Below are 57,671 nucleotides of genomic sequence, written 5' to 3' on the forward strand. Positions count from 1 at the left end.
TATCATTAGTCTTCGTTTGGTTAGTGGTGTTATCGCAAGGCGTTCTTTAAAAAATCAAGTTCGACTTTCTGCTGACCAGATTTGTTGTACACTAATTTGAAATTTCTGTGTAAGCTCTTGAACGGTTGAACGTTCTTTTAGTACTTCCAAAACAACTTTGTCTTGAATTTTGAAGTGAATTTTCTTCGTATCATATCAGTAAATTTATGTGTGTTTTTTAACTTAAAATACTGTCCTAATTTCGGGGGAATGATCAAATCAATTCAAAGACATAGCTGTAATGTTTGCAAGTCATAAAATAAAGCAAACATAATCACTTAAATTTGAGAATATGAAAAAAATTAAAATAAATCAGTGACTTTTCTCTAAAAATGGAATATTAGAAAGTAAATATAGTTAGTGATACACGGAAGTGTATTAGGGGTAAAGTACTCATGTGAAAATTACGCACAACCAGATCCTGAAATAGTAAACTACTGTGGAGATGGAGACACTGTCTCTAGTGCTTTTAAGAGTTTACTTAAGATATGTCTTTGTATATAATATGCTTTCAACAAATAAAAATCAGGAAAAACAAAAACACAGATAAGACAGCTGTCTTGTCTGTGTTTATTATTTTAAAAGCTAATAAATACTATGAGGCTTTTGTAGGACACTTCAAAATTTGAATTTTACTCTGCCATAGTGTGATACACATTTTGCACGTCATCATCTTCTTCAAGCTTTTCTAAAAGCTTTTCAATATCAGCAGTTTGTTCTTCGTTTAAAGGTTTTGTTACTTGTGGAATACGTTCAAAACCAGAAGATAAAATTTCAATTTCTCTACTTTCTAATTCTTTTTGAATAGTTCCAAAGCTTTCAAATGGACCGTACAATAAAATACCATCATCGTCTGCAAAAACTTCCTCTACTCCAAAGTCAATAAACTCCAATTCAAGTTCTTCAGGGTCTTGTCCTTCAGAAGGAATTCGGAAATTACAAGTATGATCAAACATGAATTCTACTGAACCTTGTGTTCCTAAGTTTCCATCACACTTATTAAAGTAACTACGAACGTTTGCCACAGTTCTATTGTTATTATCCGTAGCAGTTTCTACAAGAATTGCAATTCCGTGAGGTCCGTATCCTTCAAACAATACCTCTTTATAGTTGTCAGTATTTTTATCAGAAGCTTTTTTTATTGCGCGTTCAACATTATCTTTTGGCATGTTTGCCGCCTTTGCATTCTGAATTACCGCACGTAATCTGGAGTTTGTTTCAGGATTTGGTCCGCCTTCCTTTACAGCCATCACAATATCTTTACCAATACGAGTAAAGGTTTTTGCCATTGCTGACCAACGTTTCATTTTTCGTGCTTTTCTAAATTCAAATGCTCTTCCCATTATGCGTGTACTTTTATTTAAGGATTACAAATATATATTTTGTATTAGTCTTTTGGAATATGTCTGCTTAAAAATTTTGCAGAAGCTTCATTCCATTGATTGATAATTTTAGTTCTTTTTTTATTTAATTGATCATTAAGCGAATTAAAATCGTTGATCGCTTTGTTAATTTGATTCACCATATTGTTATATTGATCAATCTCTTTTTGGGTACGATCTTTCGGTTTCTTTTTATCAATAGCTTCTTTGATGGCGTTGAACTTTTCATTTAATAAGAAAAATTCAATCATTTTTGGAATTTCATTTTGGGTTTCTTGTAAGTAAAACTCTAAGGCTTTTTTTGTAGCTTTTACAAGTGAAGCATCTTCTTTATATATTGCTAATGTATCCAACGCTTGTAAACCTTCTTTTGCAAAATTTTGGAGCGCATTAGCATTTTGCTGAATGGCGCTGATATCACCTGAAGACAGTCCGTTCAATAAAAAACTCTCTTGAATATTACTTTTAAAAAATACCAAATACACCTCATTTCTATGTTTAAAAACATCATTCGAGATTTTCATCTTTTTGCTGAGGTCGTTTTCAGTTTCAATGAGTTTAATATTGTTTCTTGATGCATATTCATTCAAGGCTGCTTCTTAGCTTTGCTGCGCTTCATGCATGCGTTCATCAACCTTTTTCTGTGCCAAAATATCGGCTTCCATAAAGTCATAGGATTGCTCTGCAACCTCTTTCAAATCTACAATTTCAGCATAATCATTTTTTAGAATATTTGTACGCAAATCCATAAATTCCAACACTTGTTGTTTATAGCTGTCTTCTCCTTCATAGGCTTTTGCTTTTTTGATTTTAATCATTGCACGTTCTAGCGATTTTACCAAGCGTTTGCGATCGCCTTCAATTCTTCGAGCACTTTTGCTATGCGCAACCGATTTGGTATACTTCCACATGCTTCTGCTAATCTTTTTATTTTCTTTTCCGATAAAAGATAAATAGGCGTTCGCATTTTTAAAGTTTTGAGCAATAGATGTTTGAAGTGTAAACACACAAAGAAGCACTAAAAGTGCGCATAGGTAGTTTTTTTTCATGGATTTAGTGGGCTAGTTGTTTAATGTAATCTGCGAGAATATGATATGTTTCTTCAATTTCATGATCGGTTTGAATACTCTTGATCGCATACGAATTCTCTTTTGCTTTGTTTTTGTTGTAGGCTAATATTTCTTTGTAGTCTGCTAAGTTTACAACCTCAAAAGTATCATGTGTCATTTCAATGTCATCAGATTTTTCAAAAATAGCATTGAAACGATCTCTATCTTGTTGCAAACCAGTGATGGATAAAGGTAATTTTCGTTCGTTATCTAAGTAATCTCTCAAATTAGTATTGATATTTTTAATCGTCATAGATGCTTTGTTTTTTTCAATTCTAGCTAAACTTTTGGCGCGTAGATTTTCATAATTTGCAGCTTCAGGAATTTCAAAATAGACATCTTTTTGAATGGTATCACTAACAATCACATTAGCATTGGCACTTTCTCCATCTTCAATACCAGATAGTAAATTTGGAAATTCTATGTCAGGCTGAATCCCAATGGCTTGATGCGAATTTCCTTTGAACCCATACATTTTCTCTATAGTAATTCTCACAAAACCTTCTTCTTGTTGTAAAGGCAGAATTTGCTGAATGGTTCCTTTACCATACGTTTTGCTACCTACAATAAGTGCACGATTATGATCGCGTAAAGCTGCCGCAATAAACTCAGAAGCAGAAGCACTTTCACTATTGATTAAAATGATTAAAGGTTTGGTAAATAGTGTACCTCGATTAAAATCTTTTACAATGGTTTTGTTGTCTTGTTGATCGCGATAAATGCCTAACGGACCTTTGTCTATGAACATTCCAGCTAAATCAATTGCTTGCTTCATGGAACCGCCACCATTTCCACGTAAATCTAAAATTAAACCGTCAATATCAACAGCATTGAGTTTAAATAGTTCTTTGGCAATATCATTCGCACTTCCAAAGCCATAATCTAAATTTGTGTAAAAACTTGGCAATGAAATATAACCGACATTTTGTTCTCCTTTTAAAATAAAACTATTGACTGCATTTCCTTCTATTTTTAAATTTTCTTTGCGTAAAACAATGGTTTTGTTGATGTTTTTGTCATCTAATACATTGAACGTGATTGTTTTGTTGTTTTCATCGTTGATAAAGTCGTATAAGCTTTCCAGAGAAAGACATGTAGTACTAACTTTAGTATCATTCGATTCTAACGACAATACCAAATCGCCAGTATTAATTTCTTTTTCTTTCCAGGCAGTGCTTCCTGTTTGCAAGCCAGAAACCACAATTTTTCCGTCGCTATTTTTGGAAAACCAAACTCCGATAGAATTGTTTTCTGTTCCTATAGAATTCATAAAAGTAGCATTGTCTGTAGGGTCAAAAAAGCTACTATGCGGATCAAAATAACTACACACAACATCTAAAAAAGTCGTTTCTACATACGATTGTAATCCGTTTACAACTTGTAATTTATCTACAATAAAGCATTTGTTTTCGGCAATTACTTTTTGTTTTAATTGTGCTTTTATTTTGGGAAAATTTGAAGGATCTGTCAATGATAAATAATCACGAATAATATCGACACGAATTTTCTTTGACCAACGTTTTTCAAGTGTTTTAGGTGTTTTTGAGAATAAAGCTTTTTCTTTGAAACTACCATAGGTCACGGTATCTTTTCCTGAAAAATCAAGCTTCATTTTTTCGAATTTTTCAATCGTTTGTATGGCTTGTTTTAAGTGTTTTTCATAAAAAACAGTTACCTCATTGATAAAGTCACATTCGCCATTTTGTAAATAGTCGTCCAATTTATCTTTTAAAGACGCTAATTCTTCAATATTTTCTTGTGAATAGAGGAGACGTCTATCGTCCAAACGTTCCAAGAGTTTCGTAAATACATACTTTGAAAATTCGTCATCAATTGTTTTAGGTTTGTAATGATTCTTTTCCAACATGTCCAAAATCAGACTTGATTTATTGCAAAAAGAAAGTTCAGTTTGTGCGAACGTTGTCGTCACAACAAAAAGGAATATAAAACGTAAAAAAGTATGCATGAATGCGAATAAAAATTTGTAGTCTCGTAAAGTTACGAATTTAACAAATCTTTTGCTTATTCCTTAGAAAACAAAGTTGAAAATGTCTGATAAATAGTACAAAATCAAACGTGTTTAATGCTTGAAAGCTATTTTAGATTAGAATTTACTCTTTTATCTTCCCAGAAATGTATTCCAATGTTTCTTGATTGCTTGTAGATAAATGCTTCGGAAGTTTGTTATCTCTTGGTAAAACGGCTAAAAAACGATCAAAATTTGATGTGTATACGTTTTTAAACAACGGTTTTTCAACATTCAAACTTTTTAGAATTTCAGTAAAGAACTCTTCATGATGAATTAAATCTTCAGCGCCTAAATGAAAAATGCCGCTTTTACGTCTGTTGATCATATAATGAATTTGTTGTGTCAGCTTTTTGTCAGAAATAGTATTCATGACCAAATTCGGAAAGACTTCAACTGGAATCTTTTCTTTTAAGCATTGTTTTATTTCTAGAATTCGCGGCGAATTATGACCAAAAACCATTGGCAAACGAATGATTGCATATTTTTTCTGTGGCAAACGCATCAACATATTTTCTATACGAATTTTGAGCTTTCCGTAAATGCTTTCCGAAAGCGTTTTGTCAAATTCATAAGAAGGATAACTGCTATAGGCATCAAACACATTTGCAGAAGATAAAAAGAAGAGTTTACACGGTTTCGTTTTTACATATTCTGTTAAGTAAACATGTGCTTCAATTTGTGCAGCAAAATCGCCACGCAAGGCAGAAATAATAATTGTTGGTTGCACTTGTGTTACAATTTCGTCAATACCATCATAATCCAAATCATATCGGATAAAATGCTGATTCTTGGCAAACGATTTGTTGCTGTAAAAAGTTCCGTATACATCAAAGTAGGAGCAAAGCTCTTTATACAATGCATTGCCTATAAAGCCACTTGCTCCTAATATTAAAATTCTGTTCAAATGTGTATGTTATAAGTTGAACTAGTCCTACCGAGAGGTAGGATCTAGTTATAGTTTCAAGGTTCGTGTTTATGTAAACCGAAAGATTCTGTAATTATTATTTCTTGTAGAAAGGAAGTTTTACTACTTTGGCAAGAACTCTGTTTTTACGTATTTGAATATAAATATTACTTCCAACATCTTTAAAAACTGTTGGTACATATCCTAACCCGATTCCTACTTTCATAGAAGGAGACATGGTTCCAGAAGTTACATTTCCAATAATATTTCCGTTTCCATCAACAATATCATACCCTTGTCTTGGAATTCCACGATCCTGCATTTCAAAGGCAACCAATCTGCGTTCAGTTCCTGTTCTTTTTTGAGATTCTATTTGCTCACGGTTTACAAAATCTTTTGTGAATTTTGTAATCCATCCCAAACCAGCTTCAATTGGAGATGTAGTATCATCAATATCATTACCGTATAAGCAATATCCCATTTCCAAACGAAGTGTATCACGAGCAGCCAAACCAATTGGTTTAATACCAAAATCAGCACCAGCTTCAAATACTTTGTTCCAAACTTCTTCTACAACTTCATTCTTACAGTAAATTTCAAATCCTCCAGAACCTGTATAACCAGTTGCGGAAACGATTACATTTTCAACACCTGCAAACGTCGCAATTTGGAATGTATAATATTTAATATTTGTTAAATCAACTTCTGTCAAAGACTGCATTGCTTCCACTGCTTTTGGGCCTTGAATTGCCAATAAAGAATAATCATCAGACACATCACGCATTTCTGCACCAACATCATTGTGACTTGAAATCCAGTTCCAATCTTTTTCAATATTAGAAGCATTTACAACCAAAATATACTTCTCTTCATTCACTCTATAGATAATTAGATCATCTATAATTCCGCCATCATTATTTGGCATGCAGCTATATTGTGCTTTTCCATCTTTCAATTTAGAAGCATCGTTTGTGGTAACTTTTTGGATTAATGCCAATGCATTTGGTCCAGAAATCACAAATTCTCCCATGTGACTTACGTCAAAAACACCAACGCCATTACGAACGGTTTCGTGTTCAATATTAACGCCTTCGTATTGTACAGGCATGTTGTAACCTGCAAAAGGAACCATTTTAGCACCTAATGCTTTGTGAATTTTAGATAGAGCTGTATCCTTCATGTGTTGTTTTTCTTAAATTGATTGCGAATTTATGAAAAATAGGGATAAAAAAATGATGAATTTTTACTTGATTTTCATTTTTAGCTTACTTTTTAGAATTTTCACAAAATTGAAAGGATTTGAGATAAACTTCTATAAAAATATCAAATTAGTAGATCGAGTCATCCGCAAATTTGTAGAAATAAATAATCACCGAGAATTTTGATTTAGATATGGATTATTAATAGTTTTAAAATATGAACGAACTGTTGGATTACTTTAAAAATTACATTCCTATTTCTGCAAAAATAGAAGATAACTTAAAAGAAATTGTTATTGAAAAAAAGTTAGACAAGGGAGAAATAATTCTTTCAAATAACTCTATGAAAAAGGAACATATTTTTGTTGTGAATGGTTGTCTGCGTTCATTTTATAAAACAGAAGCTGGAAAAGAGTATACAATACAATTTGCAATAAAAAATTGGTGGATAGGTGATTATATAACACTGTATACAGATGAAAAATCAGTAGTGTCAATAGAAAGTTTAACAAATTCAACTGTTTTGATAATTGATAAGACTAAAGTTGAAGGTTTTTATAAAAAATATCCTCAGTTTGAAGCCTTTCAACGGAAGAATTTTGAAAAACGTATTGCGACACTTCAAAAGCGAATTTTGAGCCTATTAACACTTACAGCTTTAGAAAAATACAACCAGTTTATTGAAAATTATAGTGTATTTGAAAGGATAATACCAAACTATCAAATTGCATCATACTTAGGAATTACTCCACAGAGTTTAAGTAGAGCACGAAAAGAGAGAATCAAAAAATGATTTATTAACATAGGTTCATTTTTACATTAAACACGTTAACTATTTTTGTCATATAAAAAAAAGTATAACAATGAGTTTTTTAGATAAATTGAATGAGCGATATGCTACAAAAGCTATGAATGGTGAAGTAGTACCGCAGGAAAAAATTGATAATATTTTAGAGGCAATAAGATTAGCTCCAACATCAAGTGGATTGCAACCGTTTGAAGTATTTGTAATTACAAACGATGAGATTAAATCAAAGATTAAAGAAATTGCTTGGAATCAATCGCAAGTAACAGATTGCTCACATTTATTAGTATTTGCAGCTTGGGATAATTATACAGAAGATCGTATTAATTATATGTTTGATTTGACCAATGAAATCAGAGGTTTTAAAAATGAAGGTTGGGAAAACTATCGTCAAATGTTATTGTCTTCCTATCCACAAAAAGATGCGGAAACTAATTTTGAACACGCCGCACGACAAACATATATTGCTTTTATGGCAGCTATTTCACAAGCAGCATATGAAGGAGTAGATACTACTCCAATGGAAGGTTTTGAACCTGCTGCGTTGGACAAAATCTTGCAATTACGAGAAAAAGGATTGCGAAGTACACTTATATTACCAATAGGATATAGAGATGCCGATAAAGATTGGTTAGTAAACCTTGTAAAGGTAAGAAAGCCAATGGAAAAACTAGTAACCTTTTTATAATGATATTGTAAAATAAAGAATATGAAGAAAAAAATATTGATTGGTTTAGTAAGTATTATCGTTATTACTTTTATCATATTGTATATAATGAGCATGCCTAAGTCTACTAAAGATGGAGCGTATAGTCCATCTCCGTTAGCATTGATGTTAGCAACATCTTCTACAACAGATTTTGATAATACAAAATTTGAAAACCCATATACTGGACATAAAAAGGTGTTAATGATTTGTACTGAAGAAAGAAATATGACGATGGCTAATGGGAAAAAATTTTCGACAGGAAATCATCCAGTAGAAATGCTTCTTCCTGTACTTCATTTAAGAAATGCTGGTTTTGAAGTAGACGTGATGACTCCAACAGGAAAACCAGCGGTTATTGAAATGTGGGCAATGCCAGAAAAAGATGAAAATGTTCAAGTAATATATTCAGAATTCAAAAGTAAATTTGAAAACCCAAAAAGCTTATCAAGTTTTGTGAAGAATTCAATGGTTGATGCTTCAGATTATATTGCAGTTTTTATACCAGGAGGTCATGGAGCAATGCTTGGATTGCCAGAAAATAATGATTTGAATAAACTAATCCATTGGTCACATAACAATGATTTATTCATGCTTGCAATTTGTCACGGTCCAGCAGCACTGTTAGCTGCAAATTATGATAATGATGCAAAATCATTTATTTATAAAGATTATGAGATTGCTGCATTTCCTGATGCTGTAGATGAACAAACGCCAATGATAGGATATATGCCTGGTGATATACCTTGGAAGTTTGGAGAAAAATTAAATGATTTAGGAGTTAAGATTATTAATGAAGAAGCCGATGCAACCTGCCATGTTGATAGGAAATTAATAACAGGAGCTAGCCCAGAAGCAGCTAATAATTTTGGTAAGTTAGCAGCAACCGAACCTCTAAAAGAAGTACATAAATAGATGTTTTAGAAATAGCATACAAAAAAGCGATTTGAATTTTAATTTAAATCGCTTTTTTGGGTTTATCACTTATTCAAAAAACATTTCAAGTCATCATAGTCTGTAGCTTGTATGGCTTCTTTCTTTTTATGCATAATCTCCTGAATCTGTTCTGGAATGTCTAGTTTTAAATTCAATGTTGATTCTACTGTCGGTAAAAATTTGACAGGATGTGCCGTTTCTAGGAAAACACCATAAGCATCTTGTAAATTATGTTGTTTTAAGCCTAAATATCCAACAGCTCCATGCGGATCAGAAATATAATTGTACTGATTGTAAATAGATTTCATTGCCTTTTTTGTTTCATCATCTGTGAAACTATAGGATGAAAAATGCTGTTTGATTGTTTCTAAATCATTATTATATAATTCCTGAATACGAATAAAATTACTTGGATTACCAACATCCATCGCGTTAGAAATGGTTGCAATGGATTTTTGTGGAGCATATTCTCCACTTTGTAAATAGTTTAAAACGGTATCGTTTACATTTGTTGAGGCGATAAAATGTTGAATTGGTAAACCTAATTTTTGCGCCATGATTCCCGCACAAATATTCCCAAAGTTCCCACTAGGAACTGAGAATACAATATTTGGATGTTGTTTGTGTAATGCTTTGTAAGCAAAGAAAAAGTAGAACATTTGTGGCAGCCAACGTGCAATATTGATAGAGTTTGCAGAGGTTAATATACGTTCTATTTCTTTATCTAAAAATGCTGTTTTTACCATGTCTTGGCAATCGTCAAAAACACCATCAACTTCCAATGCGGTAATATTTTGACCTAAAGTTGTTAATTGCTTTTCTTGGATTTTGCTGACTTTTCCGCTTGGATATAAAATCACTACTTCCACGCCTTTTACACCAAGAAAACCATTGGCAACAGCGCCACCAGTATCTCCTGAGGTTGCAACTAAAACCGTTACGTTTTCATCTTTATCACGATTAAAATAACCTAAACAACGTGCCATAAAACGTGCGCCAACATCTTTGAATGCCATGGTTGGTCCGTGAAATAATTCCAAAGTTCCAATATTGTCTTCAATCGGAACGATAGGGAAATCGAAACTTAAGGTTTCAGCAATGATTTCTTTTAAAATAGCAGAAGGAATATCATCTCCTACAAATTGTTGAATGGCTTCAAAGGCAATTTCTTCATGGGAATACTTGTCAATATTTAGAATAAATTCTTCTGATAAAGGCGTAATGTTTTCAGGGAAATAAATTCCGCGATCTGGAGCTAAACCTTTGATAACAGATTCTTTGAAAGAAACTTTTGGTGAATTATGGTGTAGACTGTAATAGTTCATTTTTTTGAATTCTTAATTAAATAATACGACAACCATTTGTGTTAATTTTAGAAACATGGACATCGTAATCAATATTTAGTTTTTTAAACGTTTCTGACATAACATAGGCTACGTTTTCTGCCATCTTTTCTCCTTTGCTTAAAGCAAAAATTGAAGGTCCAGAACCTGAGATTCCAGCACCTAAGGCACCACATTCAATAGCATTTTCTTTTACTTCATTGAATCCAGGAATTAAAATAGAACGTAAGGGTTCTACGATTTCGTCATGTAAAGATCTCCCAATCAAATTGTAATCAGAGGTATATAATCCACTGATCAATCCTCCAAGATTTCCTGTTTGAATAATTGATTTTTTGAGTGTGATATTTTCCTTCAATACTGAACGTGAATCTGAAGTTTTTACTTCAATCTGTGGATGAATTACGGTTGCATATAACTCGTCAGGAGTTGGAATTTTTATAATATCTAGTGGCTTATAGCTTCTCACTAATGTAAATCCACCTATAAGAGCAGGAGCAACATTATCTGCATGCGCAGTGCCACTAGCAAGTTTTTCACCTTGCATAGCAAACGGCACCAGTTCTTTAGCGGAAAAAGGCTTTCCAAGCAATTCATTCATTGCCCAAACGGTTCCAGCAGAACTTGCAGCACTACTTCCTATACCACTTCCAGCCTTAATATTTTTATAGATTTCAATTTCAAAACCATGACTAATATGCAGTTTGTTTAGCATTGCCATGCCAGCAACACCTGCCACATTTTTTTCGGTTTCTACAGGTAAATCTTGCCCAACAAGTTTCGAAATTTTAATTCCTTTTTCATCTGTTTTCCGAATAACCATTTCGTCACCAACTGTGTCTAGACAAAGTCCTAATGCATCAAATCCGCAAGAGACATTTGCAATAGTTGCTGGTGCGAATATTCTGAGTTCGTTCATTTTTTTGCTTTTAGCGATTAGCTTAATAGTTTAAAACTTTCCAATTCGTATTACATCTGCAAAAATACCAGATGCTGTTACTTCTGCACCAGCGCCAGCTCCTTTTATTTGTAAAGGTTGTGCCACGTAACGATCGGTAAAGAACAGTACAATATTATCGCTACCTTCTAAATTGTAAAAAGGATGATCGGCTGGAATGTGTTGCAATCCAACTTTTGCTTTTCCATCTTCAAAAGTAGCTACATATTTTAAACGACAGTCTTTGTCATTGGCTTCTTTAAAGATTTGTTGAAAGTGCGCTTCATGCTTTGTTAAAGAAGCGTAGAAATCTTCATTATTATCTGTTGCTAGCGTTTCATCCGGTAAAAACGAATTGTTTTCAATGTCTTCTAATTCTAAAACATATCCACTTTCACGTGCCAAGATGAGAATTTTACGAGCTACATCTACACCACTTAAATCTATTTTTGGATCTGGTTCTGTATATCCTTCTTCTTGTGCTTGCGTTACAGTATCATGGAATGTATTTTCATCACTGAAATTGTTGAATACAAAGTTTAAACTTCCAGAAAGAACTGCTTGTATTTTGTGGATGCGATCACCTGAAGCAACTACATTTTTTAATGTGTCAATGATTGGCAATCCTGCACCAACATTAGTTTCAAACAAAAATGGCGCATTGTATTTTTGCGAAACACGTTTCAAATTCTGATAATTTTCATATTCAGAAGCACAGGCAATTTTGTTACATGTAACTACCGAAATATTGTTTTGCAAATATCTTCCATATACTTTAGAAACTTCATGACTCGCTGTGATATCTATAAATATACTGTTACGCAAGTTGAATGATTTTACTGCTTCATGGAATTTGTCTAAACATGCTTTTACACCAGTAACCAAATAGTTTTTCCAATTTTCCAAATCAATTCCTTCTGCATCAAAGAGCATGGTTCTTGAGTTAGAAATTCCAATAACTCTGACATTGAGTTTGAGTTGTTCGCGTAAGTATTTTTGTTGCTGATGGAGTTGTGAAAGGAAACGTTCTCCTACATTTCCAACACCAGTTACAAATAAATTAAGCTGTTTTACTTTTTCTTCAAAGAATTCTTCATGCAATGCATTCAACGCTTTTTTAGCATCTTCACTGTTGATGACCGCAGAGATATTTTTCTCAGAAGCACCTTGTGCAATAGCACGAATGTTTACATTGTTTTTTCCAAGCATGCTAAACATTTTTCCACTGAGTCCTTGGTGATTTTTCATGTTTTCACCAACCAATGCGATGATAGCTAATTGTTGCTCTACCAAAATAGGATCTACTCTTCCTGAAGCAATTTCATATGCAAAAGTTTCATCAATCGCCATTTTTGCTCTCGAAGCTTCTTTATCATTAATTCCGATACAGATAGAATGCTCCGAAGAAGCTTGTGTAATTAATACGATATTTATTTGCTCTGCTAGTAAAGTTTCAAATAAGCGTTTTGAGAAGCCAGGAATACCAATCATTCCGCTTCCTTCTAACGTCAATAATGAAATGTTTTCTATATAACTAATTCCTTTTACAGCACGTTGCTTTCCATTTGGATTTTTTGTGATACGCGTTCCTGCTTGTTCTGGCGAAAATGTATTTTTTACCAGAATTGGAATTTCTTTTTTAAGTACAGGCTGAATGGTTGGTGGATAAATTACTTTCGCACCAAAGTGAGACAATTCCATCGCTTCTTGATAGGAAATATGAGGAATTGGCGTTGCTTGTTTTACAATGCGAGGATTTGCCGTGTACATTCCGCTTACATCGGTCCAAATTTGCAATTCATCCGCATTCTCAGCAGCAGCAATAATGGCAGCAGTATAGTCTGAACCACCGCGACCCAATGTTGTTGTTTCTCCATTTTCAGTTGCAGCAATAAATCCAGGTAAATTGACAATTTGCTTTTCATTCTTTTTAAAGAAATCGTGGCAGTTTTCTTGGGTCAATTTCATCTGGACTCGTGCATTTTCATAGCTTGCAGAAGTAATAATGAGTTCGCGACTGTCTTTGTACTCGCTATCTAATTCTCGAACTTTCATTACTTCAGAAATGATATATGAAGACAATAATTCTCCAAAACTTGCAATAGTAGCTAAGGTTTTAGGTGTGAGTTCGCGCAGTAAATAGCAACCTTCATACAAGGTTTCTAAATAATTTAATAAGCGTTTTGTATGACTAATTACGGCACTTTGTTCTGTGACAGGAACTAAATCTTTTACAACTTGAATATGTCTGTTTTCAATTTCTTGTAATAGAGATTTATAATATTCATCTTTGATAGCAGCTAACTCAGCGGTTTTTAAAAGCATATTTGTTGTATTTCCAAATGCAGAAACAACAATGGCAACTTTTTGCTCTTGAGAAGCTTTTGTAATAATAGCTATTACTTTATTTATATTTTGCGCATTGGCGACAGAAGTACCGCCAAATTTGAGTACGTTCATGAGTATTGTTTTGTGTGGTTATTGGTGTTTTTTAATTCTTTACATAGAAATTGGTGTATATAAACACCTGACGGTTGTATAATGCTTAGACCCCAAAAGGGGTTGTTGTAGCAATAGCAATCGATACAGTGCTGCTTGTGCCTGTAATAATTGTTGTTGAAGAAAAAATTGTTGCTACTAAACGCATATTTATCATATGATATTGTTCAAAAGTATTACTTTTATCTCCATAAACAAACTATAAATTCATTTTTCACAGATTACTAGTGAAAATAGCTTTTTTTTAAAAATGCATTAAATAAGCATCTTTAATTGTAAAGAATTTCATCAAATGTGTAATCTCTTGCATTAATATAACGATACATGAAGATATTTTCAGCAGCTCAAATCTACGAAGCAATCAATCGTACGATCAAAAAAAATCAAATTACGTCTAATGATTTACTAGAATTTGCAGGAAATCAATTATTTAATTGGTTTCATAGACGTATGCATGGTGCGCAAGTTCCGATTCATATTTATTGTGGAATTGGAAATAATGGAGGTTTAGGATTGGTGTTAGGACGTCAATTATTGTATCATGGCTATAATGTACATTTGTATGTAGTGAATTTTAGCGATAAGCGTACGAAAGGTTTTTTGGTGAATTATGATCGAATTAAAGAGTTTAAAGTTTGGCCAAAATTACTAAGCTCAGGAGAAGAATTTCCTGAAATGCAACCAGAAGATATTATTGTAGATGCCATTTTTGGAATTGGATTGAACAGAGAAACATCTGATTGGGTAAAAGAACTTATTAAGTATATCAATGCTTCACGAGCATATACAGTATCTTTGGATGTTCCTTCAGGATTGTATCCAGATCATGGACCAGAAGATAGAGAAGCTGTGATTCAAAGTAATTTTACCTTAACGAGTCAAGCGCCAAAATTGAGTTTCTTTTTACCAGAAACGGGTATTTTTATGCAACAATGGGAAGCTATTGATATTGGACTCGATCAAGAGTATTTACAAACGACTGATACCGAAGTGCAGTTAATTGACAAGTTTGAAGTGTTGCCTTTATACATTCCGAGAGAGAAATATGCGCATAAAGGAAGCTATGGTCACAGTTTGATTGTTGGAGGAAGTTATGGTAAAATCGGTGCTGTGACGTTGGCATGTTCGGCATGTTTACGAGTGGGCGCAGGATTGGTAACTGCTTATATTCCAGAGTGTGGATATACTGTTTTACAAACGTCGTTACCTGAGGCCATGGTGATTTGTGATGATGATAAAAAACATCTTACGAATATTGAATATGATATAACGCCTCAAGCTGTTGGAATTGGTGTAGGAATGGGAACTGTTGAAAATACAGTAAATGCATTGAAAATATTTTTAGAGAAAAGCAGCCTTCCTTTAGTATTTGATGCGGATGCATTGAATATACTTTCTGCGAATACAGAATTGTTGAAATCTGTACCGAAAGGCTCTATTTTGACGCCACATCCAAAAGAATTAGAACGTTTGATAGGTGAGTGGGAAGATGATTTTGAGAAATTGGCAAAAGCAAAAGCATTTGCTAAAGAGTATGATATAGTGCTAATTATCAAAGGAGCGCATACGGTTATTATTTACGATAATTACGTATATATTAATAATACAGGAAATCCTGGAATGGCAACTGCAGGAAGTGGCGATGTGTTGACAGGAATGTTAACTGGATTGTTATCACAAGGATATGACCCGATAAAAACATCAATTTTTGGAGTGTATTTACATGGAAAAGCGGGTGATATTGCCTTATCAGGTTTAGGATACCAAGCGTTGACGGCAAGCGATATTGTGTATCATATTGGTGATGCGTATTTGGATTTGTTTAAACAACCCGAAAAACCCTCAGAAGAAGCTGAACAATAAGAACAAAAAACGCTTTGGAATTCCAAAGCGTTTTTTGTTTGTATGTTTTGAATTTTTAGATCTTCAACTCATCAAATAATTCAATTAATTTTTCGCTTGATGGTCTTGGAGCATCAGCGTCTAAGATATTTCCTTCTGGATCAATTAAAATAAATCTTGGAATCCCTTCAATAGCGTACTCCTTCACAAATTTTGATTTCCAGTCGTTATCTGCCATTAACTGAATTCCTCCTAAATCTTTATCAACGACCATTTTTTTCCACGTTGTATAGTCTTTTTTGTCATCAATAGAAATAGATACAAATTCAATATTTTTATTGTGATATTTCTTTTCAACCTTTTTTAAAGATGGAATTTCTCCGATGCATGGTCCACACCAAGTTGCCCAAACATCTATATAAACATATTTACCTTTTAAATCGTCTAATGATGTTTTTCCTCCCTTGTAGTTTTCATATATGAATTTTGGAGAAGCATTTCCTGCCACTAGTTTTTTAATGGTATTATACTTTTCCGCTAATTCTTTTTTGAATTCTTCGTTTTTAGAAATCGTAGTTAATTCTTCATACAAATAATCTGAATCTTTTCCAGAAGGAGATATAAAGAATGATAAGTTTTCAGCAAGCATATCTTTTAGACTTTGCGATTTTAATGCTTTTATGGAACTTACAGCGCCTTTTATATCTTCAAAAGGATTTAGTGTTTTAGAGTAATGTCTAATGGCTAATTCCTTAAAGTTTTTATACATGTTGAAATCTTCCTCATTGTCATAATCTACATCCTTAAAATACGCCTCAAATTCTTCAGAAGGTTTATAGTCTTCATTTTTTGAGTAATCTGGATGGTACATTGGATACTTTGAAAGATTGATTAATGTAGCATATTTGATATTCTTTTTTTCTAGCGAAATAAAATCATCATCTAAATCAGTTGATTTTTTTATAATTTCCATAGATTCTTCACCAAAACCTTTTACAGTTTTGATAAATTCAGCTTCTTCCATAGAAAAGACAGCTATGGCATCTCTGCTCTTATTTCTTTTTATTTTTCCTAACAAGTAGGTGTTTGTAGCTGCAGCAGTGCCTTCATAATTCATTTGGTCAATGAACTTAGTGGCATTTGTGCTTAGCTTTAAATCTTTTTTAGGAGTTAAAAATAATGTAGCCTTATCTTTGTCATGTAAGAGTGTATAATATCCTGTGTCAACGCGTAATGTATCTACAAAAGTGCCATCGTCATTTAGTTTGATTTCCTTTTCAAAATCACCTCCAAAGAGGATGACTTTTCCATCTTTTGAATTATCAATTTTCCCAGATAGAACAGTGTAATCTATTGGTTCTAGTTTTGGATCATTTGCACATGAAATGACAGCGATACCAGCGATGAGTAAGAATATTTTTTTCATGATTTCTATGGTTTGGTAATTGCTTATATTTTCAACTCATTAAATAATTCAATTAATTTAGGACTCGATGGTCTTGGTGCATCTGCATTTACAATATTTCCTTCTGGATCAATTAAGATAAATCTAGGAATACCATCAATTACATAATCAATAACGAATTTTGATTTCTCAGCGCTATCTGCCATTAATTGAATTCCTCCAAGTTCTTTATTTTTAATCATGTTTTTCCAAGTTTCATACGCTCCTTTTTGATCAATGGAGATAGAAACGAATTCAATGTTTTTGTCATGATAATCTTTTTCAACCTTTTTTAATGATGGGATTTCTTCAATACATGGTCCACACCAAGTTGCCCAAACATCAATATAGACATACTTTCCTTTTAAATCTGCTAAAGAAGTTGTACCACCAGCATGATTTTCATAATTGAATGTAGGCGAAGTTTTTCCTGGAACTAGTTTTTGAATTTTAGTGTACTTTTCAGAAAGTTCTTTGAGTAACTTTTCGTCTTTAGCCATTTCTTTAATAGTGCCAAAAAGTTTTTCATTGTCTTCGTTAGATGGAGAAATTCCATAGGCCAACTCACCTGCTAATGCATTTTTAATGTTCTGTGATTTTAATCCTTTGATACTTTTTAAACTCTCAGCTTTTAAAGAATCGTTATAGTACATCTCCATATAATGTTGTGACACTAATTGTTGGTATGAATCAAAGTTTCTAAAATCTTCTTCATTATCATAATCAACATTGTCTAGAGGCTTCAATAAGTCTTCAGAAACTTTGTAATCTTCTTTTTTAGCAAAATATGGATGATACGAAGGGTATCTCATAAGATTGGCTAAGTATTCATAATTGATACTTTTCTTTTCTAATGCTACAAATACTTCGTTTAAATCTTTCGTATTGTTCAAACGATCCAAAGCTTCGCTTTTCATTTCCTCAATTTTCTTTAAAAAATCAGCTTCTTCGATAGCATATACTGCTCTAAAGTTTAAATTTCCAGCTTCCGAAAGTTTTTTAGCTAAATACGTATTTGTAGTTGTCCCTGTTCCTGAATATTCTAGAGCATTATTGAACTTCAATTTATCAGTAGTTAGGTGTAATGAATCACCATGAGTTAAGTATAAAGCTGCGCGATTTCTTCCATAAAATAGCGTATAATAGCCTTCATCAGTAACTAATTTATCTGAAAATGTTCCGTCTTCTGCTAGAGCAATTTTTTGTTTAAAATCCCCACCAGAAACCACAATTGTGTCTCCTTTTTTAGTGTTTTCTATTTTACCAGAAAGTACAGTATAGTCTATTTTCGGTTCAGTTTTACATGAGAAGATTGCCAATCCAGCAATCAATAGCAATACTTTTTTCATTTTTAAAGTTTGTTTACTTTATATATTTAGTTCGTTAAATAGCTCAACTAGTTTAGGGTTTGAAGGTCTCGGTGCATCTGCACTTACCACATTTCCATCAGGATCTAATAGAATAAATCTTGGAATTCCAGTAATCATATATTCTTTCATAAATGTTTCGTCTCCTCCATAATGCAATTGAATGCCTCCTAGAGATTTGTCAGTTACCATTTTTTGCCAAGCATCTTTATTTTCATCTACAGAAATGCTGACAAAGGCAATATTTTTATCATGATAAGAGGTTTCTATTTTTTTCAAAGAAGGAATTTCTGCTTTACACGGTCCGCACCAAGTTGCCCACATGTCAATATATACATACTTTCCTTTTAAGTCTGCCAACGAAGTTTTTCCTCCAGCATGATTTTCATAGTCAAATGCTGGTGACGGTGTTCCTTTTGAGAATTTAGTTTTAAGCGTAATAGCTTGCCCTGCATATTGCTTGTACATGTTTAACATAGGATCAACGTCTTTCAATTTAGCTGCGATGATGGTACTATCAACATCTTTTTTAGAATTATAAAAATCCTTAAGCTTTTTTGATATGTTTTCAATTTCCTTTTCCAGACCTCCTGTGTCAAGATTTGATAGCATATCCATGTCCAACAGCTTTTCTTGTAGTAACGCATCTTCTGCTAAGAAATTGCTGTGAATAGCACCTTTTCCGCTGTATTTGATCGTTTCATCAAACATTTTGGTATCTAAGGTGAGTTTTAAATCAAAATCATTTTCTAAATACAAGTTTGTACTTTCTGATCCGTCAAAAATATTATACATACCATTTTCAACTTTCAAAGTATCTTTAAAAGTCCCGTCTTTATTGACTTTAATGGTTTTAGAATAGGTTCTATTTCGAACTACAAGTGAATCACTATTTTGGTTTTCAATTTTTCCAGAAAGCGTCACATAATCTTTTGGAACTTCTGGCTCATTCTTACAAGAGAAGATTGCGAAAGCTGCAACAAGTAGCAATAGATTATTCATATATTCAAAGTTTGTTTTCTCAAATCTACTAGATTCTTCTTTTAATCAATAAATTATTAACAATTATTTGGTAAATACAGTTTGAATTTTGACTTTTGAAAGATAATTTGATTACACCATCATGATACACCAAATAAGTTCGAAAATTCTCGATATTACAATTATTCTAGATTTACTGCATGCAAATGCAAAATTGGAATTATCAGCTGAAGCAATAGAAAAAATTTGTGCTTGCCGTGCGTATTTAGATAAACGTTTACAGGACCAAAAAACCCCTATATATGGTATTAATACCGGGTTTGGATCGCTGTGTAATGTGAAAATTTCGGATGAACATTTGTCGAAATTACAAGAGAACTTAGTGACTTCTCATGCATGTGGTACAGGAGATCGTGTACCTCAAGAGATTATAAAGTTAATGTTGTTACTTAAGATACAATCGTTAAGTTATGGACATTCGGGCGTGCAATTACAGACGGTACAACGTTTGATTGATTTTTATAATCACGATATTTTACCAGTTGTTTTTGAACAAGGTTCCCTTGGTGCCTCTGGTGATTTGGCTCCTTTAGCACATTTATCATTGCCACTTTTAGGAAAAGGAAGTGTATATTATAATGGAGAAGAAGTTTCTGGAACTGAAATTTTGAAGAAATTTAATTGGAAACCAATTACCTTGAGAGCAAAGGAAGGTTTGGGATTGTTGAACGGGACACAATTTATGAGTGCTTATGGTGTATATTCACTCTTGAAAGCCTATAAATTATCTTATTTTGCAGATTTCTTCGCTGCTATTTCGTTAGAAGCTTTTGATGGAAGAATTGAACCTTTTAATGATTTAATTCATTTGATTCGTCCACACAAAGGACAATTAAAAACTGCTCGAAGAATCAAAGAGTTTGTAGAAGGAAGTGAGTTGATTTCGCAAGAAAAGAAACATGTGCAAGATCCATATTCTTTTAGATGCGTACCACAAGTTCATGGAGCTACCAAAGATACCTTAGCTTTTATTAGAAAAACGTTTGAAACTGAAATTAATTCTGTAACTGATAATCCAAATATTTTTATTGCAGAAGATGAAATTATTTCTGGAGGAAACTTTCATGGACAACCTTTAGCCTTGACGTTGGATTATTTAGCAATTGCAATGGCTGAACTTGGAAATATTTCAGAACGAAGAACATTTCAGCTCGTTTCTGGATTGAGAGATTTGCCAGCATTTTTGGTGAACAATCCAGGGTTGAACTCTGGTTTTATGATTCCACAGTACACAGCAGCAAGTATTGTAAGTCAAAACAAGCAATATGCTACACCAGCAAGTATTGATTCTATTGTGTCGTCAAACGGACAAGAAGATCATGTAAGTATGGGTGCAAATGCAGCTACCAAAGCTATCAAAGTAGTGGATAATGTAGAGCGTGTGTTGGCAATTGAGTTGTTGAATGCTTCGCAAGCATTGATATTTAGAGCGCCATTGAAAAGTTCTGATTTTATCGAAACATTTTTACAAACGTATAGAGCAGAAGTTCCTTTTGTGGATGAAGATAGAGAATTGCATGTTGCTATTAAAGATACTTTGTCGTTTATACAACAAACGGTTATTGAAAATGATGAGTTGTTTTCTTAGTTAATAGGTAGCAATAAGTATTATTTGAAGGTTAGGATTTTGAGGGACTTCCTTGATTCTAACTTTCTTTATAAATTGATGAGAAGAGCGTTTGTTGGTTTGGGTTGAATATTTTGTTAGAATAAAGTAAATCAGAAAAAACCTTTGACATTCAGTCAAAAAGAAACTACAAATGACTTTTAGACCAAGTAATGGCTTCATCCTTGGTTTTGAAGATACTCATTGGTTTATTGAAAAAATGTTTTTCGATCTTCACATTGTGATTGTCAATAAATTTATCAGAAACAATGGCAATGGCTTTTAAATTTTCAATTTCAAAAACTTTTAAATAAAGCATTGGATCAACCGCATACGAGTTTTTGCGAATTGTTATATATACAAATGGTTTTTCAGGGAAGTGTTTCTTGGCAATTAGAATAATTTCACCAACAGAATCAATATTTAGTGTAATTCCTTCGTTGAGTTGTGCAAGCATGTAGCTTTCATAAACTTCTACTTTACCTATTTGTAAAGTGTATTTTTTAATGAATGAATTACTATTGCCGTTAGCTATTCGCACTTTTAATGTTTTTATTAAAAATAGGATTTTTAAATTCGATCTACTAATAAAATAGATGAACGGCACAAAAATACACTACTTTTTTCTTTCTCTGGTAAATAGAATGGTAAAAATTCCTGTTTATGCTACTGAATTATCAGAAACATTAGTGTTATTATTCTCTAATGGAACAATTTTGTCTAGCCAATTTATGGCAGCATTGATAGTGGTGAACAATTCATAGCGTCCTTCAAAGAAGCTTTTTTCAACATGTGCGTTTAATGAAGAAAATTTTTGATCAGATACCACAGCAATTCCTTTTAATAAGTCGTTTTTAGGAAGTATCTTGTATACTTGTGGATCAATAGAGTAGGAGTTTTTGCGATAAGAAATATATCCAAAAGGAACCTTATAGTTTTCAAGAAAAAAATGAAAAAAAGAAAGCATCACATCTATAGTCACATGAACGCCTTCATTAATCTCTCCAATGATTAGATCATTGTATAGATAGAGCTTTCCATTTTCGAAAGTATATATATCTTTTAATTGTTTTCCATTAATATTCATGTAGGTAGTTTTTTATTTCTATGCTAAATTATGAACAGTAATGCAGAAACTAATTTATTATGCGTGAATAGTATTTTTTTTAGATAAACTACCTGTTTTTATCTTCAAAATACATAAAAAGGGGAAGAAAAGAAAATCCTGCTTTTCGAAAAAGCAGGATTTTATATGCTTGATAATAAGTTAGTTGGTTAAGATTCTGTTGGCTTTTCAGCTTTTTCAATCTTAATAGTTAACTCATCATTATCTTCATCTAGATCCATAAAGATTTTGTCACCTTCATGAATTTTTGAAGTAATGATTTCTTCTGCAAGTGCATCTTCAATATATTTTTGAATAGCTCTTTTCAATGGTCTTGCTCCATATTGCTTATCAAAACCTTTATCAGCGATATAATCTTTTGCTTTATCACTTAACAATAAATCGTAGCCTAAACCTTTGATTCTTTGGTATAATTTAGCAATTTCAATATCAATGATTTTGTGAATATGTTCACGTTCAAGTGAATTGAAAATAACAACATCATCAATTCTGTTTAGGAATTCAGGAGCAAAAGCTTTTTTCAATGCATTTTCTATCACACCTTTTGCATGATCATCTGCTTGACTTTTCTTAGCGTTTGTTCCAAAACCAACTCCAGAACCAAAATCTTTCAATCTACGCGCACCAATATTTGATGTCATAATAATGATTGTGTTTCTAAAATCAATTTTTCTTCCTAAACTATCCGTCAAATATCCATCGTCTAATACTTGTAACAACATATTAAATACATCAGGATGCGCTTTTTCAACCTCGTCAAGTAAAACTACAGCATACGGTTTTCTTCGTACTTTCTCTGTTAATTGTCCACCTTCTTCATATCCAACATATCCTGGAGGTGCTCCAACCAAACGAGAAATTGCGAATTTTTCCATGTATTCACTCATGTCAATTCTGATCAATGTTTCTTCAGAATCAAATAACTCACGAGCTAATACCTTTGCTAACTGTGTTTTGCCAACTCCAGTTTGTCCTAAAAAGATAAACGAACCAATCGGCTTATTAGGATCTTTAAGTCCCGCACGATTACGCTGAATCGCTTTTACGACTTTACCAACGGCTTCATCTTGTCCAATAACCTTTCCTTTGATTAACTCAGGAAGTTGTGCTAATTTATTACTTTCCGTCTGCGCAATTCTATTCACAGGAATTCCAGTCATCATAGAAACAACATCTGCCACATTGTCTTCGTCAACCGTTTCTTTGTGTTGTTTAGACTCTTCTTCCCATTTTTCTTGTGAAATTGCCAATTCTTTTTCCAAACGCTTTTCGTCGTCTCTCAATTTGGCAGCTTCTTCATATTTCTGCTTTTTAACTACAGAATTTTTCAATTCACGTACTTCTTCTAATTGACGTTCCAAATCTAAAATCTGTTTTGGTACGTCAATATTTGTAATATGAACTCTTGATCCTGCTTCATCTAAAGCATCTATAGCTTTGTCTGGAAGAAAACGATCTGTCATATATCTATTTGTCAACGTTACACAAGCTTTAATAGCTTCTGGTGTATAACTTACATTATGGTGTTCTTCGTACTTGTCTTTGATGTTCTCTAAAATTTCAATCGTTTCTTCTACAGTAGTTGGTTCAACCACTACTTTTTGGAAACGTCTTTCTAAAGCACCATCTTTTTCAATATACTGTCTGTATTCATCTAATGTCGTAGCACCAATGCATTGGATTTCACCTCTGGCTAAAGCTGGTTTAAACATGTTTGAAGCGTCTAAACTTCCTGTAGCGCCACCGGCACCAACAATCGTATGAATTTCATCAATGAATAGAATAATGTCATCATTCTTTTCCAATTCGTTCATCACAGCTTTCATGCGCTCTTCAAACTGACCTCTGTATTTTGTTCCAGCGACCAAGCTTGCTAAGTCTAGCGTAACTACTCGTTTGTTAAAAAGAATACGCGATACTTTACGCTTTACAATTCTATTTGCTAAACCTTCTGCGATGGCAGATTTACCAACACCAGGTTCACCAATTAAAATTGGATTATTCTTTTTGCGTCTACTTAAAATTTGAGAAACGCGTTCTATTTCTTTTTCACGACCAACTACGGGGTCTAATTTTCCTTCTTCTGCCAAGGCTGTCAAATCTCTTCCGAAATTATCCAATACAGGTGTTTTAGATTTCTTATTCACTTTTCCGCCTGAATTTGAAGAACCAAAAGGATTTTCTTTTGAAGATTCTTGAGATCCGCTACTGTCATCCGAGAATGATTCGGAACGCGGCGTATCTATATAATCGTCGTCGTTTGTTATCATATACTTAAATTGCTCTTTAACATTATCATAATCCACCTTTAACTTATTTAAAAGTTTTGTTGTGGGATCGTTTTCGTTTCGTAAAATGCACAATAATAGGTGTGCGGTATTAATAGAAGAACTTTGAAAAAGTTTTGCTTCTAAAAATGTAGTTTTGAGGGCTCTTTCTGCTTGCCTCGTTAAATGTAAGTTGCGCTTTTCGTTTGGTGCGACTGCCACATTCGGGTTTGCGGGACTCAAAATTTCAACTTTTCGACGCAAATGTGTCAAATCGACATCCAATGCATTCAAAATGTTGATAGCTTTGCCGCTTCCGTCTCTGAGGAGCCCAAGCATTAAATGTTCTGTGCCAATGAAATCATGGCCGAGACGCAATGCTTCTTCCTTACTGTAGGCTATTACATCCTTTACTCTTGGGGAGAAATTATCATCCATATATATTATTTCCTTTCGACATTAAAATTAATACTTCAAACTGAATAATACAAAAATTGTTCCGTGATGAAAGTATATTTATTGCATTAGACGAAAAAAAAACAGAAATCACAGAATATCATATGGAATTATTAAAAAACTTATTAAAAATTGTTAATAAAAAAACCCTAAAATGACTGGCTAAATCCTCGCTGAATACTAGTAAATGTTGTATATTGACCCGATTTGTAAAACTCGAAATATTAAAACTTAAAATACATGGCAGAAGGAGAAAAGTTAATCCCCATTAATATTGAAGATGAGATGAAGTCTGCTTACATCGATTATTCGATGTCAGTCATTGTGTCACGTGCACTTCCAGATGTAAGAGATGGTATGAAACCCGTACATCGTAGAGTACTTTTTGGAATGCATGAACTCGGAGTAAGGTCTAGTTCCGCTCACAAGAAATCTGCAAGAATCGTAGGAGAAGTATTAGGTAAGTATCACCCACATGGAGATACCTCTGTATACGATGCTATGGTTCGTATGGCGCAAGAATGGAGTTTGCGTTATATGTTAGTAGACGGACAAGGAAACTTCGGTTCTATTGATGGAGATAGTCCTGCAGCAATGCGTTATACGGAAGCAAGAATGCGCAAGATATCAGATGATATGTTGGCAGATATTGACAAAGACACCGTAGATCATTCTTTAAACTTTGATGATACTTTAAAAGAACCAACTGTATTGCCTACACGAGTTCCAGGATTATTAATTAATGGAGCTTCTGGTATTGCCGTTGGTATGGCAACAAATATGCCACCACACAACTTGTCTGAAGTTGTAGATGGAATTCATGCGTACATCGATAATAATGATATCGAAATCGATGAATTAATTCAACATGTAAAAGCACCAGATTTCCCTACAGGAGGAATTATCTATGGATACGATGGTGTTCGCGAAGCGTTTAAGACAGGACGTGGACGTGTTGTCATGCGTGGAAAAGCTGTCATGGAAGAAGTTCAAGGAAGAGAATGTATCATTGTTTCTGAAATTCCATATCAAGTCAATAAGGCAGACATGATTAAGAAAACTGCTGATTTGATTAACGACAAAAAAATAGATGGAATTTCTTCCATTCGTGACGAATCGGATCGTAAAGGAATGCGTATCGTTTATATCTTAAAACGTGATGCGATTCCAAATATCGTTCTTAACAAATTGTATAAGTATACCGCATTACAATCTTCATTTAGTGTTAACAATATTGCCTTAGTAAAAGGACGTCCACAATTGTTGAATCTGAAAGATATGATTCATCATTTTGTAGAGCACAGACATGAGGTAGTAACTAGAAGAACACAATACGAACTTAAGAAAGCGGAAGAACGTGCTCATATATTAGAAGGATTGATTATTGCTTCTGATAATATTGATGAGGTAATAGCAATTATTCGTGGTTCGCAAAACGCTGAAGATGCTCGTAACAACTTGATCAAACGTTTTGAATTGACAGAAATTCAAGCGAAAGCAATTGTTGAAATGCGATTACGTCAGTTGACAGGTCTAGAACAAGACAAGTTGCGTGCTGAGTATGACGACATCATGAAGAGTATAGAAGATTACCGTGATATTTTGGCAAATAAGTCAAGAAGAATGGCTATCATTAAAGATGAGCTGGCTATTATTAAAGATAAGTACGGTGACGAAAGACGTTCGATGATCGAATATGCTGGTGGAGATGTAAGTATTGAAGATTTAATTCCAGATGAAAAAGTAGTAATTACAATTTCACATGCTGGTTATATCAAACGTACTTCATTAACAGAATATAAAAAGCAGAATAGAGGTGGAGTTGGGCAAAAAGGTAGTGCAACCCGAAATGAAGATTTTCTAGAGCATCTATTTGTTGGAACCAATCACCAATACATGTTATTCTTTACACAAACAGGGAAATGTTTCTGGATGCGTGTATATGAAATTCCAGAAGGAAGCAAAACATCAAAAGGTAGAGCGATACAAAACTTAATCAACATAGATAAAGAAGATAAAGTAAAAGCATTTATCTGTACGCAAAACTTAAAAGATGAAGATTACATTAACAATCATTATGTGATCATGGCTACAAAGAAAGGACAAGTGAAGAAAACTCCATTAGAGCAATATTCTCGTCCGCGTACCAACGGTATCAACGCTATTACTATTAAAGAAGGTGATGAGTTACTAGAAGCGAAGTTAACAACAGGAAACAGTCAAGTAATGTTGGCAGTAAAATCTGGAAAGGCAATTCGTTTCGAAGAAGAGAAAACGCGTCCAATGGGAAGAAATGCTTCTGGAGTTCGTGGAATTACCTTAGCAGATGAAAATGATGAAGTCGTAGGGATGGTTGCTGTAAACGATATGGAGAGCAATATTTTAGTTGTTTCTGAAAACGGATACGGAAAACGATCAAGCTTAGAAGATTACCGAATCACAAATCGTGGTGGGAAAGGTGTGAAGACTATTTCTGTTACGGAAAAAACAGGTAACTTAGTAGCCATTAAAAACGTAACTGATGAAGATGGTTTAATGATCATCAACAAATCAGGAATTGCTATACGAATGGCTGTATCTGATTTACGAGTTATGGGTAGAGCTACGCAAGGAGTTCGACTCATTAATATAAAAGGGAAAGATTCAATCGCATCTGTTGCTAAAGTTCGAAATGGACAACAGGAGGAAGAAGAAGGAGCGGAAGATGTTGAAAACACTGAGACTCCAGAAAATGGCACGGCAGTTGATATGGATAACAATAGTGATCAAGAATCACAAGAATAATAATAAATAAAACCTCAATTATTTTAAACATTAACAAAATGAAGAAGACAATTTTAATTTTTTCAGCACTGTTGATTACAGCCTTTTCTTTTGCACAAAAGAAAGAATTAAAAGCCGCTGAGAGAGCATTAAAAAAAGGAAATACAGTTGAAGCAAAAGATATGCTTAAGAGTATTTCATCTACTATTGAAAGCGCTGATGCTAAATACAAAGCAAAATATTACTTTTTAAAAGGTAAAACATACCAAGATTTAGCTGACAAAGGAATGGATGCAGATGCTTCTCTAAAGACTGCTGGAGAAGCGTATAATAAATTACTAGCTTTTGAAAGAGAGCAAAAAGAATTTAAGTATACAAAGCAAGCGAAGCCAAATTTACAAACAATGATTAGTAAAATGGTGGATAAAGCAATCAATGCACAAAATGCTAAAGACTATTCTAAAGCTTCTGACCTTTTACATTTGACGTATACGTTGCAACCAGAAAATAAGGATTTCTTATACTATGCTGCTTCTAACTCAATTTCTGGAAAAGACTATGATACTGCTTTAAAATACTACGAAGAGTTAAAAAACGCCAAGTATACAGGTGTAAAAACTCAGTATTACGCAATCAATGTGTCTACAGGAAAGAAAGAACCTTTTCAAGATAAGACAGTTAGAGATTTATCTGTAAGATCAAAATCACATGCAAGTCCTACACAAGAAAAGACAAAATCTAGATTGCCAGAAATCGTAAAGAATATCTCTTGGATTTATACAAACCATGTTGGAGATAATGATAAGGCTTTAGCAGCAGTAGAAGAAGCAATTGCCATAAATCCAGATGATCCTTCTCTTTTATTGACAAAAGGTAACATCTACTACAAGATGGGAGATACAGCTAAGTTCAAAGAAATCATGAAAGAGATTATCACTAAAAACCCTAATGATGTAGACTCTTATTACAATATTGGAGTAATTAGTGCGGAGAATGGAGATATTGAAGAAGCGCGTCAAGCTTACAAAAAAGTATTAGAATTAGACCCAGGATATGTGAATGCAGGTGTTAACTTATCCAAAACATATTTAGATGAAGCTTCTGAAGTGGTTGATAAAATGAACGAACTAGGAACTTCTTCTGCTGACAATAAGAAATTTGACGAGTACAAAGAGCAGCAAACTTTATTATACAAAAAGTCATTGACAATCTTAGAAGGAATTATTGAAAGTGTTCCAGATGATGTAAGTATCTTAAAGCAATTAAAAGGATTGTATTCTTTCTTAGGAGAAGATGATAAATTCAAAAAAGTAAAAGCTAAATTAGCTGAGTTAGGACAGTAATTCCAGACTTTATAAAACTAAAAAACCTCGTAATTACGAGGTTTTTTTTGTATCAAAAATAAATTTTAAATGATCTTTTTTATCACACGAAGTCTGTGTGTATGTCGATTGGTTTCTACATTGAAAATTCCTGAATGGTCAATACGATCAATGCGAACTTTGCCGTGTGCATGAATGATATAATTATTCTCCATGATGATACCAACATGAATAATATTTCCTTCTTCATTGTCAAAAAATGCTAAATCACCAGGTTCACTTTCTTCTATAAAACTCAAAGGTTCACCTTGTGTAGCTTGTTGAGAAGCATCTCTTAATAATTTATAGCCATTCAATTTATATACCATTTGAGTAAAGCCAGAGCAATCAATTCCGAAAGGTGTTTTTCCGCCCCATAAATACGGCGCACCTAAATACATATACGATGTTTTTACAATATTTTCTTTTGCTACAATACCACTAACTGTATTTCCGTCATGTTGATGCGAAAGTAATTCCATAGAATTTAATACAGCTCCAATAGGAATTGGCATCAAGTGCGAGTCATCGGTAATAAACTCTACCAAATCCGAAGACAAAACCAAATCTTCTTTGTCTTTTTCTTTATAAATGGCTTCGCTAATTTCTAAATACTGTTTATTATCAATCCAACCTTCATACTTATCAAAAGCAATACGAATGCGACTCCATTTTTTGCGTTGTTCTAGTACTTTAAAATGTTCTCCATACAGTACTTGCGATACAAGTTCACTCATATCGTTAGGTTCTGCACGAAGCGGAACAATACTTAAATTGCAAATTCCGTATTGCATGTATTAAAACCGGGTGTTTTTTTGAGTTGAAAATTACGCTCTTTCAATCACAAATGCAGAAGCACCACCACCACCATTACAGATAGCTGCAGCTCCAATTTTTGCATCATTTTGAGCTAATACATTCAATAAAGTAATTAAGATACGTACTCCTGAGCAACCTAACGGATGTCCTAAAGAAACAGCTCCACCATTTACATTTACTTTATCATCTGATAATCCAAGAATCTTCATATTTGCCAATCCAACTACAGAGAATGCTTCGTTGAATTCAAAATAATCAACATCGTCAATGCTTACACCAGCTTTTGCTAATGCTTTTGGAAGTGCTTTGGCAGGTGCTGTTGTAAACCATTTTGGTTCGTGAGCAGCATCTGCATATCCTTTTACTGTTGCTAAAGGAGTTAATCCTAGTTCAGCAGCTTTTTCTTCACTCATTAATACCATTGCTCCAGCACCATCATTAATTGTAGAAGCATTGGCAGCTGTTACCGTTCCATCTTTTGTGAAAGCAGCACGTAAATTAGGAATCTTTTCCATTTTTACATTCTTATACTCTTCATCTTCATTCACAACAATAGGTTCTCCACGTCGTTGAGGTACATCTACAGGAATAACTTCATTTGCAAATTTTCCATCTGCCCATGCTTTAGCAGAACGCTCGTATGATTGAATTGCAAAAGCATCTTGGTCTTCTCTAGAGAATTCATACTCTGTAGCACACGCATCTGCACAAACACCCATGGCAACATTGTCATATACATCTACCAAACCATCTTTCTGCATTCCATCTTCCATCTTAGCAGGTCCAAATTTGGTAGCACTTCTTGCGTGGCGGTAGTGTGGAATTAAACTCATGTTTTCCATTCCTCCAGCAACTACAATATCGGCATCACCTAAGGCGATTGCTTGTGCTGCTTGCATTACAGCTTTCATTCCTGAAGCACATACTTTATTTACAGTAGTACAAGGAACTGTATCTGGAATTCCAGCAAAAATTGCGGCTTGTCTTGCAGGAGCTTGTCCAGTACCAGCTTGTACAACATTCCCCATAATCACTTCTTCAACGTGTTCTGGAGCTAAATTAATTTGTGCTAATGCACCTTTAATAGCTGTTGCTCCTAACTTTGGAGCAGGTATAGTGGATAAAGCGCCTAAAAAACTTCCAATTGGAGTTCTTGCAGCTGCAACAATTACAACTTTTTTACTCATGATTTTTGCTTATAGTTTAATAGCTGCGAATTTAATTATTTTTTAGAAGATATCCGTATAAATTATCAATTAAGCAATAAAAGATACTGAATATAGGGATAAATTTAAATTGTCAAAATATGATTAACAAGTTTAGTTTTAAATGAACACTTACTTTTTTCGATTGTATTTGTTCTGGTTAGTAGTTTTCAATTTATCTTGGTTCATTCCAATTAAAAAATAAGATACGGTTAATTTTATTACTTTTGAATAATATCTATATTCGTTTAATGAAGCAGCTCATCACTAAGTTATATAAGAATCAATCGTTTATATATAAACTACTTTTACACATTCTTACCACAGTTTTAGTAGTATATCTTTTTCCGAAAGGAGGAAAGTTTCAATATGAGTTTCAAAAAGGAAAACCTTGGCAGTATGAAACCTTAATAGCACCTTTTGATTTTCCTATTATAAAAACAACTGAAGGAGTAGAAGCTGAAAAAGCGAGACTTACAACGAATGCAAAAACATATTACGAATATGATAGCGAAGTTGTAACACGTGTAACAAATAACTTTGAAACACAATTCAACCAGCTATTCTCTATTGATAGTACCATTGATATAAACAATTATAATAATCTGAAACGCAAGACAAGTCGGTTGTTAAGTAATTTTTATCGAAATGGAGTTATCGTTTCTGTTGATGAATCTAAGCTTGACAAGTTAGTTGTGTTAATGGAGAATAATATTGATCGAGGAACGGTAAGTTACAACCAATTTATTAGGTTAAATAGTCTTCAAAATTATATTAATAAATTTGTAGAACGTGAAGGTCTTGAAAAATATGAAACGCTCTTAGATAATCTCTTTTTTGAAATTATAGAGCCAAATGTGACAATCAATCAAGAATATACAAATTCATTACTAGCAGAAGAGTTAAGTCAAATTTCACCAACACGAGGAAATGTGCAAAAAGGTATTCGGATTATTGCTAAAGGTGAAGTTGTAGAAGGTCAAAAACTAGAACAGTTAAACTCGCTTAAAAAAGAATACGAATCGCAGGTTTGGAATGAGTCAAACTACAATTGGATTGTATTTGGATATAGTATTTTAGTTGCACTAGCTTTAATGATGTTGTTATTGTTTATTCGAAAATACCGTCCAGAGATTTATGAAAACAACAATAAAGTCACCTTCATTTTCATGAACATTGTATTCATGATTGTATTGACCACTTTGGTTGTAAAATACGATTCTAATTACGTTTACATTGTACCTTTGTGTATTTTACCTCTTATTCTCAAAGCGTTCTTTGATGCACGACTAGGGGTATTTGCGCATGTGCTTACGGTACTATTACTAGGATTTATTGTACCAAACAGTTCAGAGTATATCTTTTTACAAATTATTGCCGGAATTGTAACGATTTTAACCGTTTCAGAGCTGTATAAAAGAGCAAATCTCTTCATTTCTGTTGGACAGATTACATTGATCTATATCGTAGCGTATTTTGCCTTCTATATTACGCATGAAGGAGGAATTAAGTTTTCAGAAGTCTTTAGTAGAAATGAATCAGGAAACTTACATGTAATATGGGTGTACTTTACGCAATTTATGTTGTGTGGATTGGCAACTTTATTTGTGCAGCCATTAATTTATATTTATGAAAAGATGTTTGGATTAGTGTCTGACGTGTCTCTGTTAGAACTTTCAGATACCAATTCAAAATTATTGAAACGACTTGCGAATGAAGCACCTGGAACTTTTCATCATTCACTTCAAGTAGCAAATCTAGCGGAAGCTGCAGCAAGTGAAATAGGAGCCAATACCATGTTAATCAGAGTAGGAGCTTTGTATCATGATATTGGGAAAATGAACAATCCGACGTTTTTTATAGAAAATCAAGCAACTTCTGTAAATCCGCATGATGAATTAGCACCTGATGAAAGTGCTAAAACCATTATTGATCATGTATTGGATGGAATTGAAATTGCAAAAAGCAACAAATTACCAGATAGAATCATTGATTTCATTAGAACACATCACGGAACATCTACAGTATATTACTTCTATCAAAAAGCAAAAGAACTAGATGAAGATGTAGCAAAAGAAAAGTTTCAATATCCTGGTCCGATCCCATTTTCTAAAGAAACGGCAATTTTGATGATGGCAGATTCGGTAGAAGCAGCTTCTAAAAGTTTAAAAGAGCCAACTTCTCAAAAAATTGATCAATTTGTAGAACGCATTATTGACAAACAAATGGACGCCCAACAATTTATGAATGCAGATATAACCTTAAAGGAAATTGTTGCCATAAAAAAAGTGCTAAAAAAGAAATTAAACAACATCTACCATTTACGAATTGAATATCCAGAATAATCAGTAGATAATTGAAAATTAAATTATTGGAAAAAAAATAGAAAAAAAAGACTAAAAAAATACATAAATAGTTGCTTGATATAAAATGAACAGTTACATTTGCAACCGCAATTTCACAATTGTGCAAGTTCTTAAATCATAAAATAATATTGGAGAGGTGGCAGAGTGGTAATGCAGCAGCCTGCTAAGCTGTCATCCTTAGGGATGCCCGGGTTCGAATCCCGGTCTCTCCGCTTTTTTTGATAAATTATGAATTAAAAATTTTCGGGGTGTAGCGTAGCCCGGTTATCGCGCCGCGTTTGGGACGCGGAGGTCGCAGGTTCGAATCCTGCCACCCCGACAAATTTGAAACAAGTGAGTATCTACTTTCTAAGTAGACGGTCACTCAAAATTTGCAAAATAGAGCAATGGTCGCGTAGCTCAGCTGGATAGAGCATCTGCCTTCTAAGCAGACGGTCACAGGTTCGAATCCTGTCGCGATCACAAGAAAACAAAGGCTTTCAGGAAACTGAAAGCCTTTCTTGTTAAAATTGCCCGAAAATTGCCCGATTTTTTAAACATATTACAAGTGCATAAAATTAATCATTGTTTCTACTTCTATTCCATGGTATAATATGATAAGTTATTTACTTTTTATTAAGGAAAAAGCAGAAACAATTCTCAAGTTTGATTTGCCACAAAACATTTCTATTTCCGTTCCTAAAAGATATGTTGAGGGTTTTAGAGAGCGAATAATTAATCTTATCTATGAATCTCCTGATGAAGTGATTGAAAATTTTAAAAGTAAGAAAGAGAATAGTCCAAATGATGTTATGAAAAATGAATATTTATCTAAATAGACTAGTAACTACATAGCACAAATGAATGAGCTTGAAAATAAAGAACACTATATTTCATTTTTAGTGCACCTTATTGAAGATATGCGTAAAGATGTATTCTTATCGAAAATTGAAGAATTAAATAAGTTAAAAGATTATCCATCAGTCACTAATATTAACACTAAAATACTTACTTATTCTTTAAACGATTAAGAATACTTTCAGCGATTAGGGTTTTAGTATGCATGTTTTCTCTAAAATTTCCTAAAAATGAAAAAAACAGAAGTATTCTTTGAATAATTTCATAAATAAACTTTCCAATTAAGTTTCTTTTGAAGAACATATTTTTTTGAATCTTAGCTAAAAATGAAAAGTTAAAATCTGATTTTCTTGATCATTCCTCCATTTAGAGGACAGGTTTTAAATGCCCACTAATGATAATAAATATGAATAAAAATATATGAACTTGACATGTGAACTTCGTATAAAAAAGTATAAAACTTTTTTACAGTAGCTTTTATGTATACAACGGATTCCCTTTTATATTTTTATTCAAAAGTATATGAGGAAAATTGACTTATTCTGTTTTCTTGAATATAGCTTCAAAAGCTCCGTATACTGCCAAGTGCAATGCGTCTCCATGACTTTGCGCTTCAAGAAATTTAAAATTTAATGTATAGTTTTTCTTTCCTTCAATATTAAGCTTATTATGCAGCTCTTTGGCAATACGTTCCATAATTTTTCCTTCTTTCCCAACGGCGATATAAATTGCTTTTTTCTTTGTAAAAGTTGAAGGTTGGTAGCTTAATAACGATTCATTGTCCCACCATAAACTTGGACTTACAATAATATAATTATCAAACAATTCAGGTTTTTTAAATAAAATTTCAGTAGCCAACAATCCGCCAAGTGATTGTCCTATAAGTGTTCGTGTATTGGTAACTCTATAATTTTTATCAATATAAGGTTGCAACTCATTTGCTATGAATTTGATAAATTTTTCTGAACCACCAGTAGTCGGAAATTCTTCTTTATCTTTTTTATTCGTTGTTGGAAAAGTAAAATCGTGTTTGCGATCAGTATTTCCGATACCAACGACAATAGATTCTGGAACCATCTTAATCCAAGAAAAAGAACCAAATTGAACCAAACCAGCAATATGAATAAAATCTTCATTTATAGATCCATCAAATAAATAAATTACAGGGTATTTTTTGGATGCTTCTTTCGAATAACTCTCAGGAAGATAGATGTTAAGAATCCGTTGTTGGTTGAGAATTGTTGAAGAAAAACTTACAGATTCCCCAATAGTGATAGGCTTTTTTTGAATATTTTTCTCTTGAGCTAAACAAAAAGTATGTACTAAAAATAAGCAGAAAAGTAGAAAACTATTTTTTTGATGCATTCGTTAAGTTTTTTTAAAAAGAATTTGAGTGAATATACCAACTTTTAATCAAGAAACAATGGTTTAATTTGGCTTTATTTTTCTTTGATTCTCGCTTTCAAAGAGTCTAAGAAAGAACTAGAGTTTTTGTCAATTACAGGATTTAAAAACTCAAGATTTAGTTCATTATCTTTTAAATACTCTTTAATGTCACTTGGAGACATCGTTTTAATTTTCTTCTTAAATACCTTAAAAACAACTTCGTTGTAGTAGGTTGTAAATTCGGCAGAATCGTCACAAACACCATTGTCATCAAGGCACATTAAGACTTGGACATCATATTTGCTATAATCTTCCTTTTTATCTAAATATACTAAAAATTCCATATCGCATGGCGTGCAAAGTGATGTTGTATCTTTTATAGCGAGTGGAGTAGGTTCCGTTGTTTCCGATTGTGCATTTTGGTAAGCTACATGCATTTTTGATCGAATACTGTCTAAATATGAAGAAGTTTCATTGGTAGTTTCTTTCAATTTAATCGTATCTAAATTGATTCCAACTTTTTTGCCAATAGCATCTAATTTGGCATTGATAAGTTGTATTTTTCGTTCAATAGAATCATTTAATGAATTAGCACGAATGGCCTCAGCACTTCCTTTAGGTGCTTTTATACAACTAAACAAGCTTAACAATACGATGATGACTAAGAGTGATTTATTAGTATACATTTTGAATAGCCTTAATTAGTTGTTCTCTTTTTTCTTCTGTTTCTCTAAAAACAAAGGCAACACCTTTTGATGTTCCTTTTGTTCCATCAATACTAAAATCGAAGTGCTTCCAAAATTCATCTACTTGATCTGGTTGAATGGTGACACAACCTAAAGAACCTCTACTATTGTAATTTCCTAAATCAGAATATCCTTCATGAACATTCACATACGTCATTGCAGCGGGTTTATGAGTCCAAGAATAGCCGTCTGTTTCTCGTTGCTCTTCCTTGTTGATTAGATTTAATCCTTTAACTGTCCCACTTCTATGTCCATATAAATTATTAAATAAATGAATTCCTGTATCTATGGTATTAGGTTTGTCTGAACCAGGTTCGGTTTCTTGAGAATTTGGGTAACTGCTTCCTTTGTAAGGACCAAAAACTTGCTTCTTTTCATTATCAACAATAAGAATAGATGCTGTATATGATGTATTAGGAATACCAGCATCTTTTGGCATACTATCTTGATCAACAATATAAATTTCGAGTGGAGGTAAGTTACTTTTGATAGTAGCTACATCATCTATGGATGAACTATTATAGCTTATTAGACCTAGCGAAACTACTAAAATAAGGATGGTAAGTATTTTTCTTTTCATTTAATGTGATTCATTAGCAGCAGCTTATTTTCATGAGATTACATATAAATAAAGCTAGTTTTGTGTCAAATTTTCTTATTAAATATAGCCTTTTTTGAGAAGAAAAGAAGAGTTATTGCCTTACTTTTTGTTTGAAGAAAACGTATAAGTAAAAAAAAGAGATTGCCTAAAAGCTTTAGACAGTCTCTTTATATAAATTTAAAAAACGGAAGACTTACTTACGAGAGTCCAATACGTTCGTATAATTTCTTCATCAAGTTTTCTTTTAATTCAATGATTTCAGGAGTTTGTTCTTGACGGTGATAATAATCGATCATTAATTTTGCATAATTGATGAACACATCGTCTGTTGGATTTGGGCATGGTTCAAAATCATAAATTTGATCCTGTGGCAAATTGAAAAAAGCACCACCAGTCGTATGATTTACACGATCGTGTTCCAGTTCATAATTTTTAGCATCGGCTGTAATATCACCAGATTTTTCACAAGATCCATAAATATGTAAAGTCATATAACGTTCTGTAGAAGGATTTCCCATTTGGTGAATCATTGCGTTTACCACTTTTACTATAGAACCAGAAGTCAAAATTTCTTTTTTAGCAAAACGCAGTTGATTGTTTCTATTTTGATAAATGAAGTGGTGTACATTTCCAAATACTTGCACTACGCCCCATTGCGTATACCCATGATTGTGAATAGAAGAATAATCACCCGGATTCCAAGACATTGCCATAATTTCAAACTTTCCACCATCATAAATCATTTTACGTCCATATCCATCTTCAATTGGATGATCGAAATCGGCATACGCTTCCAAATCTTTTTGTGTAATTTGAGCTTGCTCTACAAATTCCTTAATATTGGAAGCAGTGACTTTTTCTCCACTGTCAATTGCATCTTGTATTAATGTTTTCAGGGTTTCTAAAGCAGGTGCTAAAACTTCTTCTTGTAACATCATGTCCTTTCTGATTTTTTAAGTTGATCATTTATTCTATTACATATTGCATGATAATCATGTCTAACCATTGTCTGTTTCGGTATCCAATTTGATGTTGGCGTCCTACAATGGTGTAACCCAATTTTTCATTATACGCAATACTTGCCGTATTAGTTGCAAAAACTTTGGCGACCAAATGCTTATATTGTAATCGTTTACATTCGTCAATTACAAATTTTTTCATTTGTGTTCCATAGCCTTTTCCCAATTCCGTTTCGGTGAAATATACGGCGGTTTCACAAGCAAAACGGTAACCTTCTCTATCGCTGTAGCGTTTTATAATTCCCCAACCAATCACAATGTCATTGTCTGTATAGACATATAATTTTTCCCGATCGTGGAATTTTTGTACCCAAGCTGCAATGTCTGCAGTGGTTTTCAAGGTTTCTTCCATATTGGAAGTCCCAAGTTTAATGTATTCATTATATATGTCAGCAATATTCTGATAATCAGAATTGGTAGCTTCTCTTATTTCTGTACTTTTTTGCATTTCAATCTTTCAATGTCAATACTTTTCCTGGCGTCGTATCTTTTATTTCTTTGTGTTGAATAAGATGCGAACCATTGACCCATAAATGTTCTACTCCTGATGATAATTCTCTTGGAGATAAATAGGTGGCATTTGCCTTTACAGTATTCGGATCAAACAATACAATATCAGCGTAATAGTCTTTTTCAATCAAACCTCTGTGTTTTAGTTGAAAAAACTCAGCAGGCAAATAGGTAACTTTGTGAATAGCTTCTTCCCAACTCAACATTTTTTCATCAATGACAAAACGTTGTAAAAATTCAGTAAAAGCTCCATACGATCTTGGATGTGGTTGTCCAATACTCTTTGGTGCATTGATAGGGTAACTCCAAGAATCTGTACAAATCATAGCATGTGGCCACATTACAGCGGTATCAATATCTTTTTGATCAATGCAATGATATACAACCCATGTTTCTGTACTTGCCGCTAAAATATCAGCCACAGCTTGCGCAAGGGTAATATTTTGTTCTTCAGCAATTTCAGAAACGTTTTTATTGTAATAATCGGTTAAATCATCTGAAATGATCAACATGCGTGACATGTCGTAATCTTTCTTCTCAATCCATGTTGCAATAGCTGCAACATTTTCTGCATCTTTCATTTTGTCTGCAACTGCGGCAATTCCATCTTGTAGCATATATTTTGGAATAAATGCACGCAATTTGGTAGATACAGCAGTATACGGATATACATCACAAGCGGCTTGTAATTCACTTGTTTCATTATATTCCTCGAGCATTTTAAGGATTTTCGGAATCTTTCCCCAGTTTTCTTTTTCTGCGGCTTTGATATGACTAATTAAAACGCGTATTCCTGCTTGTTTTCCAATAGTTAGCGCTTCTTCCACAGCTTCTTCCAAACCGTCACGTTCATTACGCACATGCGAAGCATATACGCCTCCTTTTTCGGCAGTTACTTTGGCTAAATCTACAATTTCGTCCATTTCTGCAAAACAACCTGGCGCGTAAATCAATCCTGTAGAAATTCCTAAAGCGCCTTCATCCATGGCTTCAGCTAAAGCTGTTTTCATAGCTTCAAGTTGTGATGGTTGCAAATTGTGCCAATCGTCCATGTTTCCTGCACGAAGCGTACTATGGCCGACTAACGTAGCTATATTGAATTGTAGTTTGTCCTGTATTTGGTCAAAATATTCTTGAAGCGATCGCCATTCAAACGGAAATCCAATTTCGTTAGATAAACGATTCATGGTATTGTTTAAATGTGGTGCAATTGGAGCAGGTGATGTTCCGCAGTTTCCAAATATTTCGGTGGTAATTCCTTGGTATAATTTATGATCAGCAGCGTTTGGAAAAAAGTATCCAAAACCAGTAGAAGCATGCGGATCAATAAATCCTGGAGTTAAAATAAGTCCTGTAGCATCAATGGTTTCTTTCGCATCAGGAACTTCAAAAGTTTCATTAATATAATGAATACATGCAATACGATCATTTAGGATTCCGACATTTCCAATTTTGGCAGTTTCCTTGTGTCCAGTACAAATTTTAGCGTTTTGTATGTAAAAATCTAGCATGTAACTTCTATTGTTTTTTCATCAATGGTATACTTTTCTATTAAATTTGGTTGCACTTGGCAATGTTGTAAGCTTTCAATGGAAACATACCCTTTGTTCATTTCTACATTTGGTGCAATGATATCTTCTAAGAAATAACGATCAGACGGACTTAAATCATGCGCGCGCGCAGTTGGTAAATAGGAAGCCATACGCAAGTTGAGTGTACGTCCTATACCAGTTTCAAACATACCGCCAATCCAACAAGGAATGTTATGTTTGGCACAGTATTGAATGATGTCAATACTCTTCATGACACCACCAACACGTCCAACTTTTAGATTGACTTCATCCAACACACCTAAATGATGTAGTTTTAATACGTCTCCAAGCGATTTTATTTCTTCATCATAACAAACAAAGACATCTGGGTTTTCTTGTTTCGCTTTTAATAACAAATCAAATCGAGTAGGTGCAAACGGTTGTTCTACCATAGATTGATAGGTGTTTGCAAAATAGTTGAAGATTTCAAAATCGTCATCACCAAAACTTCCATTAGCATCAAAACTAACATAAGTATCAGCTTTAAATAACATCGGATTGATTTCTTCAAAAAAGTCAATACGTACTTTCGGAGATATTTTAAACTTTAAACGTCTGTATCCAGTTTGTAGCGCATTTTTTACGACTTCTTTCATTCGGTCTAACTCTGTGTATAAACCGAGTGAAATCCCAACAGGAACTTCTGTCAAAGGTGTATTTTGTAACAATTCAAATGGAGATTTGCCCGTATTTTTTTCAATGACTTGCAACGCGGCCATTTCCACCGCAGCTTTTGTGAAGTTCCAACCGCGAATTTTGTCAAGGAGTTTCACAAGATCACCAAAAGTTTGTTCTGCTACTAAAAAAGGAACAATAAATTGATTCACCAAGGCAATTGCCCCATCAATAAATTCATCGGAATAATACGGATCAGGACGACAAGAACATTCTCCATAACCCTTTACGCCAGCCATGTCTTCCCATTCAATAATGAGGGCTTCACGGGAATTTCGCACACCAATTCCAGACACAAATTGTTCTTTTTGTGGTAGGTTTAAGCGAATAAGTCTGATGTTTTTAAATGATATTTGGAGATTATATATGTCTTCTTTCACTGTCATTCGGGATCGTCTCTTAGGGTAGACTTCATTATTTTAAGCGTTGCAAATATAGAGAATTTAGACGAGGTAAATTGTTAAATTGTTAAATTTCACTATAAAAACCATGTTTGAATTTATAAATCTACAAAATTAGTAGACTTTTGTTGTGAATAAAACAAAATGTAGAATAGCCTTTAGATGGAGAAAAAGCTATTTTTAATCGTAAAACAAAGAAGGTGTTTTTTACTATTTTAATGTGCGAAATTTATGAATGATGTCTTTATATTTTCCACTCAATGTTGCTTTGTAATTATTTGATAATATGTTAAGATTATCTTGAGGAATGATTTCTTGTATTTTTTGAAGATTGACAATAAAATTTCGATGTGTTCTGCAGAATATAGAAGGATCAAGCAATTCCAAAACTTTTACTAGTGATATGAGAATGACAAATTTTTCTTTTTCCTTGATGATGTTGCAATACTTTTCTTCAACTTCTACTAAAATAATTTCGTCTGTGCGTACTTTTTTAAGAGACTTCCCTTTTATATGAATAGATGATCTTTGCTAATAATTGTATTTTCATATTCTCCAGAAAAAGAATCTCCTTGGTCGTAAAACTTTTCAATAGCCGTTTCTGTAGCGTAAATCAATTCTAATTCATGTAAATTTTTTAATAAAACTTTTCCAGAAACACTTTAAATTGGAGAGTTTAATATCTTAAAATATTTTTTGAGTATGTTGTAAACTCTAAAAAGTTCACATAATAACACAAAAAAACGTAAAACTTTGGATACAATAGAAAATAACGATATTGTTTTATTAATAGCCCAGCCCGTATCAGATCTTGTTACAATATAAAAGTACTTTTTTATACGATATAACTACCAAAGCACTTGCTTAACAAGTAATTGCTGTCCGAATATAAGAACATGTTTTTAGGGAACACAAATTGTAGTACCCGTTAAAAATATGTGTAAGATCAGTATATAATTCATGAATTTTTATTGGTAACACTTTTAAATATCACTCTCCTTAATAATATTTCGAATCCAATCGTTCGGAATCATATCAATAGTAAGATTTACACGCTCGGTTGTTCCATTATTAATAACTCTATGCGGATCTGTTAATCGTAAATACCAACATTCGCCTGGTTGCATTGGGACTTCCGTATCATTGAGGAAGAATTGAATACCTTCTTTGTTTAAAATAGGAACCGTTAAACGAATCACAGATTTATGTACTTCCAATCCCAATGTAGGATCGGTATGTTGTTGCACCACAGAATTTGGAGCCAAACGTAACAAACGTACCAAAGTTACCTTGGTATTGGCTTTAAAGGTATCAATGACACTTTGCAAGTATGGTGAATCTTCTAGGTAGTCGGTATCCATCCAATCGCACCATGAACCATCTGCATAATCATCTGCTGGTGGAGGAAACGGCAATGAAGTATCCACCGTATGAGCAGGCGCGCGAAGCGGAATCACATTGTAATATTCAAACTGCTGAAGTTTTAAAGCTTCAAACTCTGCCAACATTTTTTCGGCATCAAAAGTAAAGGGTAATTTAACTCTATCAGTGCTTTCGGTTTTCGGTGCTGCGTGTGCCATGGTACATTTGTTTTATGAGATTTCTAAAGTACTAAAAAAGTCGAAAATTAAAAACAAAGCAGGCGATTTATCATGAGAATCAGCAATATTTACGTAAGTGAAATCCTAAAAAAAAGCTGCACTTTTTACAGAGTAGCTTTATTATCAATTTCATAATTAGTTATATACAATTACGGTGCAGCGCTAAATCCACCTTCATCATCAAAATTTTGTCCACCATTACCGCGTTGTCGTTTCTTTTTCTGATTAAAACGATAGGTAAATGATAAATTGAACGTACGTTCACGCCATTGAAATTCTCCTTCGCTTCTAAAAGTATTTGTAAAGGATTCTGATTGTCTTTTTCGAGAATTGAATACATCACTTACATTGAAAGCAATAGAAGCTTTGTCTTTGAACAAATCTTTACTAAAAGCCAGATTTGCAGAGAATAAACCTTTACGGATATTTTGAGCATCTTCATTGGGACCACGATAGGACAAACGTGTTTGCCAATCTACTTTTCCAGGAAGTGTAACTTTGTTATTGACACGCACGAACCAACTTAAGTTGTTAGCATCAAAATTAACACCATTAAATTCACCACGATTATATGATTGGAATAAGTTAAAGTTTCCATTCAATCGCCATTTGCGAGAAGGATTATAGGTCAATGTAAATTCAAAACCAAAACGATCGTTTCTGGCTAAGTTAATAGGTGTTCTACGAATAATTGGTACTTCTTCACCATTTAATATAGTAGTTTGTCCAGTATCTTCACTTATAAAATTAAATACATCCGTTGAACGCTGAAAATACACAGAAGTATTTAGCGTAAGCTTTCCAAAGCGATTCAAATAACCTAAGTCAATTCCGTTAGAAAAACTTGGGTCAATATCTGGATTTCCTTGAAAAACATTGGTAATGCTTGAACGCGAAGGAAACGGATTGATAAAGCGTGAACGCGGTCTACGAATTCTTCTGTTGTATCCTAATGTGATACTTTGATCTTCCGAAATTTCATATCCTAAATTGACCGTAGGGAAGAGGCTCACATAGGTTTTGCGATCAAAATCGCCACTTGTCAGTTGATCAATCGTAATGCGCGTGTCTTCCAATCGCAATCCCAATAAGAAAGAAAATTTATTATTGATCTTATTTCCATATTGTGTATAAATTGCATTTACATATTCACGATAATTCAACACATTACTCAAATTGGTATCTGCAACAAATTCTTCATTTTCCAAAAAGGCAACTAAATAATCGGTATTTAAATCTAGGAAGTTTCCACGATATCCAAATTCAAATTGCTCAGTTTGACTAAGTGGAACTGTATAATCAGTTTGTAACAAAATACGATCTTGATTTTCAACAGTAGCCACTTGTTCTGCCAATTGACCATTTACTGAAATAAAAGAGTTTTCAGCTTCCTTACTACTTTCAAACTGGAAATCAGCAGTTAATTTATGACCGCTTTGTTCAAAATTTCGATCAAAATTCAATGCGTATTGAATCGTTTTATCATCTTCTGTTTCTGGATCAAACCGTGTACTAACGTTCGTTACATTAAAAACATCATCAAACTGTGTTAATATGTTGGAAGTTTCACTTTCATTATTGCTGTCTCTGTATACCAAAGAAGCAGTGAGTGAAGTTTTATCATTAATATACCATTCCACGCCAAAATTAGAATTGAATCCTTTTCGAATACGATCAAACTCACGATCTTCTTCCAAAAACGTATTGGGATTGTCTCCATTAAAATATTCGGTAAAGGTGTTTGAATTTCCTGGTACTTCACGATAATTATATCCTGTAGTCGTAAAAAAGTTAAAATCGCCTGTTCTGAAGTTGAGGTTCCCAGAAACGCCATATCCTTTAGGATAGGCAACATTGGTCGTAATAGCACCGTTGACACCTTGTAATTTGCTTCGACGGAGAATGATATTTAAAATTCCAGCTGTTCCTTCGGCGTCATAACGTGCTGATGGAGATGTGATAATTTCTACTTTTTCAATCGCTTCTGCGGGAAGTTGTCGTAGTGCATCAGTAGAATTTAAACCAACCAAACCAGATGGCTTTCCATTAATTAAGATTCTAACGTTGTCATTTCCTCGTAAGGCTACATTTCCTTCTACATCCACTGAAACTGAGGGCACATTGTCCAACACGTCGCTAACAGTTCCCCCACGAACGGTCAAATCTTTTCCGACATTGTAAATCTTTTTATCCAGTTTAATCTCTACAGTTGTTTTCTCTGCAATCACTTCAATAGCTTCCAATGCTTGTGCGTCTTCTGCCAAGAAAAAAGTTCCAATTGACATATCTTCTTGTAAAGACTTTCCGTTAACTTGTTGCGATTTAAACGAAATAAATTCTATTGTAATATCGTAAATGTCAGCTTCTACTTCAATAGAAAAAGCGCCTTTTGCATTCGTGATTCCGCCTGTAACTGATCTTTTTTTGCCAGCATCTTGAAAAATAATAGTAGCATATTCTAGTGGTTGATTGGTAGATTTATCAAACACTTTTCCCGTAATAGTGACTTTTTTGGCTTGTTTTTTAGTTTGTCCCACTACAGTAATTGTCATTCCTATAAAGCATAGAAAAAAGAGTAATTCTTTCATTTTGGTGATTCGTTTCTTTGTGTATATAGCATTTTTTGATGTCGGTTTGACTGCAAAGAAACTACAAGGTTTAACGGATTTTCGTTAAAGTTGTGTTAAAAGAAAAACCCAGCGTTTTCGCTAGGTTTTTGTCTTATAAAATGGACGTAATATTTTCTGGTGGACGTCCAATAATTGCTTTCTTATTATGAACTACTATTGGGCGTTCTATCAATTTCGGATTGTCGACCATTGCTTGAATGATTTGGGCATCACTTAACTCTTTTCCTTTGTAATTTTCTTTCCAGATTTTTTCATTCTTTCGAACTAATTCTAAAGGTGTAATTCCAAGCAAGGAAATAATTTCAGTAAGATCAGTCACCGAAAGTACATCGTCTAAATACTTTACGGTTTCAAAATCTTTTCCAGACTCTTCCAAAATAGCTATACCTTGTCGTGATTTGCTGCATCTTGGATTGTGATATATTTTCAGCATGTTTTTTAGGTGTTAGGTGTTAGGTGTTAGGTGTTGAAAATCAACTATATATATTGTTATAATTCATCTTCTTTCTTTTGTCCCATCGTCATTAAATACGCTTTTAAAAACTCATCAATATGTCCATTCATTACAGCATCTACATTTCCGGTTTCGTGAGCAGTACGTACATCTTTTACCAGTTTGTAAGGATGCATCACATAATTTCGGATTTGCGATCCCCATTCAATCTTCATTTTTCCAGCTTCTATATCGTCACGCGCTTCCATCTGCTTTTTCAACTCAATTTCATACAATTGCGATTTCAACATTTGCATGGCTCTTGCACGATTATCGTGCTGCGAACGTGTTTCTGAACAAGAAATTTGAATTCCTGTAGGTTTATGAGTTAGCTGAACTTTGGTTTCAACTTTGTTTACATTTTGTCCTCCAGCACCACTTGAACGTGCCGTCGTAATTTCAATATCTGCAGGATTGATGTCAATTTCAATAGTATCATCTACTAATGGATATACATATACAGAAGCAAACGAGGTATGACGTTTAGCATTGCTATCAAAAGGAGAAATACGTACCAAACGATGCACGCCATTTTCACCTTTTAGCCAACCAAAAGCATAATCGCCTTCAATTTCTAAAGTAACTGTTTTAATTCCAGCAACATCACCCTCTTGATAGTTGAGTTCTTTGACTTTATAGCCTTGTTTTTCAGCAAACATTAAATACATTCGCATGAGCATACTAGCCCAGTCACAACTTTCCGTTCCACCAGCGCCAGCCGTAATTTGCAGTACAGCACTCATATTGTCACCTTCGTCAGACAACATATTTCGGAATTCTAAATCCTCAATTTTTATAGTAGTTTTTTCAAATTGTGCGTCTACTTCTTCAACAGTGGCATCACCCTCTTTGTAGAATTCATACAAAACCTCTAGATCTCCAATTAAGTCAGCAACTTCATTGTAGTCGCCAACCCATTTTTTTTCTCCTCGGAGTTGTTTCATAATGATTTCGGCTTTTTTCGGATTGTCCCAAAAGTCAGGAGCATAAGTTTTCTCCTCTTCGTTGGAAATTTCTATCAGTTTGGCATCTATGTCAAAGATACCTCCTTAACGCACCAAGGCGATTGATAAGATCTTTTATTTGATCTGATGTTATCATGTTTATTCTTTTAATTCCTACAAAAATAAGATGTTTTACGTATATTCATAGCCTAAATTAGAAAAACCACTAGAATCAACAAAACTACTGTTTCTTGTCATAAAAATGACAATTCTAGTTTGATATAAATGACACTTGTAATGAATAAATATATTTTCTTGGTTTTCATTTTCTTATACACTTCAGTGAGTGTGTCTCAAGAGCAAAAGAAAACGTATCCACGTCAACAATATGAAGGATTTTTTAATTTTTCTTATGAAGAGAAAACCGATAAAATCTTTTTAGAAGTAGAAAAATTGAATGAAGATTTTTTGTACGTGTATTCATTAGCAAGTGGTGTTGGCTCTAATGATATTGGTTTAGACAGAGGACAAATTGGTAATGAAGTAGTAGTTCAATTCCAAAAAATGGGGAATAAATTGATGTTGGTGCAGCCAAATTTGCGATACAGAGCTAATACTACGAACGATTTGGAACGAAAAAGTGTAGAACAAGCTTTTGCAAAATCAGTGTTATTTGGTTTCCCGATTATTTCAGATAAAGACAAAAAATATACGATTGATTTGACGCCTTTTTTATTACAAGATGCACATGGTGTCATAGGCGCTTTAGCAGGTAATAAGCAAGGAGTTTATAAGGTTGATGAGACAAAAAGTGCACTTTCTTTAGAGAGAACCAAAGCATTTCCTAAAAATATAGAGTTTGAAGCACTGTTAACGTTTTCAGGAAAGCCAAAAGGAGGAAACATAAGAAGTGTAGCACCTAATGCTTCATTGGTTTCCGTAACACAACATCATTCGTTTGTAGAATTACCAGATGATAATTATAAACCAAGAGTCTTTGACCCGAGAAGTGGAGCCATAAATATTTCATATTACGATTATGCAACACCGATTGAAGAACCGATGTTGAAACGTTTTATAACTCGTCATCGTTTGGAAAAGAAAAATCCGAATGCAGCTAAAAGTGAAGCAAAAGAACCTATCATATATTATCTGGATCCTGGAACTCCTGAACCTGTACGATCTGCTTTGTTAGATGGTGCGCGTTGGTGGAATGAAGCTTATGAAGATATAGGCTATATCAATGCTTTTCAAGTAAAAATGTTGCCAAAAGATGCAGATCCAATGGATGTACGTTATAATGTAATTCAATGGGTACATCGTTCTACACGTGGTTGGAGTTATGGTGCAAGTGTTTTAGATCCTAGAACAGGAGAAATTATTAAAGGGCATGTGAGTCTAGGAAGTTTGCGTATTCGTCAAGATTTTTTAATTGCACAAGCATTGTTAAATGCTCCTTTTGAGAAAAGTGATGTCAATTATCAACCGATGTTACAGATGGCGTTGGCACGTATACGTCAATTATCAGCCCATGAAGTAGGACATACAATTGGATTTGCGCATAACTTTGCTGCAAGTACCAATAACAGAAGTTCTGTGATGGATTATCCACATCCAACCATTAAAATTACCAATGGAAAGATAGACTTATCTGACGCGTATGCAATAGGTATTGGTTCATGGGATAAAGTTACGGTAGCATATTCATACTCAGAGTTTAATTCTGCGGAAGCGGAAAAAATAGGCTTACGAAAAATTCTAGATGATGCATACAAAGCTGGACATCGCTTTATTACAGATGCGGATGCACGACCAGCTGGCGGTGCACATGCCAATGCGCATTTGTGGGATAATGGAAAAAGTGCTGCAGCAGAATTAGAAAATGTATTGGATGTACGTGCTTTGGCCATCAAAAACTTTTCAAAAGATAATATTCGTAGCTATGAACCATATACGGTTTTAGAAGATGTGTTTGTATCTTTATATTTCTTTCATAGATATCAAACAGAGGCAACTTCTAAGCTTATTGGCGGATTGGAATATAATTATGCAACCAAAAATGATGGACAATTAATTACAGAAGCAGTTTCACCCAAAAAACAAAGAGAAGCTTTGAATGTAATTTTACGAACCCTAGATGTAAAAACGTTAAAAATTCCATCTAAAATTCTTGATTTATTTCCTCCTAGAGCTTATGAATACAGACGATCAAGAGTATCATTTAAAGGAAATACTGGAGTTGTCTTTGATGCCGTAAGTCCAGCAGCAACGGCAAGTGATATGACATTAAAGTTTTTATTTCATCCAGAACGTGCTGAACGTTTAATTCAACAAAAAAGCCTTGATAAAAGACAATTGGATTTTATGGAAATGACCGAAATAATTTTGGATAAAACCTTATACAGAAGTTATTCCAATGCATATGATCGAGAGTTAGGACATGCAGTCAATGTAAATGTATTGAAGCATTTAATGAATTTAGTAAAACATGCAAACGCATCACCAGCTGTAAAAGCTCAAAGTCAGTATATATTGCATGAAATTGCAAATAAGTTAAGATTAAAAAAATATAAGGACGAGGCAAAACCCTATCAATTCTATTATTTGGAAATGTTAGATCAGTTTAAGAAATACCCAGAAAAGTTTAAACCAGAAGCATCTCCAAAAATTCCAGACGGTTCTCCCATAGGAACAGACAATTGTCATTATAACCATTGATAATCTTTAACCTAAAAATCAAATACCCAAAACCAAAAAAAATGCGAATCAATTTAATAAGTGATACGGTTACCAAACCGACTCCACAAATGCTCAAAGCAATGTTTGATGCAAAAGTAGGAGATGATGTTTTTAAGAAAGATGAATCTATTAACCACTTAGAGAAAAAAGTAGCTGAAATGTTTGGCAAAGAAGCTGCATTATTTTTTCCGAGTGGAACGATGGCGAATCAAACAGCCATTAAATTACATACCAATCCAGGCGATCAAGTTATTTGTGATAAAGATGCTCATATTTATAATTATGAAGGTGGTGGTGTAAGCTTTAATAGTGGAGCATCTTGTAAATTGATTGATGGACATCGAGGCATGTTTACCGCAGCGCAAGCCAAAGCAGCGATTAATCCGCCAGACTTTTATCACAGTCCTTTGAGTTCATTAATAGCACTAGAAAATACCGCTAATCGTGGCGGTGGAGCTTGTTGGGATTTTAATGAAATAGAAAAGATTCATGCAGTAGCACGCGAACATGATTTAGGGTTTCATCTAGATGGAGCACGCTTGTGGAATGCTTTGGTAGAAAAAGGAGAAACTCCTGAACAATATGGAAAAATCTTTGATACAATTTCTGTGTGTTTGTCCAAAGGACTAGGGTGTCCAGTAGGTTCTGTTTTAGTTGCTGATGAAGAAACAATTCACAAAGCCTTGCGAATTCGTAAAATATTAGGTGGCGGAATGCGTCAAGCAGGATATTTGGCAGCCGCAGGAACTTATGCTTTAGACCATCATGTAGAGCGTTTGGCAGAAGATCATGAAAAAGCTAAGGAAATAGGAAAAGTGCTCCAAAGTTTAGCAATCATCAAAAAAGTAGAGCCTATAGATACCAATATTATTATTTTCTATTTACAAGACGATGTTGACGAAAAAGATTTTTTGGATAAGCTTGATAAGCTTGGTATAGATTTGATTGGAATGGGAAGTGGAAAACTTCGAATCGTAACTCATTTAGATTATACTGCTGAAATGCATCAACAATTCTTAACAGTGATAAAAGAAGTCATATAATCATCTTACAACACATAAAAAAAGCAGCTCATTGAGCTGCTTTTTTTTAAACATATTTTTCTACTCTGTCAGGTCTTTAACTTCTGCGCTTCCAGCATTTTTCTTTACAGATTCAATTCCGTTCTCCATTCCTGCTTCGCTTGCGTACATTTGACTACTTCCAATTATTTGTCCGTTACCAGCTTTTAAATTGAAATGGAATTTTCCATTTTTAGCAGTTTTACGCTCAAATTTACTATCGTCAATAGAATTCTTTTTGCAAGATTCTATACCGTTTTTAGCACCGCTTTTATCAGCATATCCTTGGCTAGACATGATGATTTGTCCATTCTTAGCTTTTAGATTAAAGTAGAACTTTTGATTGTTTTCACTTTGGAATAATTCAAACATATTTAATTAGAGATTTAGTTAGATAAGTAAATATATCAAAAATATATGGTAAAAGAAATGTAGAAAAGTGCATTTTTAAAATATCCTACAGGGTTTTTCCCTAAAAAATGCTTTTTAGCGAAAAAAAGTGCTTTTTGACGCAATATTATGTAAGCATAGTATTATCGTAATGGATTTGACTTAATAATAGATAATTTCGTTCAATGTTGATCATTAATAACAATAAATAAATAATCATTTAAGACATGAGAAAAAAACTATTTTTCGGACTAGCCTTAGTCTTTGGTTCTTTTGCTTTCGCGCAAGATTTGCCAACAAATCCAGAGCCAGGAAAATGCTATGTTCGTTGTGTTACACCTGATGTATACGAAAATCAGGACGTGCAAGTTATGGTATCGCCAGCCTACAAAAAGCTGAAAGTTGTCCCAGCAAAGTATACCACTGTAAACGAAACTGTAGTATCAAAAGTAGCAGGAGAAGAATTAGCTGTTGTCCCAGCAGAATACGGAACTGAAACTTTTGAAGTAGTAACAAAAGAAGCATCTCAGCGTTTAGTGAAAGTCCCATCACAAAAGAGTAGAGATACTGAAACTGTAGTTGTAAAAGAAGCAAGCTACAGATTAAAAATTGTTCCTGCAGTGTATGAAACTAGAACTTTTGACGTGGTTACAAGACCTGCGTACCAAAAAGTAGAAATTGTTCCAGCTGTGTATGAAACAAGAGATGTTGTGATTATGGTAAAAGAAGCTTCTCAACGTTTAGAAGTTATTCCTGCTGAGTGGGGAAAAGAAACTGTAACATATAATAAAAGAGAGTACGGTTCTTCTATTAGTATTAAAAGAGCATCTTTTACAAGTGATTTTGAAACTATTGAAATAAAGCCTGCTGCTGCAGAATGGCAAATGAGTGAAATTCCTCCAGCAGATTGTAACTCTTCAAATCCAGATGATTGTAGATACTGGTGTTACAAAGCAATTCCTGCTCAAAACGAAGTTGTGCCTGTACAGCGTTTAGCAGCAGATGCTTCTTCTGTAAGAACTCCTGATTGTGATCCTAACAATAATGGTGGAAAGCCATGTGGAGAAGGAACATTTACAAGAACTATTATGGTGAAACCGCCTAGTACTCGTGTTATTACAATTCCTGAAGTAACAAAAACTATCAAGAAAACGGTAATGGTTACGCCTCCAACTACACGTATTATTGATGTACCTGCAGAAATTAAAACGATGAAGCGTAGAGTAATGGTTACACCTCCAACTACGGAAAGAATTGAAATTCCTGCTGTAACTGAAACTGTTAAGAAAACGATCATTACAAACGAAAGTACTCGTGTTGAAGATATTCCATCTGTAAGCAAGACGTTTAAGAAAACAGTAATGACTTCTGCACCTTCTACAAGAGCAATTCCTGTAGCTCAAAAGCAAGCTACTTTAAAGACTACAAAATTAGTCGAAGATTCTCGTGTAGTTGAAACTGAAGTTCCTGCAGTATACAAAACAGTAACAAAAGAAGTTTTAACTAAAAAAGGTGGTTTAACTACTTGGAAAGAGGTAGATTGTAAATTGTTAACATATAATAATTTAAACATCAACTGGAACTTAGGTAGTGCTACATTAACAGCTGCTGCTAAACGTGAAATTGATCAAAAATTATTACCAGTTTTACAAACAGGAGTTTCTGTAGAAATCGCTTCTCATACAGATTCAAGAGGAACAGCTGCTAGTAACGAAGCTTTATCACAAAGAAGAGCGCAATCAGTTACAAATTACTTAATTTCTAAAGGAATTAACGCTAGTAAAATTGTTTCTAACGGATACGGAGAAAGAAGATTATTAAACAGATGTAAAGATGGTGTTTCTTGTACAGAAAGAGAGCACTTGCAAAACAGAAGAACTCAATTTAGAGTATTAGATCAAAAGTAATTTAGACTAAAACAATAAATAGTTTTTGAAATATAAGGGAAGTTAATGGGCTAGCCTTTTTTGAGTACTATTTAATTGTAGAATAAAAAAAGATGGTTGAGAATTAGTTTTCAGCCATCTTATTTCTTTTACTGATAAAATAATGTTTATTGCTATTTAACAAGTAACATATAAAGTAGGACAGTTTTGTATTGTTGGAGGCTCACAACCTACTGAAGGTGCACAAGTATCTGTTTCCACAGGAGCAGGACATGGTGCATGTCTTGCGTTGATAGACGCACAAGTAAATGGACAAGAATTTTGCCAAGTAGGCCCACCACCTACTACTGTGTTTGATTTAAGATTGGAAACTACGTTTTTACCTAAACTTAACTTTTGTGAAAATTTGTTTTTTTTCATAATTAAAATTTTGAAATGATTTAGTTATTTGTGTCTAATGTAAAAGCAAAATCATTAAAAATGCTACTGTAGTTTCCAGAGCAACTATTTTAGTTTCCAAAATGAAATGTTTCTTTGAAATTACCAAAAAAGTAAATGGGAGAAATAAGCCTTACCGAAATATCTTATAATCTAAAAAAGTACATTCTGTGATGCTGTTGGAGTAATTTTAAGTTTTTAAATTGAATAAAGCGACTTCTTTTCCAAGAAAGAATAAAAAAATCGCCTAAAATTATTTTTAGACGATCTCTTTCGTATGATTATTGCTGAATTTTTATTTAGAAAACATATCCATACCAGGAATATTTGGTATTCCGTCTTTTGCTACAGCAGATACTTCCGTTTCATGAACTTCTCCAGCACGCTTAATAGCTTTATTTAGAGTTAAAATTAAATAATCTTCCAATTGTTCTTTATCTTCTAAAAGTTCATCAGCAATTGTAATAGTTTTAATCTCACGATTAGCAGTGACGGTCACGCTTAATAAGCCATCAGAACTTTTCTCATCAATCAAAACTGAATGCAAACGCTGCTTTGTTTCTTCTACTTTTTTCTGGGTTTCTTTTAGTTTACCCATCATTCCCATTAAGTCTCCAAACATTTGTATATATAATTAAAGGTTACTAAGCACAAAATTATTAAATTGTGGACTTTTTAAGACACTTTTTAAATGAAAAAAAGAGTAATCGTCTTATAGATTAGTTTAATACACTTAAATTTCTGTAAAAAGAAGCTTCAAACATGAAAAAAGACATACCTGTACCCGTCGTCGCCAAGAAACCTACAAAACTTGAAAAACATGGCGATGTAAGAATTGATAATTATTATTGGTTGAATGACAGAGAAAATCCAGAAGTCATTGCCTATTTAGAAGCAGAAAATGCATACAATGTTACTCAAACAGCGCACACAAAAGATTTTCAAAAAGATTTATTTGAAGAAATAAAAGGTAGAATAAAAGAAGACGATTCTTCGGTTCCGTATAAGTTGAATGGATATTGGTATATAAAGAAGTTTGAAGAAGGAAAAGATTACCCAATTCACGCTCGTAGAAAAGGCTCGTTAGATGCTCCAGAAGAGATTTTATTTGATGTAAACGAAATGGCAAAAGGACATTCGTATTACAAGCTTTCAGGAATCAGTATTAGTCCTGATAACAAATTGGCTGCCTTTGGTGTTGATACGGTAAGTAGACGTCAATATGTAATTCATATTAAGAACCTAGAAACTGGAGAAATTTACCAAGAGCGCATCGAGAATACAACGGGTAGTTCAACTTGGGCAGCAGATAATAAAACATTATTTTATACAAACAAAGATGAGCAAACTTTACGCTCAGAGAAAATATACAAGCACAAACTCGGTGATGATGTAGCAAATGATGTAGTAGTGTTTCATGAAACAGACGAAACCTTTATCACATTTATCTACAAAACAAAATCTAAAAAATACTTAGTTATTGGCTCACTTAGTACCTTGACTATGGAATACCGAATCTTAGAAGCAGATAATCCAGACGGAGAATTTAGAGTCTTTCAAGAACGTGTTCGTGGTTTAGAATACAGTATATCGCATTACCAAGATCATTTTTATGTATTGAGTAATAAAGATGAAGCGATGAACTTTAAACTTTCCAAAACTCCTGAAAACAATACAGGAATGACACATTGGGAAGACATCATTCCGCATCGTCCAAATGTACTCTTAGAAGATATTGAAATCTTTAAGGACTATTTGGTATTGAGTGAACGTGACAATGGTTTAAATAAAATTAGAATCATTCGTTGGGACGAAACAGAAGATTACTATTTACCGTTTGATAATGAAACGTATACGGCGAATACAAGTGTCAATGTGGACTTTGATACTGATATTTTACGATATACATACAATTCAATGACAACACCAGCTTCTGTGATCGATTTTGATATGCTGACTAAAACCAAAGAAGTTAAAAAAGAGCAAGAAGTATTAGGAGGAAAATTTGATAAAAATAACTATACGTCAGAGCGCTTATGGGCAACATCTGCCGATGGAACTGAAATTCCGATGTCAGTAATCTATAGAAAAGGCATCAAAAAAGATGGATCAAATCCATTATTACAATACGCGTATGGCTCCTATGGTTCTACAATTGATCCTTATTTCTCTTCGGCAAGATTAAGTCTGTTGGACAGAGGATTCATTTTTGTACTCGCACATGTTCGTGGAGGAGAATATTTAGGAAGGAACTGGTATGAAACTGGAAAACTAAAACACAAGAAAAATACTTTTACAGATTTTATTGATTGTTCTAAATATTTGATTGAACAAAAATATACTTCGCCACAACATTTATATGCATCAGGTGGAAGCGCAGGAGGATTATTAATGGGAGCAATCGCAAACATGAGTCCCGAATTGTACAATGGGATTATGGCTTCAGTTCCTTTTGTAGATGTTATAACCACAATGTTAGATGATAGTATTCCGTTAACTACTGGAGAATATGACGAATGGGGAAATCCGAACGAAAAAGAGTATTATGAATACATGAAGTCGTATTCGCCTTATGATAATGTAGAAGCGAAAGCCTATCCAAATATGTTAGTCACAACAGGATTACATGATTCGCAAGTACAATATTGGGAACCTGCAAAATGGGTAGCTAAGTTACGAGAGCTAAAAACGGATGACAATATTTTACTCTTACATACCAACATGGAAGCAGGTCATGGAGGCGCTTCTGGACGCTTCGAAGCTTTGAAAGAAGTAGCCGAAGAATACGTGTTTTTACTGGACTTAGAAAATATAAAGGAGTAATTAAAAAATTTAACTTAAATTTGCAAGGTTTTGCTTATTTTCGAAACGTATAAAAATAAAACCCTGTACCAACTTAATAGTTTTTATGGAACAACAAATTAATGCTTTTGATAATGTACTCGAACTTATCGGAAACACACCTTTGGTTAGATTAAATCATATTACAAAAAATAAAAAAGGAAATTTCTATGCAAAGGTTGAGGCATTCAATCCAGGACATTCAACAAAAGATAGAATCGCTTTATATATTATTGAAGAGGCAGAAAAGAGAGGAATCATCAAACATGGTGATACTATTATAGAAACGACTTCAGGAAATACAGGATTTAGTATTGCAATGGTAAGTATCATTAAAGGATACGAATGTATATTAGCAGTGAGTTCTAAATCTTCTAAAGATAAAATAGACATGTTGCGTTCTATGGGCGCAAAAGTATATGTGTGTCCTGCACATGTCAGTGCTGACGATCCACGTTCCTATTACCAAGTAGCAAGACGTATTCATGAAGAAACAAAAGGTTCTGTGTACATCAATCAATATTTTAATGAATTAAATATTGATGCACATTACAAGACAACAGGTCCAGAAATTTGGAAACAAACAAACGGACAAATCACACACTTTGTAGCTTGTAGTGGAACAGGAGGAACCATATCAGGAACTGCAAGATATCTAAAAGAGCAAAATCCTAATATTCGAGTTTTAGGAGTAGATGCTTATGGCTCTGTATTGAAAAAATACCACGAAACTAGAGAGTTTGATGCTAACGAAATCTATCCATATCGAATAGAAGGACTAGGGAAGAACTTAATTCCTACGGCAACAGATTTTGATGTAATTGATAAATTTGTCAAAGTAAAAGATGAAGAAAGTGCACACAAAGCTCGTGAAATCTCCAAAACTGAAGGTTTATTCGTTGGCTACACAAGTGGGGCTGCCATGCAAGCCATAGAACAATTGGCAGAAGAAGGAGAATTTGATGAAAATAGTAATGTTATCGTAATCTTTCCAGATCACGGATCAAGATACATGAGTAAAGTGTACAGCGACGAATGGATGAGTTCTCAGGGATTCTTTGATAGTAAAAATCTTGAAGAAGCACAAAAAATAGAATACATCAAATAAAAAAAAACATATTCTAACATATTTAAAAACAGCATGATACAAATGATGCTGTTTTTTTGTACGATCTACTTAAAATCCATAAAGAATTTCTGAAATAAGTAGCAATCTAACATAAAAGGCTAATAATTATGATAGCCTCATAAAAATATTTATTTTTGCCGTTGAAGTTTCCAAAAAAACTTCATAAATTACAGTAACCCGAATTTGATACAACAAGAAAAA

At 33.6% G+C, this 57,671-nt stretch carries 46 protein-coding genes and 3 tRNA genes; 17 read left to right on the forward strand and 32 right to left on the reverse strand.

Going from position 1 to position 57,671, the window contains the following annotated elements; genetic code table 11:
- Positions 1-671: 671 nt before the first annotated feature.
- The 6 genes from MK119_RS07080 to gcvT form a co-directional block, all read right to left on the reverse strand.
- Positions 672-1,382: a YebC/PmpR family DNA-binding transcriptional regulator gene (locus tag MK119_RS07080; RefSeq protein WP_290672254.1), complete on the reverse strand. Its 711-nt coding sequence runs from the start codon at positions 1,380-1,382 to the stop codon at positions 672-674.
- A 44-nt stretch (positions 1,383-1,426) separates the two neighbouring features.
- Complete coding sequence (locus MK119_RS07085; protein ID WP_290672256.1) at positions 1,427-1,945, reverse strand: hypothetical protein; 519 nt, start codon at positions 1,943-1,945, stop codon at positions 1,427-1,429.
- A gap of 75 nt (positions 1,946-2,020) precedes the next feature.
- Positions 2,021-2,470, reverse strand: coding sequence for a hypothetical protein (locus MK119_RS07090; protein ID WP_290672258.1), 450 nt, complete (start codon positions 2,468-2,470; stop codon positions 2,021-2,023).
- Positions 2,471-2,474: 4 nt separating this feature from the next.
- Positions 2,475-4,496 carry a S41 family peptidase gene (locus MK119_RS07095; RefSeq protein WP_290672261.1) on the reverse strand — a complete coding sequence of 674 codons (2,022 nt, stop codon included), beginning with the start codon at positions 4,494-4,496 and terminating at the stop codon, positions 2,475-2,477.
- A 145-nt stretch (positions 4,497-4,641) separates the two neighbouring features.
- Entirely contained in the window at positions 4,642-5,463 is an 822-nt protein-coding gene (locus MK119_RS07100; RefSeq protein ID WP_290672264.1) for a sugar nucleotide-binding protein, read from the reverse strand.
- Between the two features lie 97 nt (positions 5,464-5,560).
- Positions 5,561-6,643, reverse strand: coding sequence for a glycine cleavage system aminomethyltransferase GcvT (gcvT, locus tag MK119_RS07105; RefSeq protein ID WP_290672267.1), 1,083 nt, complete (start codon positions 6,641-6,643; stop codon positions 5,561-5,563).
- Between the two features lie 236 nt (positions 6,644-6,879).
- On the opposite strand from gcvT, the gene MK119_RS07110 reads away from it, so the two are divergent.
- From MK119_RS07110 to hchA, 3 genes are all read left to right on the forward strand, one after another.
- Positions 6,880-7,455 (forward strand): Crp/Fnr family transcriptional regulator, encoded by a 576-nt coding sequence (locus MK119_RS07110; protein ID WP_290672270.1) that lies wholly within the window; start codon positions 6,880-6,882, stop codon positions 7,453-7,455.
- Positions 7,456-7,525: 70 nt separating this feature from the next.
- The gene (locus MK119_RS07115) at positions 7,526-8,155 is read left to right on the forward strand and encodes an NAD(P)H-dependent oxidoreductase (RefSeq protein WP_290672273.1); all 630 of its coding nucleotides are present in this window, start codon (positions 7,526-7,528) and stop codon (positions 8,153-8,155) included.
- Between the two features lie 21 nt (positions 8,156-8,176).
- Positions 8,177-9,088, forward strand: a complete 912-nt coding sequence (gene hchA, locus MK119_RS07120; protein ID WP_290672276.1) for a glyoxalase III HchA — start codon at positions 8,177-8,179, stop codon at positions 9,086-9,088.
- Between the two features lie 65 nt (positions 9,089-9,153).
- Here hchA and thrC read toward each other — a convergent pair whose 3' ends face one another.
- The 3 genes from thrC to thrA are packed head-to-tail and all read right to left on the reverse strand — an operon-like array spanning position 9,154 to position 13,849.
- Positions 9,154-10,434 carry a threonine synthase gene (gene thrC / locus MK119_RS07125; protein WP_290672279.1) on the reverse strand — a complete coding sequence of 427 codons (1,281 nt, stop codon included), beginning with the start codon at positions 10,432-10,434 and terminating at the stop codon, positions 9,154-9,156.
- Between the two features lie 16 nt (positions 10,435-10,450).
- On the reverse strand, positions 10,451-11,371 hold the full coding sequence (locus tag MK119_RS07130; protein ID WP_290672281.1) for a homoserine kinase: 921 nt from the start codon (positions 11,369-11,371) through the stop codon (positions 10,451-10,453).
- A gap of 30 nt (positions 11,372-11,401) precedes the next feature.
- Positions 11,402-13,849: a bifunctional aspartate kinase/homoserine dehydrogenase I gene (gene thrA, locus MK119_RS07135; RefSeq protein ID WP_290672283.1), complete on the reverse strand. Its 2,448-nt coding sequence runs from the start codon at positions 13,847-13,849 to the stop codon at positions 11,402-11,404.
- A 363-nt stretch (positions 13,850-14,212) separates the two neighbouring features.
- Here thrA and MK119_RS07140 point away from each other — a divergent pair, with 363 nt between their 5' ends.
- The gene (locus MK119_RS07140; RefSeq protein ID WP_290672286.1) at positions 14,213-15,751 is read left to right on the forward strand and encodes an NAD(P)H-hydrate dehydratase; all 1,539 of its coding nucleotides are present in this window, start codon (positions 14,213-14,215) and stop codon (positions 15,749-15,751) included.
- Between the two features lie 55 nt (positions 15,752-15,806).
- Here MK119_RS07140 and MK119_RS07145 read toward each other — a convergent pair whose 3' ends face one another.
- From MK119_RS07145 to MK119_RS07155, 3 genes are read right to left on the reverse strand one after another with little or no spacing between them, the layout of a single operon-like run.
- Positions 15,807-17,156 (reverse strand): TlpA disulfide reductase family protein, encoded by a 1,350-nt coding sequence (locus tag MK119_RS07145; RefSeq protein ID WP_290672289.1) that lies wholly within the window; start codon positions 17,154-17,156, stop codon positions 15,807-15,809.
- A 23-nt stretch (positions 17,157-17,179) separates the two neighbouring features.
- Positions 17,180-18,523, reverse strand: a complete 1,344-nt coding sequence (locus MK119_RS07150) for a TlpA disulfide reductase family protein (RefSeq protein WP_290672292.1) — start codon at positions 18,521-18,523, stop codon at positions 17,180-17,182.
- An 18-nt stretch (positions 18,524-18,541) separates the two neighbouring features.
- Positions 18,542-19,543, reverse strand: a complete 1,002-nt coding sequence (locus tag MK119_RS07155; protein ID WP_290672295.1) for a TlpA disulfide reductase family protein — start codon at positions 19,541-19,543, stop codon at positions 18,542-18,544.
- A gap of 121 nt (positions 19,544-19,664) precedes the next feature.
- Between MK119_RS07155 and hutH the strand changes: the two genes are divergently transcribed.
- The gene (gene hutH / locus MK119_RS07160) at positions 19,665-21,170 is read left to right on the forward strand and encodes a histidine ammonia-lyase (RefSeq protein ID WP_290672297.1); all 1,506 of its coding nucleotides are present in this window, start codon (positions 19,665-19,667) and stop codon (positions 21,168-21,170) included.
- A 166-nt stretch (positions 21,171-21,336) separates the two neighbouring features.
- On the opposite strand, the gene MK119_RS07165 is transcribed toward hutH, so the two are convergent.
- The 3 genes from MK119_RS07165 to MK119_RS07175 form a co-directional block, all read right to left on the reverse strand.
- Positions 21,337-21,729 carry an STAS/SEC14 domain-containing protein gene (locus MK119_RS07165; RefSeq protein WP_290672302.1) on the reverse strand — a complete coding sequence of 131 codons (393 nt, stop codon included), beginning with the start codon at positions 21,727-21,729 and terminating at the stop codon, positions 21,337-21,339.
- A 120-nt stretch (positions 21,730-21,849) separates the two neighbouring features.
- Positions 21,850-22,275 (reverse strand): hypothetical protein, encoded by a 426-nt coding sequence (locus MK119_RS07170; protein WP_290672305.1) that lies wholly within the window; start codon positions 22,273-22,275, stop codon positions 21,850-21,852.
- A 188-nt stretch (positions 22,276-22,463) separates the two neighbouring features.
- The gene (locus tag MK119_RS07175; RefSeq protein WP_290672308.1) at positions 22,464-25,019 is read right to left on the reverse strand and encodes an ATP-dependent Clp protease ATP-binding subunit; all 2,556 of its coding nucleotides are present in this window, start codon (positions 25,017-25,019) and stop codon (positions 22,464-22,466) included.
- A 258-nt stretch (positions 25,020-25,277) separates the two neighbouring features.
- On the opposite strand from MK119_RS07175, the gene gyrA reads away from it, so the two are divergent.
- Together gyrA and MK119_RS07185 are read left to right on the forward strand one after the other, a co-directional pair.
- The gene (gyrA, locus tag MK119_RS07180; RefSeq protein ID WP_290672311.1) at positions 25,278-27,821 is read left to right on the forward strand and encodes a DNA gyrase subunit A; all 2,544 of its coding nucleotides are present in this window, start codon (positions 25,278-25,280) and stop codon (positions 27,819-27,821) included.
- A gap of 38 nt (positions 27,822-27,859) precedes the next feature.
- On the forward strand, positions 27,860-29,143 hold the full coding sequence (locus MK119_RS07185; RefSeq protein WP_290672314.1) for a tetratricopeptide repeat protein: 1,284 nt from the start codon (positions 27,860-27,862) through the stop codon (positions 29,141-29,143).
- Between the two features lie 65 nt (positions 29,144-29,208).
- Here the strand turns inward: MK119_RS07185 and MK119_RS07190 are convergent, their stop codons facing one another.
- Positions 29,209-29,955, reverse strand: a complete 747-nt coding sequence (locus tag MK119_RS07190; protein ID WP_290672317.1) for a C40 family peptidase — start codon at positions 29,953-29,955, stop codon at positions 29,209-29,211.
- A 33-nt stretch (positions 29,956-29,988) separates the two neighbouring features.
- Positions 29,989-31,167, reverse strand: coding sequence for an acetyl-CoA C-acyltransferase (locus MK119_RS07195; protein ID WP_290672320.1), 1,179 nt, complete (start codon positions 31,165-31,167; stop codon positions 29,989-29,991).
- Positions 31,168-31,436: 269 nt separating this feature from the next.
- Here MK119_RS07195 and MK119_RS07200 point away from each other — a divergent pair, with 269 nt between their 5' ends.
- The 5 genes from MK119_RS07200 to MK119_RS07220 all read left to right on the forward strand — a co-directional run bounded on the left by MK119_RS07200 (position 31,437) and on the right by MK119_RS07220 (position 34,369).
- Positions 31,437-33,530: an HDIG domain-containing metalloprotein gene (locus MK119_RS07200; protein ID WP_290672323.1), complete on the forward strand. Its 2,094-nt coding sequence runs from the start codon at positions 31,437-31,439 to the stop codon at positions 33,528-33,530.
- 151 nt (positions 33,531-33,681) lie between these two features.
- A tRNA-Ser gene (locus tag MK119_RS07205) sits at positions 33,682-33,763 on the forward strand.
- 32 nt (positions 33,764-33,795) lie between these two features.
- A tRNA-Pro gene (locus MK119_RS07210) sits at positions 33,796-33,870 on the forward strand.
- Between the two features lie 69 nt (positions 33,871-33,939).
- Positions 33,940-34,013 (forward strand) — tRNA-Arg (locus MK119_RS07215).
- Between the two features lie 131 nt (positions 34,014-34,144).
- Positions 34,145-34,369: a hypothetical protein gene (locus tag MK119_RS07220; RefSeq protein WP_290672326.1), complete on the forward strand. Its 225-nt coding sequence runs from the start codon at positions 34,145-34,147 to the stop codon at positions 34,367-34,369.
- 556 nt (positions 34,370-34,925) lie between these two features.
- Here the strand turns inward: MK119_RS07220 and MK119_RS07225 are convergent.
- From MK119_RS07225 to prfB, 12 genes are all read right to left on the reverse strand, one after another.
- Positions 34,926-35,753: an alpha/beta hydrolase-fold protein gene (locus MK119_RS07225; RefSeq protein ID WP_290672328.1), complete on the reverse strand. Its 828-nt coding sequence runs from the start codon at positions 35,751-35,753 to the stop codon at positions 34,926-34,928.
- 74 nt (positions 35,754-35,827) lie between these two features.
- Complete coding sequence (locus tag MK119_RS07230) at positions 35,828-36,460, reverse strand: hypothetical protein (RefSeq protein WP_290672331.1); 633 nt, start codon at positions 36,458-36,460, stop codon at positions 35,828-35,830.
- The gene (locus tag MK119_RS07235) at positions 36,450-37,100 is read right to left on the reverse strand and encodes a hypothetical protein (protein WP_290672334.1); all 651 of its coding nucleotides are present in this window, start codon (positions 37,098-37,100) and stop codon (positions 36,450-36,452) included. The genes MK119_RS07230 and MK119_RS07235 overlap by 11 nt, the downstream gene beginning before the upstream one ends.
- Before the next feature lie 218 nt (positions 37,101-37,318).
- Positions 37,319-38,059: a cysteine dioxygenase family protein gene (locus MK119_RS07240; RefSeq protein WP_290672337.1), complete on the reverse strand. Its 741-nt coding sequence runs from the start codon at positions 38,057-38,059 to the stop codon at positions 37,319-37,321.
- A gap of 28 nt (positions 38,060-38,087) precedes the next feature.
- Positions 38,088-38,588, reverse strand: coding sequence for a GNAT family N-acetyltransferase (locus MK119_RS07245; protein WP_290672340.1), 501 nt, complete (start codon positions 38,586-38,588; stop codon positions 38,088-38,090).
- A gap of 1 nt (position 38,589) precedes the next feature.
- On the reverse strand, positions 38,590-40,161 hold the full coding sequence (locus MK119_RS07250; RefSeq protein ID WP_290672343.1) for an amidohydrolase family protein: 1,572 nt from the start codon (positions 40,159-40,161) through the stop codon (positions 38,590-38,592).
- Positions 40,155-41,303 carry an o-succinylbenzoate synthase gene (menC, locus tag MK119_RS07255; RefSeq protein ID WP_290672345.1) on the reverse strand — a complete coding sequence of 383 codons (1,149 nt, stop codon included), beginning with the start codon at positions 41,301-41,303 and terminating at the stop codon, positions 40,155-40,157. Before menC ends, MK119_RS07250 begins: the two co-directional genes overlap by 7 nt.
- Positions 41,304-41,528: 225 nt before the next feature.
- Positions 41,529-41,837: a LytTR family DNA-binding domain-containing protein gene (locus MK119_RS24250; RefSeq protein ID WP_366512781.1), complete on the reverse strand. Its 309-nt coding sequence runs from the start codon at positions 41,835-41,837 to the stop codon at positions 41,529-41,531.
- A gap of 464 nt (positions 41,838-42,301) precedes the next feature.
- On the reverse strand, positions 42,302-42,898 hold the full coding sequence (locus MK119_RS07260) for an aspartyl/asparaginyl beta-hydroxylase domain-containing protein (protein WP_290672347.1): 597 nt from the start codon (positions 42,896-42,898) through the stop codon (positions 42,302-42,304).
- 170 nt (positions 42,899-43,068) lie between these two features.
- Complete coding sequence (locus tag MK119_RS07265; RefSeq protein ID WP_290672350.1) at positions 43,069-45,507, reverse strand: TonB-dependent receptor; 2,439 nt, start codon at positions 45,505-45,507, stop codon at positions 43,069-43,071.
- Between the two features lie 133 nt (positions 45,508-45,640).
- A complete protein-coding gene (gene arsC / locus MK119_RS07270) occupies positions 45,641-45,982 on the reverse strand; it encodes an arsenate reductase (glutaredoxin) (RefSeq protein WP_290672353.1) in 342 nt (113 codons plus the stop codon).
- 56 nt (positions 45,983-46,038) lie between these two features.
- A protein-coding gene (prfB, locus tag MK119_RS07275) for a peptide chain release factor 2 (protein ID WP_290672356.1) occupies positions 46,039-47,143 on the reverse strand; the annotation gives its coding sequence in 2 pieces (ribosomal slippage) (positions 46,039-47,079 and positions 47,081-47,143; 1,104 coding nt in all).
- A gap of 140 nt (positions 47,144-47,283) precedes the next feature.
- Between prfB and MK119_RS07280 the strand changes: the two genes are divergently transcribed.
- Positions 47,284-49,704, forward strand: a complete 2,421-nt coding sequence (locus tag MK119_RS07280) for a zinc-dependent metalloprotease (protein ID WP_290672359.1) — start codon at positions 47,284-47,286, stop codon at positions 49,702-49,704.
- Positions 49,705-49,745: 41 nt separating this feature from the next.
- Positions 49,746-50,768, forward strand: a complete 1,023-nt coding sequence (locus MK119_RS07285) for a GntG family PLP-dependent aldolase (RefSeq protein WP_290672362.1) — start codon at positions 49,746-49,748, stop codon at positions 50,766-50,768.
- Between the two features lie 60 nt (positions 50,769-50,828).
- Here MK119_RS07285 and MK119_RS07290 read toward each other — a convergent pair whose 3' ends face one another.
- Positions 50,829-51,158, reverse strand: a complete 330-nt coding sequence (locus tag MK119_RS07290; protein ID WP_290672365.1) for a YegP family protein — start codon at positions 51,156-51,158, stop codon at positions 50,829-50,831.
- 245 nt (positions 51,159-51,403) lie between these two features.
- On the opposite strand from MK119_RS07290, the gene MK119_RS07295 reads away from it, so the two are divergent.
- The gene (locus MK119_RS07295) at positions 51,404-53,083 is read left to right on the forward strand and encodes an OmpA family protein (protein WP_290672367.1); all 1,680 of its coding nucleotides are present in this window, start codon (positions 51,404-51,406) and stop codon (positions 53,081-53,083) included.
- A 156-nt stretch (positions 53,084-53,239) separates the two neighbouring features.
- Here the strand turns inward: MK119_RS07295 and MK119_RS07300 are convergent, their stop codons facing one another.
- Positions 53,240-53,482, reverse strand: a complete 243-nt coding sequence (locus tag MK119_RS07300) for a hypothetical protein (RefSeq protein ID WP_290672369.1) — start codon at positions 53,480-53,482, stop codon at positions 53,240-53,242.
- 313 nt (positions 53,483-53,795) lie between these two features.
- Complete coding sequence (locus tag MK119_RS07305) at positions 53,796-54,122, reverse strand: YbaB/EbfC family nucleoid-associated protein (RefSeq protein WP_290672372.1); 327 nt, start codon at positions 54,120-54,122, stop codon at positions 53,796-53,798.
- 140 nt (positions 54,123-54,262) lie between these two features.
- Here MK119_RS07305 and MK119_RS07310 point away from each other — a divergent pair, with 140 nt between their 5' ends.
- Positions 54,263-56,323 carry a S9 family peptidase gene (locus MK119_RS07310; RefSeq protein WP_290672374.1) on the forward strand — a complete coding sequence of 687 codons (2,061 nt, stop codon included), beginning with the start codon at positions 54,263-54,265 and terminating at the stop codon, positions 56,321-56,323.
- Positions 56,324-56,408: 85 nt separating this feature from the next.
- The gene (locus MK119_RS07315) at positions 56,409-57,449 is read left to right on the forward strand and encodes a cysteine synthase family protein (RefSeq protein WP_290672377.1); all 1,041 of its coding nucleotides are present in this window, start codon (positions 56,409-56,411) and stop codon (positions 57,447-57,449) included.
- Positions 57,450-57,671 lie beyond the last annotated feature (222 nt).

The organism is Kordia sp., assembly GCF_022447245.1.
Classification (GTDB): Bacteria; Bacteroidota; Bacteroidia; order Flavobacteriales; family Flavobacteriaceae; genus Kordia.

What these genes read in the sequence shown, in the direction of transcription:
- MK119_RS07190 (WP_290672317.1), bottom strand. Translation starts at nt 29,955, where the DNA reads ATGCAATACGGAATTTGCAATTTAAGTATTGTTCCGCTTCGTGCAGAA.
- MK119_RS07150 (WP_290672292.1), bottom strand. Translation starts at nt 18,523, where the DNA reads ATGAAAAAAGTATTGCTATTGATTGCTGGATTGGCAATCTTCTCATGT.
- MK119_RS07295 (WP_290672367.1), top strand. Translation starts at nt 51,404, where the DNA reads ATGAGAAAAAAACTATTTTTCGGACTAGCCTTAGTCTTTGGTTCTTTT.
- menC (WP_290672345.1), bottom strand. Translation starts at nt 41,303, where the DNA reads ATGACAGTGAAAGAAGACATATATAATCTCCAAATATCATTTAAAAAC.
- hchA (WP_290672276.1), top strand. Translation starts at nt 8,177, where the DNA reads ATGAAGAAAAAAATATTGATTGGTTTAGTAAGTATTATCGTTATTACT.
- MK119_RS07315 (WP_290672377.1), top strand. Translation starts at nt 56,409, where the DNA reads ATGGAACAACAAATTAATGCTTTTGATAATGTACTCGAACTTATCGGA.
- MK119_RS07115 (WP_290672273.1), top strand. Translation starts at nt 7,526, where the DNA reads ATGAGTTTTTTAGATAAATTGAATGAGCGATATGCTACAAAAGCTATG.
- gyrA (WP_290672311.1), top strand. Translation starts at nt 25,278, where the DNA reads ATGGCAGAAGGAGAAAAGTTAATCCCCATTAATATTGAAGATGAGATG.
- MK119_RS07225 (WP_290672328.1), bottom strand. Translation starts at nt 35,753, where the DNA reads ATGCATCAAAAAAATAGTTTTCTACTTTTCTGCTTATTTTTAGTACAT.
- MK119_RS07245 (WP_290672340.1), bottom strand. Translation starts at nt 38,588, where the DNA reads ATGCAAAAAAGTACAGAAATAAGAGAAGCTACCAATTCTGATTATCAG.
- MK119_RS07185 (WP_290672314.1), top strand. Translation starts at nt 27,860, where the DNA reads ATGAAGAAGACAATTTTAATTTTTTCAGCACTGTTGATTACAGCCTTT.
- arsC (WP_290672353.1), bottom strand. Translation starts at nt 45,982, where the DNA reads ATGCTGAAAATATATCACAATCCAAGATGCAGCAAATCACGACAAGGT.
- MK119_RS07175 (WP_290672308.1), bottom strand. Translation starts at nt 25,019, where the DNA reads ATGGATGATAATTTCTCCCCAAGAGTAAAGGATGTAATAGCCTACAGT.
- MK119_RS07220 (WP_290672326.1), top strand. Translation starts at nt 34,145, where the DNA reads ATGATAAGTTATTTACTTTTTATTAAGGAAAAAGCAGAAACAATTCTC.
- hutH (WP_290672297.1), top strand. Translation starts at nt 19,665, where the DNA reads ATGATACACCAAATAAGTTCGAAAATTCTCGATATTACAATTATTCTA.
- MK119_RS07250 (WP_290672343.1), bottom strand. Translation starts at nt 40,161, where the DNA reads ATGCTAGATTTTTACATACAAAACGCTAAAATTTGTACTGGACACAAG.
- MK119_RS07110 (WP_290672270.1), top strand. Translation starts at nt 6,880, where the DNA reads ATGAACGAACTGTTGGATTACTTTAAAAATTACATTCCTATTTCTGCA.
- MK119_RS07285 (WP_290672362.1), top strand. Translation starts at nt 49,746, where the DNA reads ATGCGAATCAATTTAATAAGTGATACGGTTACCAAACCGACTCCACAA.
- MK119_RS07300 (WP_290672369.1), bottom strand. Translation starts at nt 53,482, where the DNA reads ATGAAAAAAAACAAATTTTCACAAAAGTTAAGTTTAGGTAAAAACGTA.
- MK119_RS07155 (WP_290672295.1), bottom strand. Translation starts at nt 19,543, where the DNA reads ATGAATAATCTATTGCTACTTGTTGCAGCTTTCGCAATCTTCTCTTGT.
- MK119_RS07240 (WP_290672337.1), bottom strand. Translation starts at nt 38,059, where the DNA reads ATGATGTTACAAGAAGAAGTTTTAGCACCTGCTTTAGAAACCCTGAAA.
- MK119_RS07170 (WP_290672305.1), bottom strand. Translation starts at nt 22,275, where the DNA reads ATGAATATTAATGGAAAACAATTAAAAGATATATATACTTTCGAAAAT.
- MK119_RS07280 (WP_290672359.1), top strand. Translation starts at nt 47,284, where the DNA reads ATGAATAAATATATTTTCTTGGTTTTCATTTTCTTATACACTTCAGTG.
- MK119_RS07145 (WP_290672289.1), bottom strand. Translation starts at nt 17,156, where the DNA reads ATGAAAAAAATATTCTTACTCATCGCTGGTATCGCTGTCATTTCATGT.
- MK119_RS07200 (WP_290672323.1), top strand. Translation starts at nt 31,437, where the DNA reads ATGAAGCAGCTCATCACTAAGTTATATAAGAATCAATCGTTTATATAT.
- MK119_RS07195 (WP_290672320.1), bottom strand. Translation starts at nt 31,167, where the DNA reads ATGAGTAAAAAAGTTGTAATTGTTGCAGCTGCAAGAACTCCAATTGGA.
- MK119_RS07090 (WP_290672258.1), bottom strand. Translation starts at nt 2,470, where the DNA reads ATGAAAAAAAACTACCTATGCGCACTTTTAGTGCTTCTTTGTGTGTTT.
- MK119_RS07265 (WP_290672350.1), bottom strand. Translation starts at nt 45,507, where the DNA reads ATGAAAGAATTACTCTTTTTTCTATGCTTTATAGGAATGACAATTACT.
- MK119_RS07140 (WP_290672286.1), top strand. Translation starts at nt 14,213, where the DNA reads ATGAAGATATTTTCAGCAGCTCAAATCTACGAAGCAATCAATCGTACG.
- MK119_RS07305 (WP_290672372.1), bottom strand. Translation starts at nt 54,122, where the DNA reads ATGTTTGGAGACTTAATGGGAATGATGGGTAAACTAAAAGAAACCCAG.
- thrC (WP_290672279.1), bottom strand. Translation starts at nt 10,434, where the DNA reads ATGAACTATTACAGTCTACACCATAATTCACCAAAAGTTTCTTTCAAA.
- MK119_RS07230 (WP_290672331.1), bottom strand. Translation starts at nt 36,460, where the DNA reads ATGTATACTAATAAATCACTCTTAGTCATCATCGTATTGTTAAGCTTG.
- MK119_RS07310 (WP_290672374.1), top strand. Translation starts at nt 54,263, where the DNA reads ATGAAAAAAGACATACCTGTACCCGTCGTCGCCAAGAAACCTACAAAA.
- gcvT (WP_290672267.1), bottom strand. Translation starts at nt 6,643, where the DNA reads ATGAAGGATACAGCTCTATCTAAAATTCACAAAGCATTAGGTGCTAAA.
- MK119_RS07290 (WP_290672365.1), bottom strand. Translation starts at nt 51,158, where the DNA reads ATGTTTGAATTATTCCAAAGTGAAAACAATCAAAAGTTCTACTTTAAT.
- thrA (WP_290672283.1), bottom strand. Translation starts at nt 13,849, where the DNA reads ATGAACGTACTCAAATTTGGCGGTACTTCTGTCGCCAATGCGCAAAAT.
- MK119_RS07260 (WP_290672347.1), bottom strand. Translation starts at nt 42,898, where the DNA reads ATGGCACACGCAGCACCGAAAACCGAAAGCACTGATAGAGTTAAATTA.
- MK119_RS07130 (WP_290672281.1), bottom strand. Translation starts at nt 11,371, where the DNA reads ATGAACGAACTCAGAATATTCGCACCAGCAACTATTGCAAATGTCTCT.
- MK119_RS07080 (WP_290672254.1), bottom strand. Translation starts at nt 1,382, where the DNA reads ATGGGAAGAGCATTTGAATTTAGAAAAGCACGAAAAATGAAACGTTGG.
- MK119_RS07085 (WP_290672256.1), bottom strand. Translation starts at nt 1,945, where the DNA reads ATGAAAATCTCGAATGATGTTTTTAAACATAGAAATGAGGTGTATTTG.
- MK119_RS07235 (WP_290672334.1), bottom strand. Translation starts at nt 37,100, where the DNA reads ATGAAAAGAAAAATACTTACCATCCTTATTTTAGTAGTTTCGCTAGGT.
- MK119_RS07095 (WP_290672261.1), bottom strand. Translation starts at nt 4,496, where the DNA reads ATGCATACTTTTTTACGTTTTATATTCCTTTTTGTTGTGACGACAACG.